Origin of the sequence: Micromonospora sp. WMMA1949 (genome assembly GCF_027460145.1) — a bacterium.
Classification (GTDB): domain Bacteria; phylum Actinomycetota; class Actinomycetes; order Mycobacteriales; family Micromonosporaceae; genus Micromonospora.
The window spans coordinates 2274809-2330010 of record NZ_JAPZBG010000001.1; the positions used below are offsets into that span (position 1 = coordinate 2274809).

Annotated in this window: 58 protein-coding genes (2 of these 58 running past the window's edge); 15 read left to right on the forward strand and 43 right to left on the reverse strand. The window is 72.1% G+C overall.

All coding sequences use genetic code 11. The features are described 5' to 3' along the window. Nucleotides 1-327: the final stretch of a type VII secretion-associated serine protease mycosin gene (gene mycP, locus O7607_RS10600; protein WP_269702803.1), read on the forward strand. It extends 888 nt beyond the left edge of the window; only the last 327 of its 1215 coding nucleotides appear in the window; its start codon lies off the left edge, out of view; its stop codon occupies nucleotides 325-327. A 61-nt stretch (nucleotides 328-388) separates the two neighbouring features. Here mycP and O7607_RS10605 read toward each other — a convergent pair whose 3' ends face one another. Both O7607_RS10605 and O7607_RS10610 read right to left on the reverse strand, forming a co-directional pair. Beyond that, nucleotides 389-682, reverse strand: a complete 294-nt coding sequence (locus tag O7607_RS10605) for a WXG100 family type VII secretion target (protein WP_269702805.1) — start codon at nucleotides 680-682, stop codon at nucleotides 389-391. Nucleotides 683-702: 20 nt separating this feature from the next. After that, nucleotides 703-1020: a WXG100 family type VII secretion target gene (locus tag O7607_RS10610; RefSeq protein ID WP_269702807.1), complete on the reverse strand. Its 318-nt coding sequence runs from the start codon at nucleotides 1018-1020 to the stop codon at nucleotides 703-705. A 244-nt stretch (nucleotides 1021-1264) separates the two neighbouring features. Between O7607_RS10610 and eccE the strand changes: the two genes are divergently transcribed. From eccE to rarD, 4 genes are all read left to right on the forward strand, one after another. Continuing rightward, entirely contained in the window at nucleotides 1265-3067 is a 1803-nt protein-coding gene (eccE, locus tag O7607_RS10615; RefSeq protein ID WP_269702809.1) for a type VII secretion protein EccE, read from the forward strand. A gap of 68 nt (nucleotides 3068-3135) precedes the next feature. Next, nucleotides 3136-3522 (forward strand): phage holin family protein, encoded by a 387-nt coding sequence (locus O7607_RS10620; protein ID WP_013283623.1) that lies wholly within the window; start codon nucleotides 3136-3138, stop codon nucleotides 3520-3522. A 97-nt stretch (nucleotides 3523-3619) separates the two neighbouring features. Beyond that, nucleotides 3620-4108 carry a GNAT family N-acetyltransferase gene (locus O7607_RS10625; RefSeq protein WP_269702811.1) on the forward strand — a complete coding sequence of 163 codons (489 nt, stop codon included), beginning with the start codon at nucleotides 3620-3622 and terminating at the stop codon, nucleotides 4106-4108. Then, entirely contained in the window at nucleotides 4105-5037 is a 933-nt protein-coding gene (gene rarD, locus O7607_RS10630) for an EamA family transporter RarD (protein ID WP_269702813.1), read from the forward strand. The genes O7607_RS10625 and rarD overlap by 4 nt, the downstream gene beginning before the upstream one ends. 99 nt (nucleotides 5038-5136) lie before the next feature. Here the strand turns inward: rarD and O7607_RS10635 are convergent, their stop codons facing one another. Both O7607_RS10635 and O7607_RS10640 read right to left on the reverse strand, forming a co-directional pair. Continuing rightward, nucleotides 5137-5826 carry an anti-sigma factor family protein gene (locus tag O7607_RS10635; RefSeq protein WP_269702815.1) on the reverse strand — a complete coding sequence of 230 codons (690 nt, stop codon included), beginning with the start codon at nucleotides 5824-5826 and terminating at the stop codon, nucleotides 5137-5139. Continuing rightward, the gene (locus O7607_RS10640; RefSeq protein ID WP_013283619.1) at nucleotides 5823-6392 is read right to left on the reverse strand and encodes a sigma-70 family RNA polymerase sigma factor; all 570 of its coding nucleotides are present in this window, start codon (nucleotides 6390-6392) and stop codon (nucleotides 5823-5825) included. The genes O7607_RS10635 and O7607_RS10640 overlap by 4 nt, the downstream gene beginning before the upstream one ends. Before the next feature lie 171 nt (nucleotides 6393-6563). On the opposite strand from O7607_RS10640, the gene O7607_RS10645 reads away from it, so the two are divergent. Beyond that, nucleotides 6564-8681: a PhoX family protein gene (locus tag O7607_RS10645; RefSeq protein WP_269702817.1), complete on the forward strand. Its 2118-nt coding sequence runs from the start codon at nucleotides 6564-6566 to the stop codon at nucleotides 8679-8681. A 118-nt stretch (nucleotides 8682-8799) separates the two neighbouring features. On the opposite strand, the gene O7607_RS10650 is transcribed toward O7607_RS10645, so the two are convergent. Continuing rightward, nucleotides 8800-9582 (reverse strand): IclR family transcriptional regulator, encoded by a 783-nt coding sequence (locus O7607_RS10650; RefSeq protein ID WP_269702819.1) that lies wholly within the window; start codon nucleotides 9580-9582, stop codon nucleotides 8800-8802. A 153-nt stretch (nucleotides 9583-9735) separates the two neighbouring features. Here O7607_RS10650 and O7607_RS10655 point away from each other — a divergent pair, with 153 nt between their 5' ends. Beyond that, nucleotides 9736-10944, forward strand: a complete 1209-nt coding sequence (locus tag O7607_RS10655) for an MFS transporter (protein ID WP_269702821.1) — start codon at nucleotides 9736-9738, stop codon at nucleotides 10942-10944. A gap of 94 nt (nucleotides 10945-11038) precedes the next feature. Here O7607_RS10655 and O7607_RS10660 read toward each other — a convergent pair whose 3' ends face one another. From O7607_RS10660 to O7607_RS10765, 22 genes are all read right to left on the reverse strand, one after another. Then, nucleotides 11039-12079, reverse strand: a complete 1041-nt coding sequence (locus O7607_RS10660; protein WP_269702823.1) for a polyprenyl synthetase family protein — start codon at nucleotides 12077-12079, stop codon at nucleotides 11039-11041. An 87-nt stretch (nucleotides 12080-12166) separates the two neighbouring features. After that, nucleotides 12167-13720: an NADH-quinone oxidoreductase subunit NuoN gene (gene nuoN / locus O7607_RS10665; RefSeq protein WP_269702825.1), complete on the reverse strand. Its 1554-nt coding sequence runs from the start codon at nucleotides 13718-13720 to the stop codon at nucleotides 12167-12169. Then, complete coding sequence (locus tag O7607_RS10670; RefSeq protein ID WP_120572072.1) at nucleotides 13717-15249, reverse strand: NADH-quinone oxidoreductase subunit M; 1533 nt, start codon at nucleotides 15247-15249, stop codon at nucleotides 13717-13719. The genes nuoN and O7607_RS10670 overlap by 4 nt, the downstream gene beginning before the upstream one ends. A 64-nt stretch (nucleotides 15250-15313) precedes the next feature. Beyond that, nucleotides 15314-17275 carry an NADH-quinone oxidoreductase subunit L gene (gene nuoL / locus O7607_RS10675; RefSeq protein ID WP_433494769.1) on the reverse strand — a complete coding sequence of 654 codons (1962 nt, stop codon included), beginning with the start codon at nucleotides 17273-17275 and terminating at the stop codon, nucleotides 15314-15316. Between the two features lie 7 nt (nucleotides 17276-17282). Then, nucleotides 17283-17582 (reverse strand): NADH-quinone oxidoreductase subunit NuoK, encoded by a 300-nt coding sequence (gene nuoK, locus O7607_RS10680; protein ID WP_013283611.1) that lies wholly within the window; start codon nucleotides 17580-17582, stop codon nucleotides 17283-17285. Further along, complete coding sequence (locus tag O7607_RS10685) at nucleotides 17579-18349, reverse strand: NADH-quinone oxidoreductase subunit J (protein WP_269702828.1); 771 nt, start codon at nucleotides 18347-18349, stop codon at nucleotides 17579-17581. Before O7607_RS10685 ends, nuoK begins: the two co-directional genes overlap by 4 nt. Continuing rightward, the gene (gene nuoI, locus O7607_RS10690) at nucleotides 18346-18993 is read right to left on the reverse strand and encodes an NADH-quinone oxidoreductase subunit NuoI (protein ID WP_013283609.1); all 648 of its coding nucleotides are present in this window, start codon (nucleotides 18991-18993) and stop codon (nucleotides 18346-18348) included. Before nuoI ends, O7607_RS10685 begins: the two co-directional genes overlap by 4 nt. 1 nt (nucleotide 18994) lies before the next feature. Next, entirely contained in the window at nucleotides 18995-20350 is a 1356-nt protein-coding gene (nuoH, locus tag O7607_RS10695; RefSeq protein ID WP_269702830.1) for an NADH-quinone oxidoreductase subunit NuoH, read from the reverse strand. Beyond that, the gene (locus O7607_RS10700) at nucleotides 20347-22788 is read right to left on the reverse strand and encodes an NADH-quinone oxidoreductase subunit G (protein ID WP_269702832.1); all 2442 of its coding nucleotides are present in this window, start codon (nucleotides 22786-22788) and stop codon (nucleotides 20347-20349) included. Before O7607_RS10700 ends, nuoH begins: the two co-directional genes overlap by 4 nt. Continuing rightward, nucleotides 22788-24104: an NADH-quinone oxidoreductase subunit NuoF gene (gene nuoF / locus O7607_RS10705; RefSeq protein ID WP_269702834.1), complete on the reverse strand. Its 1317-nt coding sequence runs from the start codon at nucleotides 24102-24104 to the stop codon at nucleotides 22788-22790. The genes O7607_RS10700 and nuoF overlap by 1 nt, the downstream gene beginning before the upstream one ends. After that, nucleotides 24101-25195, reverse strand: coding sequence for an NADH-quinone oxidoreductase subunit NuoE (gene nuoE, locus O7607_RS10710; protein ID WP_269702836.1), 1095 nt, complete (start codon nucleotides 25193-25195; stop codon nucleotides 24101-24103). Before nuoE ends, nuoF begins: the two co-directional genes overlap by 4 nt. After that, on the reverse strand, nucleotides 25192-26517 hold the full coding sequence (locus tag O7607_RS10715) for an NADH-quinone oxidoreductase subunit D (protein ID WP_269702838.1): 1326 nt from the start codon (nucleotides 26515-26517) through the stop codon (nucleotides 25192-25194). Before O7607_RS10715 ends, nuoE begins: the two co-directional genes overlap by 4 nt. Nucleotides 26518-26572: 55 nt before the next feature. Next, nucleotides 26573-27307: an NADH-quinone oxidoreductase subunit C gene (locus O7607_RS10720; protein WP_269702840.1), complete on the reverse strand. Its 735-nt coding sequence runs from the start codon at nucleotides 27305-27307 to the stop codon at nucleotides 26573-26575. After that, the gene (locus O7607_RS10725) at nucleotides 27304-27984 is read right to left on the reverse strand and encodes a NuoB/complex I 20 kDa subunit family protein (RefSeq protein WP_013283602.1); all 681 of its coding nucleotides are present in this window, start codon (nucleotides 27982-27984) and stop codon (nucleotides 27304-27306) included. The genes O7607_RS10720 and O7607_RS10725 overlap by 4 nt, the downstream gene beginning before the upstream one ends. 11 nt (nucleotides 27985-27995) lie before the next feature. After that, nucleotides 27996-28361 carry an NADH-quinone oxidoreductase subunit A gene (locus O7607_RS10730; RefSeq protein WP_013283601.1) on the reverse strand — a complete coding sequence of 122 codons (366 nt, stop codon included), beginning with the start codon at nucleotides 28359-28361 and terminating at the stop codon, nucleotides 27996-27998. 119 nt (nucleotides 28362-28480) lie between these two features. Next, complete coding sequence (locus O7607_RS10735; RefSeq protein ID WP_269702842.1) at nucleotides 28481-29755, reverse strand: geranylgeranyl reductase family protein; 1275 nt, start codon at nucleotides 29753-29755, stop codon at nucleotides 28481-28483. Between the two features lie 134 nt (nucleotides 29756-29889). Next, entirely contained in the window at nucleotides 29890-30108 is a 219-nt protein-coding gene (locus tag O7607_RS10740; RefSeq protein WP_269702843.1) for a hypothetical protein, read from the reverse strand. 74 nt (nucleotides 30109-30182) lie between these two features. After that, nucleotides 30183-30893, reverse strand: coding sequence for a demethylmenaquinone methyltransferase (locus tag O7607_RS10745; protein WP_091414513.1), 711 nt, complete (start codon nucleotides 30891-30893; stop codon nucleotides 30183-30185). A 99-nt stretch (nucleotides 30894-30992) separates the two neighbouring features. Then, entirely contained in the window at nucleotides 30993-32252 is a 1260-nt protein-coding gene (locus O7607_RS10750) for a cell wall anchor protein (RefSeq protein WP_269702846.1), read from the reverse strand. Nucleotides 32253-32681: 429 nt separating this feature from the next. Then, the gene (mqnC, locus tag O7607_RS10755; RefSeq protein WP_030500766.1) at nucleotides 32682-33872 is read right to left on the reverse strand and encodes a cyclic dehypoxanthinyl futalosine synthase; all 1191 of its coding nucleotides are present in this window, start codon (nucleotides 33870-33872) and stop codon (nucleotides 32682-32684) included. A 73-nt stretch (nucleotides 33873-33945) separates the two neighbouring features. Beyond that, a complete protein-coding gene (locus O7607_RS10760; RefSeq protein WP_043327321.1) occupies nucleotides 33946-34356 on the reverse strand; it encodes a type II toxin-antitoxin system VapC family toxin in 411 nt (136 codons plus the stop codon). Beyond that, on the reverse strand, nucleotides 34353-34631 hold the full coding sequence (locus O7607_RS10765) for a type II toxin-antitoxin system Phd/YefM family antitoxin (protein WP_269702851.1): 279 nt from the start codon (nucleotides 34629-34631) through the stop codon (nucleotides 34353-34355). The genes O7607_RS10760 and O7607_RS10765 overlap by 4 nt, the downstream gene beginning before the upstream one ends. 104 nt (nucleotides 34632-34735) lie before the next feature. On the opposite strand from O7607_RS10765, the gene O7607_RS10770 reads away from it, so the two are divergent. After that, entirely contained in the window at nucleotides 34736-35377 is a 642-nt protein-coding gene (locus O7607_RS10770; RefSeq protein WP_269702853.1) for a hypothetical protein, read from the forward strand. A gap of 12 nt (nucleotides 35378-35389) precedes the next feature. Here O7607_RS10770 and paaE read toward each other — a convergent pair whose 3' ends face one another. The 5 genes from paaE to paaA are packed head-to-tail and all read right to left on the reverse strand — an operon-like array spanning nucleotide 35390 to nucleotide 39155. After that, on the reverse strand, nucleotides 35390-36502 hold the full coding sequence (gene paaE / locus O7607_RS10775; protein ID WP_269702854.1) for a 1,2-phenylacetyl-CoA epoxidase subunit PaaE: 1113 nt from the start codon (nucleotides 36500-36502) through the stop codon (nucleotides 35390-35392). Continuing rightward, complete coding sequence (paaD, locus tag O7607_RS10780; RefSeq protein WP_269702855.1) at nucleotides 36499-36975, reverse strand: 1,2-phenylacetyl-CoA epoxidase subunit PaaD; 477 nt, start codon at nucleotides 36973-36975, stop codon at nucleotides 36499-36501. Before paaD ends, paaE begins: the two co-directional genes overlap by 4 nt. A 55-nt stretch (nucleotides 36976-37030) precedes the next feature. Next, nucleotides 37031-37753: a 1,2-phenylacetyl-CoA epoxidase subunit PaaC gene (gene paaC / locus O7607_RS10785; RefSeq protein ID WP_269702856.1), complete on the reverse strand. Its 723-nt coding sequence runs from the start codon at nucleotides 37751-37753 to the stop codon at nucleotides 37031-37033. Continuing rightward, entirely contained in the window at nucleotides 37750-38094 is a 345-nt protein-coding gene (gene paaB / locus O7607_RS10790) for a 1,2-phenylacetyl-CoA epoxidase subunit PaaB (protein ID WP_442929476.1), read from the reverse strand. Before paaB ends, paaC begins: the two co-directional genes overlap by 4 nt. Continuing rightward, nucleotides 38091-39155 carry a 1,2-phenylacetyl-CoA epoxidase subunit PaaA gene (paaA, locus tag O7607_RS10795; RefSeq protein ID WP_269702858.1) on the reverse strand — a complete coding sequence of 355 codons (1065 nt, stop codon included), beginning with the start codon at nucleotides 39153-39155 and terminating at the stop codon, nucleotides 38091-38093. The genes paaB and paaA overlap by 4 nt, the downstream gene beginning before the upstream one ends. A 359-nt stretch (nucleotides 39156-39514) precedes the next feature. Here paaA and O7607_RS10800 point away from each other — a divergent pair, with 359 nt between their 5' ends. Together O7607_RS10800 and O7607_RS10805 are read left to right on the forward strand one after the other, a co-directional pair. Beyond that, nucleotides 39515-40495, forward strand: coding sequence for a hypothetical protein (locus O7607_RS10800; RefSeq protein ID WP_269702860.1), 981 nt, complete (start codon nucleotides 39515-39517; stop codon nucleotides 40493-40495). Further along, entirely contained in the window at nucleotides 40495-41430 is a 936-nt protein-coding gene (locus O7607_RS10805) for a hypothetical protein (RefSeq protein WP_269702862.1), read from the forward strand. The genes O7607_RS10800 and O7607_RS10805 overlap by 1 nt, the downstream gene beginning before the upstream one ends. Nucleotides 41431-41492: 62 nt before the next feature. Here the strand turns inward: O7607_RS10805 and O7607_RS10810 are convergent, their stop codons facing one another. The 5 genes from O7607_RS10810 to O7607_RS10830 form a co-directional block, all read right to left on the reverse strand. Next, complete coding sequence (locus O7607_RS10810) at nucleotides 41493-42344, reverse strand: menaquinone biosynthetic enzyme MqnA/MqnD family protein (RefSeq protein ID WP_194802049.1); 852 nt, start codon at nucleotides 42342-42344, stop codon at nucleotides 41493-41495. Nucleotides 42345-42480: 136 nt separating this feature from the next. Beyond that, the gene (locus tag O7607_RS10815) at nucleotides 42481-43731 is read right to left on the reverse strand and encodes an MFS transporter (protein WP_269702863.1); all 1251 of its coding nucleotides are present in this window, start codon (nucleotides 43729-43731) and stop codon (nucleotides 42481-42483) included. Between the two features lie 41 nt (nucleotides 43732-43772). Continuing rightward, nucleotides 43773-44354: an ArsR/SmtB family transcription factor gene (locus O7607_RS10820; protein WP_269702864.1), complete on the reverse strand. Its 582-nt coding sequence runs from the start codon at nucleotides 44352-44354 to the stop codon at nucleotides 43773-43775. Nucleotides 44355-44409: 55 nt separating this feature from the next. Beyond that, nucleotides 44410-44730 carry a helix-turn-helix domain-containing protein gene (locus O7607_RS10825; protein WP_269702866.1) on the reverse strand — a complete coding sequence of 107 codons (321 nt, stop codon included), beginning with the start codon at nucleotides 44728-44730 and terminating at the stop codon, nucleotides 44410-44412. Next, nucleotides 44727-45098 (reverse strand): type II toxin-antitoxin system RelE/ParE family toxin, encoded by a 372-nt coding sequence (locus O7607_RS10830; protein ID WP_269702867.1) that lies wholly within the window; start codon nucleotides 45096-45098, stop codon nucleotides 44727-44729. The genes O7607_RS10825 and O7607_RS10830 overlap by 4 nt, the downstream gene beginning before the upstream one ends. A 223-nt stretch (nucleotides 45099-45321) precedes the next feature. On the opposite strand from O7607_RS10830, the gene O7607_RS10835 reads away from it, so the two are divergent. Next, entirely contained in the window at nucleotides 45322-47367 is a 2046-nt protein-coding gene (locus O7607_RS10835; RefSeq protein ID WP_269702868.1) for a HelD family protein, read from the forward strand. An 81-nt stretch (nucleotides 47368-47448) separates the two neighbouring features. Here the strand turns inward: O7607_RS10835 and O7607_RS10840 are convergent, their stop codons facing one another. From O7607_RS10840 to O7607_RS10855, 4 genes are read right to left on the reverse strand one after another with little or no spacing between them, the layout of a single operon-like run. After that, nucleotides 47449-48048, reverse strand: coding sequence for a hypothetical protein (locus O7607_RS10840; RefSeq protein WP_269702869.1), 600 nt, complete (start codon nucleotides 48046-48048; stop codon nucleotides 47449-47451). 4 nt (nucleotides 48049-48052) lie between these two features. Further along, nucleotides 48053-48406, reverse strand: coding sequence for a YbaB/EbfC family nucleoid-associated protein (locus O7607_RS10845; protein ID WP_269702870.1), 354 nt, complete (start codon nucleotides 48404-48406; stop codon nucleotides 48053-48055). Between the two features lie 9 nt (nucleotides 48407-48415). Next, nucleotides 48416-49342 carry a WXG100 family type VII secretion target gene (locus tag O7607_RS10850; protein WP_269702871.1) on the reverse strand — a complete coding sequence of 309 codons (927 nt, stop codon included), beginning with the start codon at nucleotides 49340-49342 and terminating at the stop codon, nucleotides 48416-48418. A 10-nt stretch (nucleotides 49343-49352) separates the two neighbouring features. Then, complete coding sequence (locus O7607_RS10855) at nucleotides 49353-49673, reverse strand: type VII secretion target (protein ID WP_269702872.1); 321 nt, start codon at nucleotides 49671-49673, stop codon at nucleotides 49353-49355. Between the two features lie 149 nt (nucleotides 49674-49822). Between O7607_RS10855 and O7607_RS10860 the strand changes: the two genes are divergently transcribed. From O7607_RS10860 to O7607_RS10875, 4 genes are all read left to right on the forward strand, one after another. Then, on the forward strand, nucleotides 49823-50710 hold the full coding sequence (locus O7607_RS10860; RefSeq protein WP_269702873.1) for an ABC transporter ATP-binding protein: 888 nt from the start codon (nucleotides 49823-49825) through the stop codon (nucleotides 50708-50710). A 9-nt stretch (nucleotides 50711-50719) separates the two neighbouring features. Further along, nucleotides 50720-51457: an ABC transporter permease gene (locus O7607_RS10865; RefSeq protein ID WP_269702874.1), complete on the forward strand. Its 738-nt coding sequence runs from the start codon at nucleotides 50720-50722 to the stop codon at nucleotides 51455-51457. Nucleotides 51458-51551: 94 nt separating this feature from the next. Further along, nucleotides 51552-52310 (forward strand): VOC family protein, encoded by a 759-nt coding sequence (locus O7607_RS10870; RefSeq protein ID WP_269702875.1) that lies wholly within the window; start codon nucleotides 51552-51554, stop codon nucleotides 52308-52310. Between the two features lie 407 nt (nucleotides 52311-52717). After that, nucleotides 52718-53797, forward strand: coding sequence for an IS110 family transposase (locus O7607_RS10875; RefSeq protein ID WP_269702002.1), 1080 nt, complete (start codon nucleotides 52718-52720; stop codon nucleotides 53795-53797). 45 nt (nucleotides 53798-53842) lie between these two features. Here the strand turns inward: O7607_RS10875 and O7607_RS10880 are convergent, their stop codons facing one another. Together O7607_RS10880 and O7607_RS10885 are read right to left on the reverse strand one after the other, a co-directional pair. Continuing rightward, nucleotides 53843-54622: an ABC transporter ATP-binding protein gene (locus tag O7607_RS10880; RefSeq protein WP_269702877.1), complete on the reverse strand. Its 780-nt coding sequence runs from the start codon at nucleotides 54620-54622 to the stop codon at nucleotides 53843-53845. Beyond that, nucleotides 54619-55202 carry the 3' portion of a FecCD family ABC transporter permease gene (locus O7607_RS10885; protein WP_269706941.1) on the reverse strand. 511 nt of this gene lie beyond the right edge of the window, so 584 of the gene's 1095 nt are visible here — the last part of the coding sequence; its start codon lies beyond the right edge, outside the window; the stop codon is at nucleotides 54619-54621. Before O7607_RS10885 ends, O7607_RS10880 begins: the two co-directional genes overlap by 4 nt.

Genomic DNA, 55202 nt, shown 5'->3' on the forward strand with positions numbered 1-55202 from the left:
GTGACCGCGCGGATCGTGGCCGCCGCCGACCCGGCACCGGGGCGGGACGCGGGCTACGGCGCGGGGGTGCTGAACCCGTACCGGGCGGTGACCGAGTCGGCCGGTGCGGCGGATGCCCGTACCCGCCCGGGTGCGGTGCTTCCCGCCGACCGGCCGGAGCCGGCCGCGCTGGCCCGGCAGTCCCGCCGGGAGACGGCTCGGGACCGGGCGCTGCTGGCGGCGGCCGTGGCGGGCGGGGCGGTGGCGCTCGTGGCGGCACTCGCCCTGGTGCTGCCGCGCGGAGCACGCAGGCGGTGGCAGGCGGCCGCGACGGACGCTCCGAGATGACCGGCGGCCGGGCACGCCATCGCACGGCCCGGGTCAGCTGCCCGGGCCGTGCGATGCCGCTTCACTGGAACAGGTTGGCGTTGCGCTTCTCGGTGTCCAGGTAGTCGGTCGCGGAGTCCTCCACCGCGAGCTTGATGTCGCGCAGCATCGCCTGGAGGTCCTGCGAGGCGGCCCGCCACCGGGACTGCCGCACCTCGTACGCCTCGCGGGCCTCGCCGTTCCAGCCCGCCACGAGCGGGGCGGCGTCGCGTTCGAGCTGACCGAGCTGGCTCTCCAGGGTGGACAGCGCCCGTTGGATGTCGGCGCCCGCCTGTTGCAGGGCGGCGAAGTTGACGACCAGCACACCGTGCTCCATGGGTTCGATCCTTCCGGTTGTCAGAGCGGCAGCTGGATGCCGCGGTTGGTGCCCGCCACCCGGCCGGCGGCCTCGGTGTCGGAGGCGTCGTACTGGCGGCCGGCCGTGCGGATCGCGGTGGCGGTCTCGCGCAGCGCTCGTTGCAGGGCGGCCTGGTCCTGTGCCCACTGCTGCTTGACCTGCGCGAACGAGCGCCCACCGGCGCCCCGCCAGGCCTGCTGCAACACCTCCAGCTCGGCCATCAGGCCGCTGAGCATGGTCTGGAGCGACTGGTCGACCTGCTCGAACTTCGCGGCGGTCTGCTGCATCACCGCGGCTTCTGCCTGGGTCTGGGACATCCCGGACGTCACCTCGTCTCCTCGGTCGTGGCTGGCCACCGAGTGACCACCGTGGACTCGTCGGTGGGCGCCCGGGGCCGGTGGAGGGGAAGCCTGGCGGCGGCGGACACGCGACTCGACGATTTCGTCGCTGACGGTAGCCGTCCGACTCCGGTTCTGCTACCCCTTCGGGCTCCCCTGTGGACAACTCGCCCACTACGATGAGCCACGACCACGTCACGCGGAGGCCCGGCGAGGAGGTGCGGTGACCGCGAGCACGTCCGAGCGGCCCGCGTCCGTTCCGGTCCGCACACCACAGTGGACGACCCGCCCGGCCGCGCGGCTGCGCGCCGGCCAGATCGTGGCGACCCAGGTCGCGGTCGCTGTGCTGATCGCGGCCGCCGGGCGGGGTGTCGTACCGACAGCCGTCGCGCTGCTGTCGGCGGCCCTGCTGCTGCCGGCCGCGTGGGTCCGGGTGCGCGGCCGGTGGCTGCACGAGTGGCTCGTCGTCGCCGCGGCGTACCTGACCAGGCGGCGTGCCCTGCCGGCGGCGGCCGATCCGGCGGCGCTGCTGGAGCTGCTCCGGCCGGGCGCGGTGGTCGGCGCGACGGAGGCGTCCGGCGGTGCCGCAGTGCTGCACGACGCCGCCGGCCTGACCGCGCTGCTGGAACTGGGTGACCCGGACGACCTGCTCGGCGACCACGCGCCCGAGCTGCCCGCGCCGTTCGACCTGCTTCCTCCGGCCGCCCCGGACGCCCCCGCGATCCGGTTGCAGCTGGTGTTCTCGTCGTCGCCCGCACCCGCGCCGTCGGTCGCGGGCGGCCCGGCCGGTACGTCGTACCGCCAGCTCACCGACGGCCGGGTCGCCGGGCGGACCCGCGTGGTGCTGGCCGTCCAGGTGCTGCGCGCCGACGGCTGGCCGGACGAGGACCTGTTGCGGGCCCTGTCCGGCACTCTGCGGCGGCTCGTCCGCCGGCTCGACCCGCTCACCGCCCGGCCGCTGGGCGGCGACGCGGCACCGCGGGTGATCGCCGAGCTGGCCCATCACGAGCCGGGTGCCCCGGTGCGGGAGACCTGGCCGTTGCTCACAGTGGGTGGACTGGCGCAGGCCACCTGGCGACTGCGCCGGTGGCCCGATCCGCGCGGCGAGGCCGCCCGAGGGCTGCTGGGGCGGCTGCTCGCCCTCCCGGCCACCGCCACCACCGTCGCGCTGACTGTCGGTCCGCGCATCGGCCCGGCACCGGTTCCGGCCGAGCTGGCGGTACGGGTCGCGGCGGGCAGCGCGGCCGAGCTGTCGACCGCGGAACGCACGCTGCGCCGGATCGCCGGTGACGTCGGCGGCGAGCTGCGCCGGCTCGACGGTGAGCACCTGGCCGGATTGGCCGCCACGCTGCCGCTGGCGTGGACCGGCGGCGCCGCGCCCCCCGTCGGGTCGCCCCCGCCCGTGCTGGATCTGCCCTCGGCCGCCGCCGGCCTGATGGTGGGCGCGAACCGGCACGGCGCGGCGCTCACCGTCCGGCTGTTCCGGCCGGCCACGACCCGGGTGCTGCTGGTCGGCGGCGTGCCCGCGGCGCAACTGCTCGTGCTGCGGGCGCTGGCGCTCGGCGCGCGCGTGGTGGTGCAGACCGGCCGTCCCCGGTTCTGGGAGCCGTTCGTGCGGGGTGTCGGGACGGTCGGCGGCGGCGTACCGCTGATCCCGCCGGGCCGTCCGATCGGTGGCGCGCCCGGCTCGCCGCTGTGCCCGCTGCTGGTGGTGGTGGACGCCGGCCCGGTGCCGCCGGAGGCCGGACCGGCCGCCGCCTGGCAGTCGGTGCTGGTCGTACGCGACGAGCTGACCCCGGCCGACACGCAGGCGCTGGCCCGCGCCGACCTGGCGATCCTCCAGCCGCTCGACCCGGACGAGGCCGCGCTGGCGGGCGCGGCGCTGGGCCTGGGCGGCTCCGCGGAGTGGCTGACCCGGATCCGCGACGACATGGTGGCGGTGGTCAACCGGCGGGCCCTGCGCTGGGCGCTGCTCTCGCCCACACCTGTCGAGTCGCAACTGGTCGGTCGCCCGGCCCGCCACTGACGAGCCGCACCGCCGCGTACCAGGTCGAGCCTTCCGCTGGTGGTACGGCCCGTGGCACGATCCCGGCCATGGATTTCCTGAAGGGTCTTCTGATTCGCGTGGGCTCGACGGCGGTGGCGTTCTGGCTCGCCACCCTGCTCATCCCCGGCATCTCGCTCGACTCCGACTCGGCCACCGAGACGGTGATCACGCTGGTGCTCGTCGCGGTCATCTTCGGCGTGGTGAACGCGGTGCTCCAGCCGATCATCAAGACCGTGGGGTGCGGCTTCTACCTGCTCACCCTCGGCCTGATCGCGCTCGTGGTGAACGGCCTGCTGTTCCTGCTCACCAGCTGGATCGCCGGTGAGGCCGGACTGCCGTTCCACGTGGACGGGTTCTGGCCGGAGGCGGTGCTGGGCGCGCTGTTCGTCGGCATCGTCACCTGGATCCTCGGCGCCGTCCTCGACCGCGACTGACGCCACGGTCCCGGCCGGGCGCGACGGCGACCGGCCGGGGCCACCAGGAGGGAATTGGCTGGCGGGAGGGCCGGGCGGCGGTACTAGCCTCGGCCTGGTGTTCATCCTGACCCGCGCGGACGGCTACGAGATCAGCACCGACCCGGACCGGATCGACCTGGACCGGGTCCACGCCTGGCTCTCCACCGACGCGTACTGGGCGCTGGGGCGGGAGCGGGAGACGGTGGCGCGCGCGTTCGCCGGCTCGGTCGGCTTCGGCGTCTACCGGCCGGATGACGGGCGGCAGGTGGCTGTCGCCCGGGTGGTCACCGACGGGGCCACGTTCGCCTGGCTCTGCGACGTGTACGTGGACCCGGCCGAGCGGGGTCGCGGGCTGGGCACCTGGCTGGCCGGGGCGGTTCGCGACCACCTCGCCGAGCTGGGCGTACGCCGGATTCTGCTCGCCACGCTCGACGCGCACGGGGTCTACGCGAAGATCGGCTTCCGCCCGGTCGCGGCGGATCGGTGGATGGAGCTGGACCAGCGGGTGACGCCGGTCACCGATAAGGATCAGGACAGCGATCCACCACTTACGGTGGATCGGTGAACCAGCTCCGGCTCGGCTACCTGTACGGCGTCGGCGCGTACCTGATCTGGGGTTTCTTCCCGATCTATTTGAAGCTGCTGCGCCCGGCCGGGCCGGTGGAGATCCTCGCGCACCGGATCCTCTGGTCGGTGGCGTTCGTGGCGTTGCTGCTGGCCGCCACGCGGCACGCCGGCTTCCTGCGCAAGCTGGCCCGGCGGCCCCGGGCGCTCGCCGGCATCGGGCTCGCCGCCGCGCTGATCGCCGTCAACTGGGGTACGTACATCTACGGCGTCAACTCCGACCGGGTGGTCGAGACGGCACTCGGCTACTTCATCAACCCGCTGGTGTCGGTGCTGTTCGGCGTGCTGGTGCTGCGGGAACGGCTGCGCCGGGCCCAGTGGGCGGCGCTCGGCGTCGGCGCGCTCGCGGTCGCCGTACTCACCGTCGACTACGGCCGCCTGCCCTGGCTGGCGCTCACGCTGGCGTTCAGCTTCGCCGGGTACGGGCTGGTCAAGAAGCAGCTCGCACTGCCCGCCACGGAGGGGCTGTTCGTCGAGTCGGCGGTGCTGGCGCTGCCCGCGCTGGCGTACCTGGGGTGGCTGTCGACGCGCGGCGACTCGACGTTCGGGCACGTCTCGGCCGGGCACACCGCGCTGCTGGTGCTGGCGGGTGCCGCCACCGCGATCCCGCTGCTGCTGTTCGCCGGTGCGGCTAACCGGCTGCCGCTGTCCACTGTCGGCATGTTGCAGTACCTCGCGCCGATCCTCCAGCTCGGCTGCGGCGTGCTGATCTTCCACGAGCCGATGCCACCGGCCCGGCTGGCCGGCTTCGCCCTGGTCTGGCTCGCGCTGGTGGTCTTCACCGCCGATGCCCTGCGCCACTCCCACCGCACCCGCGTAGCCGCCCGCACCTCAGCCACCCCGACCCCCGCCCCCACCGCGTCGCGCTGATCTTGCACTTCGCGCCCTGGCGAAACGGGTGATAACACCCGCGCCGAGGGCCGAAAGTGCAAGATCAACGGGGAAAGGAGGGGCGGGCGGCGGGCAGGGTCAGCGGAGGTCGTAGGCCAGGACGGGGGAGTTTGTTCCTCGGAGCAGCTCCAGGCGGACCAGTTCACCCTTGGTGAAGCGGGTGACGCCGGAGAAGCGCAGGTCGTCGCCGGGGGCGGCGAGCCAGGAGCCGATCTGCTCCGTCGCGCCGTCCGGGCCGTGCGCCACCAGCCGGAACGTGTACGCCTCCCGATGCCCGGCCCGCCTGTCGTACCCGCAGTGCATGGTGACCTCGGTGCCCCACGGCGTCTCGGTCAGCCCCACCTCGGCGTGCACCGGCACCGTGCCGGCCACCGGCCGCATGGAGGCCAGCGCCACCGGCGGCTTGGACGGTTCGGCGGGCGGCTGCACGAGCCCCACGCCGACACCGGCGATCACCGCGAGCGCGGCGGCGGCGAGCGCGGTCAGCGCGTACCGTCGGCGGGAGCGGGACCGGTCGCGGCGCTTGCGCTCGCGCGCGGCGTCGAGCAGCGCGGGCACCCGCGACGTCTCCGGCCCGACCTCCAGGAACTGCTCCAGCCCGGCCGGGTCGAGCCGGCCCAGGAGGCCGGGCAGCACGGCGATCTCGGCCACCGCCTCCCGGCACTGCGCGCACCCGGCCAGGTGCCGCTCGTAGGCGACGCGCTCCGCCGGAGCGAGGGCGCCGAGCACGTAAGCCCCGTCGTCGTGCGCGAACTCGCAGCGTGTCACCCGGTCACCCCCATCTCGGCCAGCGCCAACCGTAGTGAGCGCAGCGCGTAGTGGGTACGCGACTTCACCGTTCCCGGTGGTACGCCCAGCCGCGCCGCCGCCTCCGCCACCGAACGCCCCTGGTAGAAGCACTCGACGAGCACTTCCCGATGGGTCGGGCTGAGCCGGTTCAGCGCCTCGGCGACGGTCCACGCCTCCACCGCGCGCTCGGTCTCGTCGACCGTCTCGGCGGTCTCCGGCAGTTCGTCGGTGTACACCTCGCCGACCCGGGCCGAGCGCCGCCGCCAGGCGTCGATGGCGAGGTTCCGTGCGGTGGTGAACAGCCAGGCGCGTACCGAGCCGCGTCGCGGGTCCAGCGACTCGGGGTGCCGCCAGGCGCGCAGCAGCGTCTCCTGCACCAGGTCCTCGGCCCGGGGCCGATCGCCGTTGACGAGCCGCAGGGCGTGCGCGTACAGCGCGTCGGCATGCTCGTCGTGCAGCGCGCGCAGCAGCTGGGCGTCGTGGTCACTGATGGCGGTACCTCGCTTCCGGCGGCGGGGAAACCGGCGATGCGTTCGCCCTTCCATACGTGCCGTGACGCCGAACGGTTCATCCGCAGGTCAGCGCGGAGCTGTTCACGTCCGGTTCAGATCCGGGCCGATCGCCGCTTACCGTGCCCTGGCAGCGTCCGGCGGGTGAGCGCGCGGGCCTCCTCGTCCGTGCGCATTCCCCCACGTCCGATCAGGAGGCTCCACCCCATGAGCGACCGGCCTCGCCTGCTTCCGCTGCTGGGCGGCACCCGCCACGGCAGCCGCGACGCGATGACCTGTCTGTACCGGTGCGGCAACGCGTGTGACCACCCGGTGCCGAACCCGACCGACAACCCGTACTTCGGGGACGTGGTCGGCACCGAGATCTCTCGGCGCGGCGTGGTCCGGGCCGGCGCGGTCGGCGCGCTGGTGCTCGGCTTCGGCGGCGCCGCCGCGGGCGCGCTCGCCGGTGCGGCGCCGGCCGCCGCGGCGCCCGCCGCACCGCCCGCGCCCGGCGGCGGCCCGGTGCCTCCCGCCGATCCGGGCAACGGCAAGCTGACGTTCAAGCCGATCCCGCCGAACAAGCTCGACACCCTCGTCGTCCCGAACGGGTACGACCACTCCGTGGTGATCCGCTGGGGTGACGAGGTCGTGCCCGGTGCGCCCACCTTCAGCCTGGGCCGGCAGACCGCCGCCGCCCAGTCCCAGCAGTTCGGCTACAACAACGACTTCGTCGGGGTGCTGCCGATCGACCGTCGGCGCGCGCTGCTCGTGGTGAACCACGAGTACACGAACGAGGATCTGATGTTCCCCGGCTTCACCAGCCAGGACGCGCTGACCGTCGAGCAGGTGCGGGTGGCGATGGCCGCGCACGGCATGTCCGTGGTGGAGCTGGAGCGGGTGGAGAACACCGGGCAGTGGCGGCCGGTACGGCGTGGCCGGCGCGAGTACAACCGGCGGGTCACGGCGCTGGCCACGAAGTTCGAGCTGACCGGCCCGGCGGCCGGCTCGGCCTGGCTGCGTACCGCCGCCGACCCGAAGGGCCGGACGGTGATCGGCACGCTGAACAACTGCGCCGGTGGCGTGACCCCGTGGGGCACCGTGCTCTCCGGCGAGGAGAACTTCAACCAGTACTTCGTCGGCGGCGACGGCGTGCCGGAGGAGCAGAAGCCGAAGCTGACCCGGTACGGCATCCCGACCGACGTGCGCTACCCGAGCGGCAGCCGCAAGTGGGAGCGGGCGGACGAGCGTTTCGACCTGGCCCGGCACCCCAACGAGGCGAACCGGTTCGGCTGGATCGTCGAGATCGACCCGTTCGACCCGCAGGCCAAGCCGCGCAAGCACACCGCGCTGGGCCGGTTCAAGCACGAGGGCGCGAACGTGATCGTGGCGCGCAACGGCCGCGTGGTCGCGTACATGGGCGACGACGAGCGTTTCGACTACCTCTACAAGTTCGTCTCGGACAAGAAGTTCATGCCGGGGAAGTCCTCGGTGGCCCGGCGGCACAACCTGACGCTGCTGGAGTCGGGCACGCTCTACGTCGCGAAGATCGAGGGCGACAGCCCGGCCGCCGAGATCGACGGTTCCGGCACGCTTCCGGCCGACGGCGGGTTCGGCGGCCGGGGCCGCTGGATCAAGCTGGTCAGCGGCAACCGCTCGTACGTCGACGGCATGACCGCCGCCGACGTGCTCACCTTCACCCGGCTCGCCGGTGACAAGGTCGGTGCGACCAAGATGGACCGTCCCGAGGACGTCGAGCCGAGCCTGCTCACCGGCAAGGTCTACGTGGCGCTGACGAACAACAGCGACCGCGGCAAGGCCGGCAAGGCGCCCGCCGACGAGGCGAACCCGCGCAACAGCAACCGGCACGGGCAGATCCTGGAGCTGGTCGAGGACCGCGGCGACAACACCGCGGAGACCTTCGCCTGGTCGCTGCCGATCGTCTGCGGCGACCCGGCTGACGCCTCGACCTACTTCGCCGGGTACGACAAGACCAAGGTCTCGCCGATCTCCTGCCCGGACAACGTCGCCTTCGACGCCACCGGCAACCTGTGGATCTCGACCGACGGCAACGCGCTGGGCAGCAACGACGGCCTGTTCGCCACTGCCGTCGAGGGTCCGGAGCGGGGCCACCTGAAGCAGTTCCTCACCGTGCCGCTCGGCGCGGAGACCTGCGGCCCGTTCATCACCGGCGACAACCGCTCGGTGTTCGTCGCGGTGCAGCACCCGGGCGAGGTCACCGGCGCGTCGGTGGAGAACCCCGCCTCCACCTGGCCGGACGGCGACTTCGCCAAGCCCGGCGTGGTGGTCACCTGGCGCCTCGACGGCGGCCCGGTCGGCAGCTGACCCACCCCGGGGGCGGTCCGGCGCTGGACCGCCCCGCGAGGGGCCGCCGACCCACCAGGTCGGCGACCCCTCGTCGGTTGTGGGAGACGATCCGCAGGCGATCGGCCCGCGCGGCGAGTCAGTTCTCGGAGGCGATCCCGTCGGCGATGGCCCGCGCGGCGGTGAGCAGTTTCGCGCGGACCACCCGGGCCGAGGTCATCATCTCGCCGGCCGGCAGCGCGCACGCCAGCACCACCCGGCGCTCCATGTCCTTGTCCGGGGCGACGAGCACCGCCGCGCACGCCACGCCCTGCCGGAACTGCCCGAGTTCCAGCTGCATCCCGCGCCGGTCACCGGCGGCGAGGTCCGCCTCGAACGCCTCGACGGTGGTGAGGGTGGCGGTGGTGAACGGGCGCATGCCGTACTCGCGCAGGTAGCGGAAGCGCTGTTCGGTGGTGAGCGTGGCGAGCAGGCTCTTGCCCAGCGCGGTGGCGTGCGCGCCCTCGTCGAAGCCCGGCACCAGGTCTTCCAGGTAGGGCGAGCGCGGCCCTTCGGCGGACGCGGTCACCGCCACCTGTCCGCCGACGAAACGGCCGAGGTAGTGGCTCCAGCCGGTGTCCGACGCCGCGCGGCGCAGCGCCTCGCCCACCGCCGGCGGCCCCCGGAACGCGGTGACCAGCTCGCGGTAGCGGTCGGCCACCTCCAGCCCCACGATGTACGTCCCGTCCTCGCGCCGTATCACGTAGCCCTCGTACGCGAGCGTGCGCACGAGGTGGTACGTGGTGGCCACTGTCAACTCGCAGCGCCGGGCGATCTGCTTCACGGTGAGCCCTCTCGGCGCACGGCCGACCGACTCGAGCACTCGAAGCGCGCGGGACACGCTTCGGATCAGGTCCGAAGGTTCCGCCAGGGGGTCGCGCACAACCACCTCCGCCGCCGGGGACTTACACCATATGAAAAACCGGCCGAGTGCGAAATGCCTGTTCGGATGGAGGATGCCAGAAGACCGGACACACACAGTGTGCCGACGGACACGATGAGCAGCCAAAACGTTCCGGCGTTAGGTGTGCTCGCGATGACCGAAACTGTTTCGCGAACCGACGCGCCGACGGCCCGACACGCCGTCTCCGTGGGCGCCGGCGCCACCCTCACCACGATCGTGTGCGTCCTGCCCGTCTTCCTGGTCGGCGGTCTCGCCGTGCAACTCGCGGACGAACTCAGCTTCAGCCCGGCCGGGCTGGGCCTGGCCGTCTCGATCTACTTCGGCGTGAGCGCGCTCGCCTCGGTGCCCTCCGGCGCCCTGGTCGAGCGCTTCGGCCCGGCACCGGTCGCCCGGGCCGCCATCCTGCTCTCCGCCGCCTCGTTGCTCGCCGTGGCCGGGCTCGCCCGGTCGTACCCGGCCCTGGTGGCGCTGCTGGCCCTCAGCGCCGCCGCCAACGCCCTCGGGCAGCTCGCCAGCAACGCCGCGCTCGCCGAGCACGTACCCGCCCACCGGCAGGGCCTCTCGTTCGGCGTGAAGCAGGCCGCCGTACCGGCCGCCACGCTGCTGGCCGGTCTGGCCGTACCCACGGTCGCGCTCACCGCCGGCTGGCGCTGGGCCTTCGTGGCGGCCGCCGCAGCCGCGCTGGCCGCGCTGCCAGCCGTACCCAGGGCCGGACGGGACCGGCGGGCCCGGACCGCCTCCGGCCGCCGCAACGGCGGCACCGGCCCGCTCGTGGTGATCGGGCTGGCCGCGACGCTCGCCGCCGCGGCGGCAAACGCCCTCGGTACGTTCCTGGTCGACTCGTCGGCGGCGCGAGGGCTCTCCCCCGGCCTGGCCGGCCTGACGCTGACGCTGGGCAGCGTGGTGTGCGTGCTCGCCCGGGTGGGCCTCGGCTGGCTGGCCGACCGGCGCACCGGCGGGCACGTCGGGCTGATCGCCGGGATGCTGCTGACCGGCTCGGTGGGCCTGATCCTGCTCGCGGTGACCGGCTCGGTGCCGCTGATCGCGGGCGTGGTGCTCGGCTTCGGTCTCGGCTGGGCCTGGCCGGGGCTGATGAACTTCGCCGTGGTCCGGCTCCACCCGCAGGCCCCGGCCGCCGCCACCTCGATCACCCAGACCGGCGTGTACGCGGGCGGCTGCCTGGGACCGCTCGGCCTGGGCGCGCTGGCCGGCGCGTCCGGTTACCCGGCGATGTGGCTGACGGCTGCCGCAGCGATGCTCCTGGCCGCCCTCCTGATGCTGCTGGGCGCCCGCCTCCTCCGCCCCACCCCGCCCGGCCCGGCCCAGCTGCGTCGATCATGAAGTTGGCGGCGCGACACGCCGTCCCGGAGCCCGTCAACTTCATGATCGACGGAGCGCCAGGGCGGCAGGTGGGGTGCGGGGAGGGGTGGGCCGGTCAGCTGGTGCGGTCGGCGATGTAGTCGCAGAGCGACTCCAGCGCGCGACGCGCCGGGCCCTCGGGAAGCGGGGCCAGCCGGGCCCGGGCGTCCTCGGCGTAGCTGCGCACCGTCTCCCGGGCTCGCTTGAGCGCCGGGGACTCCCGCAGCAGGCCGAGCGCCTCGGCGTGCAGCGCGTCGTCCACCAGCGGGCCGGTGGCCAGGATCTCGCGCAGCCGTACGCTCGCCGCGTCCGCGTCGTCCGAGGCCATCGCGTAGAGCACCGGCAGGGTCGGCACACCCTCGCGCAGGTCGGTGCCGGGCGTCTTGCCGGACTGTTCCGACTCGCTGGCGATGTCCAGCAGGTCGTCGGAGAGCTGGAACGCGACACCGATGATCTCGCCGTACTCGGCCAGGGCCTCGACGTGCGCGGGCGCCGCGCCGCTGAACATGCCGCCGAAGCGGGCCGAGGTCGCGATGAGCGAGCCGGTCTTCTCGGCGACGACGTGCAGGTAGTGCGCGACCGGGTCGGTGTCACGCGGGCCGACCGTCTCGGCGATCTGGCCGTGCACCAGCCGGGCGAACGTGCGCGCCTGCAGGCGTACGGCCTCGGGGCCCAGGTCGGCGGCGATGTCGGCGGCGCGGGCGAAGAGGTAGTCGCCGACCAGGATGGCGACGGAGTTGGTCCAGCGGGAGTTGGCGCTCGGCGCGCCACGCCGCACGGCGGCCTCGTCCATCACGTCGTCGTGGTACAGCGTCGCCAGGTGGGTGAGTTCCATCACCACGGCGGCGGGGACGACCTGGTCGGCGTCCGGGTCACCGAACTGGGCGCCCAGCGCCACCAGCAGCGGACGGAACCGCTTACCGCCGGCCTCGACCAGGTGCCGGGACGCCTCGGTCACCAGCGGGTCGGCGCTGGCCACGCTCGCCCGCAGGCTCACCTCGACCCGGTCGAGCACGCCCAGCACGGAGGCTTCGACGCGCGGATCGGCGAGGTGCAGGCCGAGCGCGCCGAACTGACCTGAACGCTCGCCAGCCGGGTTCGCCACGTCCTCAACCATGCCACACCCGTTCGACCTGCTCGTCGAGGGGGATACGCCGGGGGCCGGCACGCCACGGCGTACCGGCCCCCGGTGGGATCACCTCTGTCATCTGACGAATTCGGCGGCACCGGTCGTCAGGTCGAGCAGCGGACCGGGCACCACGCCGAGAACCAGCGTGGCGAGCACGCCGATGACCAGCGCGGCCGAGGTGAGCGCCCCCGGCACGGTCACCGTCGGGGTGGACTCGCCCGGCTCGGAGAGCCACATCATCACCACGACCCGCAGGTACGGGAAGGCCAGCACCATGCTGGTCAGCACGCCCGCGATCACCAGCCACGCCTGGTTCGCCTCCAGGGCCGGGCCGAAGACCGCGAACTTGCTGGTGAAGCCGCTGGTGAGCGGGATGCCGGCGAAGGCCAGCAGGATGAACGTGAAGATCGCCGCGAAGAACGGCGAGCGGCGGCCCAGCCCGGCCCAGCGGGACAGGTGGGTGGCCTCCCCGTCGGCGTCGCGCACCAGCGTCACCACGGCGAACGCGGCGAGCACCGAGAAGCCGTACGCGGCCAGGTAGAACATGGTGCCGGAGAGCCCTTCACGGCTCGGGGACAGCACACCGACGAGCAGGTAACCGGCGTTCGCGATCGACGAGTACGCCAGCAGGCGCTTGATGTCGGTCTGGGTGACCGCCAGCACCGCGCCGACCAGCATGGTCAGCACCGCGATCGCGCCGAGCACCGGGGTGAAGTCCCAGGAGGCCCCGGCGAACGCGACGTGGAAGACGCGCAGCAGCGCGCCGAACGCGGCGACCTTGGTGCAGGCCGCCATGAAGCCGGTCACCGGGGTCGGCGCGCCCTGGTAGACGTCCGGCGTCCAGACGTGGAACGGCGCGGCGGCGGCCTTGAACAGCAGGCCGATGGCGAGCAGCGCCATGCCGGCGAACAGCAGCACCGGGCTGGCCGGCGACTCGGTGACCGCGGCGTGCACGGTGGCGAAGTCGACGCCGGCCGTGCGACCCGGGATCCCGGAGGTGAAGCCGTAGATCAGGGCGACACCGAACAGGAAGAACGCCGAGGCGTACGCGCCGAGCATGAAGTACTTCAGCGCCGCCTCCTGGCTCAGCAGACGCCGGCGGCGGGCCAGCGCGCAGAGCAGGTAGAGCGGCAGCGAGAAGACCTCCAGCGCGACGAACATGGTCAGCAGGTCGTTCGCCGCCACGAAGATCAGCATGCCGCCGATCGCGAACGACATCAGCGGGTAGACCTCGGTGGCGCCACCGACGCCCTCGGCCTGCCGGCGGTCCTCCGCCGACTCGGCGGTGACCGCGGCGTGCGCCACGAACGCGCCGCCCCGCTCCACGGTGCGCTCGCCGACGAGCAGCAGCGCCATCACCGCGAGCACCAGGATGGCGCCCTGCAGGAACAGGGTGGGCCCGTCGATCGCGATGGCGCCGCCGATGGTGATCAGCCGGTCGTCGGAGTTCAGGATCACCATGACGATCGCGGCGAGCATCGCCACCAGGGCGAGCCCGAGTTGCACCGCGTTACGCAGGCGGCGCGGCACGAACGCCTCGACCAGGACCCCGAGGAGCGCCGCGCCCAGCATGATCAGGATCGGAGCGAGCGCCGCGTAGTCGATCGACGGCAGCTTGAGCTCGGTCATTTTGCGGCCTCCTGGACGCTGCCGACCTCAGGGGCGGGGTCGGACTTGCCGACGTCCTGCATGGTCGCCTGGACGGCGGGGTTGATGACGTCGGTGACCGGCTTCGGATAGAAGCCGAGCAGCACGATCAGCGCGATCAGCGGCGCGACGACCACCTTCTCGCGCAGGGTGAGGTCGCGGCGCATGCCCTCGACCTCGGTCAGCGCCGGGTTCAGCGTGCCCTGCGTGGTGCGCTGCACCATCCACAGCACGTACGCCGCCGCCAGGATGATGCCCAGCGTGGCGATCACCGCGACCGGCTTGTTGACGGTGAACGTGCCGATCAGCACCAGGAACTCGGAGACGAACGGCGCGGTACCGGGTAGCGCCAGCGAGGCGAGACCGGCGAAGAAGAGCACACCGGCGAGCACCGGCACGAGCTTGCCCGCGCCGCCGAAGTCGCTGATCAGCGCCGAGCCGCGCCGGGCGATCAGCATGCCGACCACCAGGAACAGCAGGCCGGTGGCCAGGCCGTGGTTGAGCATGTAGAGCACCGCGCCGGTGCCGGCCTGGGTGGTGAACGCGAAGATGCCGACGCCGATGAACCCGAAGTGCGCGATCGAGGTGTACGACACCAGGCGCTTCAGGTCGTTCTGGCCGACCGCCAGCAGCGCGGCGTAGATGATGCCGATGACGCCGAGCGCCAGCGCCCACGGCGCGAACCAGCGCGACGCCTCCGGGAACAGCGGGAGGCAGTAGCGCAGGATGCCGAACGTGCCGACCTTGTCCAGCACGCCGACCAGCAGCGCGGCGGCACCGGCCGGGGCCGCGCCACCGGCGTCCGGCAGCCAGGTGTGGAACGGGAAGAACGGCGCCTTGATCGCGAAGGCGACGAAGAAGCCGAGGAACAGCCAGCGGGCCGTGTCGGTGGCGAACTCCGCCTGGCTCAGCGCCTGCCAGTCGAAGGTCTTCCCGCCGACCACCCAGAGGCCGATCACCGCGGCCAGCATGAACAGACCGCCGACCAGCGAGTAGAGGAAGAACTTCACCGCCGCGTACTGCCGCTGGTGGCCGCCGTAGCTGCCGATCAGGAAGTACATCGGCACCAGCATGACCTCGAAGAACACGTAGAACAGGAAGACGTCGGCGGCGGCGAAGACGCCGATCATCGTGCACTCGAGGACGAGCAGCAGCGCGAAGTACGCGGGCACCGAGCGCTTCGACGCCTCCGCGTCGTGCCAGGACGCCAGGATCACCAGCGGCACCAGGATCGCGATCAGCATCAGCATGACCAGCGCGATGCCGTCCACCTCGAAGGTGAAGCTCACGCCCCAGTTCGGGATCCACGGGTACGACTCGCGGAACTGGAACCGGTCACCACCGGCGGAGAAGGCGAACCACATCACCACCGAGAGCACCAGCACCAGCAGCGACCAGCCGAACGCCACCAGCTTGGCCAGGTCCGGACGGCTGCGGGGCAGCAGTGCCACCACCAGGGCGCCGACCAGCGGCGCCACGGTCAGCACCGAGAGGAACGGGAAGTTGGACATTATTCGGCCTTACCTCCGTCGTGACTGCGTGGCCCGCCGGCGGGGGCGGCCGCGTTGAGGTCGATCACGCCAACCACCCCGCCTGCACCGCGAGGAACGCCGCCACCACGAGCAGCGCGCCGGTCAGGATCGAGGTCGCGTACGACCGCACGAAGCCGGTCTGGAGCCGCCGGAGCCGGCCCGAGCCCCCGCCCACGGCGGCGGCCAGGCCGTTGACCAGCCCGTCCACGCCCCGGTTGTCGAGGAACACCAGCGCCCGGGTGAGGAAGATGCCCGGCTTCTCGAAGACCGCCTCGTTGAAGGCGTCCGTGTAGAGGTTCCGGCGGGCGGCGGTGACCACCACGCCGGCCGGCTGCGGCTCGGTGGCCGTACCGGAGCGGAACAGGAACCAGGCCAGCCCGGCGCCCAGCACGGTGACCAGCAGCGACAGCGCGGTGAGCAGCCAGTGCGCCAGCACCGGCGCGTGCTCCCCGCTCTCGCCGCCGAGCCCGTTGGTGGCGGTGAGCCAGTCCGGCACGGAGGTGGCGAGCAGGAAGCCCGCGCCCACCGAGCCGATCGCCAGCAGGATCAGCGGGATGGTCATCAGCTTCGGCGACTCGTGCGGGTGCTCGATGTCCTCGGTCCAGCGCTTCGGCCCGTGGAAGGTGAGCACGAACAGCCGCGTCATGTAGAACGCGGTGAGCCCGGCGCCGAGCAGCGCGGCCATGCCGAACAGCCAGGCCGTCCAGCCCTCCCGCTCGAACGCGGCCACGATGATCGGCTCCTTGGAGAAGTAGCCGGAGAACGGGAACATGCCGATGATGGCGAGCCAGCCCATCATGAACGTCAGCCAGGTGACCTTCATGTACTTGGACAGCCCGCCGAAGCGGCGGATGTCCACCTGGTCGTTCATGCCGTGCATGACCGAGCCGGCGCCGAGGAACATGTTGGCCTTGAAGAAGCCGTGCGCGAGCAGGTGCACGATGGCCAGCGCGTACGCGGCGCCGCCGAGACCGACGCCGAGGAACATGTAGCCGATCTGGCTCACCGTCGACCAGGCCAGCACGCGCTTGATGTCGTCCTTGGCCGCGCCGATGATGCAGCCCATCAGCAGCGTGAGCGCGCCGACGCTGACCACCACGAGCTGGAGCGTCTCGTTGGCCGAGAAGATCGCGTTGGAGCGGGCGATCAGGTAGACGCCGGCGGTGACCATGGTGGCCGCGTGGATGAGCGCGGACACCGGGGTCGGGCCCTCCATCGCGTCCGGCAACCACGCCTGCAGCGGGAACTGGCCGGACTTGCCGGCCGCGCCGAGCAGGAGCAGCAGCCCGAGCACCAGCACGGTGGTCGAGGTCATCGAGCCGACCCCGTTGAACACCTCGTCGTACTGGGTGGTGCCGAGCATCGCGAACATGATGAAGATGCCGATGGCCAGGCCGGCGTCGCCGACCCGGTTCATCAGGAACGCCTTCTTGCCGGCGGTGGCCGCGCTGGGCCGGCCGTACCAGAAGGAGATCAGCAGGTACGACGCCAGACCGACGCCCTCCCAGCCGAAGTAGAGCATCACGTAGTTGTTGCCGAGCACCAGCAGCAGCATGGCGGCGACGAACAGGTTGAAGTACGCGAAGAACAGCCGCCGGCCCGCGTCGTGCGCCATGTACTCCACGGCGTAGAGGTGGATCAGGAAGCCCACCCCGGTGATCAGCAAGACGAAGACCGCGGCCAGCGGGTCGAAGAGCAGACCGAAGTCCACCCGCAGGTTGCCGACCGCCATGAAGTCCCAGAGGCTCAGCTCGACCTGCTTGTTCTCCAGGCCGCGGAGCTGGAAGAAGTAGGTGAGCCCGAGCACGAAGGCGGCGCCGATGGCGCCCACACCCAGCCAGTGGCCCCAGCGGTCGGCCCGCTTGCCGAGCAGCAGCAGGATCGCCGCGCTGACCAGCGGGATCGCCACCAGCAGCCAGACACTGCCCAGCATCCCGTCCGCCGTGGCGAAGGTGACGGCTTCGGCTGGCTCAGACTGGGCGATCGTCAGAATCTGTTCCACCACGAGCCCCTCAGTACTTCAGCAGGTTGGCGTCGTCGACGCTGGCCGAGCGCCGGGTCCGGAAGATCGCCATGATGATCGCGAGCCCGACCACGACCTCGGCCGCCGCCACCACCATCACGAAGAACGCCATGATCTGGCCGTTCAGGTCGCCGTTGATCCGGCTGAACGTGACCAGGGTCAGGTTGGCCGCGTTGAGCATCAGCTCGATGCACATGAACAGCACGATCGCGTTGCGCCGGACCAGCACGCCCACGGCGCCGATGGTGAACAGCACCGCCGCGAGGATGAGGTAGTAGTCCGGGGTCATTTGTCAGTCCCCTTCGGTGCGGTCTCCTCGGCCGTCAGCTCGCGCACCGGCATGATCTCCGGGATGCTGCGGTCGGTCAGCCGGCCGTCGGGCAGACGGGCCGGGGTGGCCACCGAGGAGGACGTGGCGTAGACACCCGGGCCGGGCTTCGGTCCGGGGTAGTTGCCGGGACGGAACCGCGCCTTCATGGTGGCGATCTGGTCCATCCGGTCCGCCTTGCGCCGCTCCACGTGCGCCAGCACCATCGCGCCGACGGCGGCGGTGATCAGCAGCGCCGAGGTCAGCTCGAAGGCGAAGACGTACTTGGTGAACAGCAGCCGGGCGATGCCCTGCACGTTGCCCTCACCGTTGGCCTCGTCGAGCCCGACCGCCTGGACGCCGTCGAGCGCCCGGTAGAGGCCGGTGCCCACCAGACCGGCGAAGCCGAGCCCGAGGACCACTGCCGCGACCCGCTGGCCGCGCAGCGTCTCGATGAGCGAGTCGGACGCGTCCCGGCCGACGAGCATCAGCACGAACAGGAACAGCATCATGATCGCGCCGGTGTAGACGATGATCTGCACCATGCCGATGAACGGCCCGGCCTGGAGCACGTAGAACACGCCCAGGCAGAGCATGGTCAGCACCAGCCAGAGCGCGGAGTGGACCGCGTTGCGGGCCCACACCATGCCGATCGCCCCGAGCAGGGCCAGCGGCGCGAGGATCCAGAAGGTGACCTCCTCACCCCCGGACACCTGGCCGGCGGCGGCGAGCACCGTAGCCGAGGTCATGCCTTGCCTCCCTTGCCCGCCGCGGCGGCGGACCGCTGCTCGGCCTGCTCGGCGCCGGGGAAGGTCACACCGGGGTGCTCCTCCACCTGGTACCGGCCGGGGCCCATCGGCGAGCGCTCGGCGCCGGCCGAGGTGCCCGGGTTGGTGAGCGCGCCGACGTAGTAGTCCTTCTCGCTGTCGCCCAGCCGCATCGGGTGCGGCGGCTGCTCCATGCCTTCGAGCAGCGGCGCGAGCAGCTGCTCCTTGGTGAAGATCAGGTCCTGCCGGTTGTCCCGGGCCAGCTCGTACTCGTTGCTCATGGTGAGCGAACGGGTCGGGCAGGCCTCGATGCAGAGCCCGCAGAAGATGCACCGGGCGTAGTTGATCTGGTAGGTGCTGGCGTACCGCTCACCCGGGGAGAAGCGCTGCTCCTCGGTGTTGTCGCCACCCTCCACGTAGATCGCGTCGGCCGGGCAGGCCCAGGCGCACAGCTCGCAGCCGATGCACTTCTCCAGCCCGTCCGGGTGCCGGTTGAGGATGTGCCGCCCGTGGTAGCGCGGCGCCGAGACCGGCGGCTTGAACGGGTAGTCGGTGGTGACGACCTTCTTGAACATGTGCGAGAAGGTGACACCGAAGCCCTTGAACGTTCCGGTGATCGCGCCCACGTCACACCTCCCTGGAGTCCGGGCCGGCGACGACGTTGGCCGGCTCCCGCTCGGCGAGCACGCGCTTGGTACGCGGGCTCGGCGGAACCTGAAGATCCATCGGCGGCAGCGGGAAGCTGCCGTACGGCCGGGTGTCCGCCTGCTCCTGGAGCGACGGCTTCAGCTCCTTCTTCCGCGACGGCCAGAAGAGCGTGATCAGCAGCAGCACGCCCGCGCCGACGGCGGTGACGAGCAGCCGGTCCCGGGCCTGCCAGTCCTCGATCGAGCGCAGCCCGGCGAGCACCATGATCCAGACCAGGTTCAGCGGCAGCAGCACCTTCCAGCCGAAGCGCATGAACTGGTCGTACCGGAGCCGGGGCAGCGTGCCGCGCAGCCAGACGAAGACGAACACCAGCAGGATGACCTTGCCGAAGAACCACAGCATCGGCCACCAGCCCTCGTTGGCGCCCGACCAGATGGTGATCGGCCACGGCGCGTGCCAGCCGCCGAGGAACAGCGTCACGGTGAACGCCGACATGGTCACCATCGCGACGTACTCGCTGAGCATGAACAGCGCGAACTTCAGCGAGCTGTACTCGGTCTGGAAGCCGGCCACCAGCTCCGACTCCGCCTCGGGCAGGTCGAACGGCGCCCGGTTCGTCTCACCGACGATGGCGATGAAGAACATGATGAAGCTGGGCAGCAGCAGGATCGCGTACCAGCCGGGCGCGGCGAGGTCGAAGCCGCCGATGCTCAGCCGGGTGCCGTCGCCCTGCGCGGCGACGATCCCGCTCGTCGACATGGTGCCGGCGGTCATGAAGACCGCGACCACGCTCAGGCCCATGGTGACCTCGTACGAGACCAGCTGGGCCGCCGAGCGCAGGCCGCCGAGCAGCGGGTAGGTCGAGCCGCTGGCCCAGCCGCCGAGCACGATGCCGTACACGGCGAGCGAGGAGAAGGCCAGCACCACCAGCACCGCCACCGACACGTCGGTGACCTGCAGCGGCGTCCGGTGCCCGAAGATGCTCACCATCGGCCCGAACGGGATCACCGACAGCGCGGTGACCGCGCAGACCACCGAGATCACCGGGGCGAAGAAGTAGACGACCTTGTCGGCCTTGCGCGGGAGGATGTCCTCCTTGAAGGCCAGCTTCACGCCGTCCGCGAGCGTCTGGAGCAGACCGAACGGGCCGGCCTGGTTGGGGCCGGGCCGGACCGCCATGCGGCCGACGACCCGGCGCTCGAACCAGACGCCGAGCAGCGTGGCCGCCACGGCGACGACGAACGCGAACAGGATCTTGCCGAGGACCAGCCACCACGGGTCCTTGCCGAAGTCGGCAAGCGTCGGGTCCTGCGCCGCGAGGATGACGGGGTTCACTGCACCCACCTTTCGTTCCCGACTGCGGAGACGCTCACCACGTCGCCGGACGTCGCGCCGAGGCCACGCCGCACGGTGGAACCGGGTGAGTTGGTCGGCAGCCAGACGACGCCGTCGGGCATCTCGGTGATCGCCGCCGGCAGCGTGATCGCGCCGCGGTCGGTGCCCACCGTGACCGGGTCACCGTCGGCGACGCCCAGCGCCTCGGCGGTGCCCTTGCCGAGCCGGACCACCGGCGGGCGGGCGGTGCCGGCGAGGTGCTCGTCGCCGTCGGTGAGGCTGCCCAGGTCGATCAGCTGGTGCCAGGTGGCGAGCACTGCCTCGCCCGGTCCGGGCTGCCGCACGGCGGCCGCCTCGACCGAGGGCGCCGACGGGCGCTCGACCCGGGTGCGCGGCAGCGCGCCCAGCTCGCGCCGGATGCTCGGCACGTCGCCCGTGCCCAGCCGCACGTCGAGCTGCGCGGCGAGCGCGTCGAGGATGCGGGCGTCGGTCATCGCGCCGGTGTCCAGCACCTTCTCGAACGTGCGCAGCCGGCCCTCCCAGTCCAGGAAGCTGCCGGCCTTCTCGACCACCGGCGCGACCGGCAGAACCACGTCGGCGCGGCGGGACACCGCGCTCATCCGCAGTTCCAGGCTGACCAGGAACGGCACCGCGTCCAGGGCCGTCTCGGCCAGACGCGGGTCGGCCAGGTCGGCCGGGTCGACGCCGGCCACCACCAGGGCGCCCAGCTGACCGTTCGCGGCGGCGCTGAGGATGCCGTCGGTGTCGCGGCCGGCCTGGCTGGGGATCACCCCGGCCGGGATGTCCCACGCCTCGCCCAGCTCGGCGCGCGCGGCCGGCTCGGTGACCACACGGCCGCCGGGGAGCAGGTTCGGCAGACAGCCCGCGTCGACAGCGCCGCGGTCACCCGCGCGCCGCGGCACCCAGACCAGCCGGGCACCGGTACGCCGGGCGACGTCCGCCGCCGCCGACAGCCCGCCCGGCACCTCGGCCAGGCGCTCGCCGACGATCAGGATCGCGCCGGGCTGCCCCAGCGCCTCGGCCACCGTGGCGTGCTCGGCCAGCACGCCGGCCTCCTCGCCGGGCACCACCCGGGCGAGCTTCGCCCCGAGCTTCTCCAGGCCGCGGGTCGCGAACGGCGCGAGCGCGTACACGGTGAGCTTCTTCTTCAGGTACGCCTTGCGCAGCCGCAGGAAGAGGATCGGGCACTCCTCCTCCGGCTCCAGGCCGACCAGCACCACGGCGGGCGCGTTCTCCACGTCCGTGTAGGTCACGTCGGTGACCCCGGCGACGCTGCTGGCCAGGAAGTCGGCCTCCTCGCGGGAGACCGGGCGGGCCCGGAAGTCGATGTCGTTCGTGTGCAGCGCGATGCGGGCGAACTTCGCGTACGCGTAGGCGTCCTCGACGGTGAGCCGGCCGCCGGTCAGCACCGCCGTGCCGGTCGCGCCGTCGCGGGCCGCACGCAGCCCCTCGGCGGCCCGGGTCAGCGCCTCGCTCCAGGACGCCTCGCGCAGCTCACCGGTCTTCTCGTCGCGCACCATCGGGGTGCTGATCCGGTCGAACGCGCGGGTGTACTGGAAGCCCCAGCGGCCCTTGTCGCAGTTCCACTCCTCGTTCACCGCCGGGTCGTCGCCGGCCAGCCGGCGCAGCACCTTGCCGCGCCGCCAGTCGGTGCGCTGGGCGCAGCCGGCCGAGCAGTGCTCGCAGACGCTGGGCGTGGAGACCAGGTCGAACGGGCGGGCCCGGAACCGGTACTGCGCGCCGGTGAGCGCGCCCACCGGGCAGATCTGCACGGTGTTGCCGGAGAAGTACGAGTTGAACGGGACGTCACCGGCGTCGCCGTCCTCGCCGTACTCCTCGTCCCGGTAGATGTTGATCTCCTCGTGCGAGGAGCGTCCCATCAGGTCGATGAACTTGTCCCCGGCGATCTCCTCGGAGAACCGGGTGCACCGCTGGCAGAGCACGCAGCGCTCGCGGTCGAGCAGCACCTGGGTGCTGATCGGCAGCGGCTTCGGGTACTCCCGCTTGTGCTCGTGGAACCGCGAGTCCGTCCGGCCGGTGGACATCGCCTGGTTCTGCAGCGGGCACTCGCCGCCCTTGTCGCACATCGGGCAGTCCAGGGGGTGGTTGAGGAGCAGCAGCTCCATCACCCCCTCCTGGGCCTTCTTGGCGACCGGGGAGGTGAGCTGCGTCCGCACCACCATGCCGTCGGCGACGGTCTGGGTGCAGGAGGCGACCGGCTTGCGCTGGCCCTCCACCTCCACCAGGCACTGCCGGCAGGCGCCGGCCGGGGCCAGCAGCGGGTGGTCGCAGAAGCGGGGGATCTCGGTGCCCAGCTGCTCGGCGACCCGGATCAGCAGCGCCCCCTTGGGGGCGGTGACCTCGACGCCGTCGATGGTCAGCGTGACGGTCTCGGTCTGCTTGGCTACGTCGGTCATCAGTGCGCCCCTACCAGGGTCTTCTCCGACAGCTTCGGAGCGGTACGTCCCTCGATGTAGTCGAGGTAGTCCTGCTTGAAGTACTTCAGCGACGAGGTGACCGAGCTGGTCGCGCCGTCACCCAGACCGCAGAACGAGCGGCCGAGGATGTTGTCGCAGGTGTCGAGCAGGGTGTCCAGGTCCTCGTGGGTGCCCTGGCCGGACAGGATGCGCCGGTAGACCCGGACCATCCAGTAGTTGCCCTCCCGGCACGGGGTGCACTTGCCGCACGACTCGTGGTGGTAGAACTCCAGCCACCGGTAGGTCGCGTACACCGGGCAGTCCTGGTCGGAGAAGATCTGCGTAGCGGTGGTGCCCAGGATCGAGCCGGCCCCCGCCACCCCCTCGAAGTCCAGCGGCACGTCCAGGTGCTCGGCGGTCAGCAGCGGCGTCGACGAGCCACCCGGGGTCCAGAACTTCAGGTTGTGCCCGGGCTTCATCCCGCCGGCCAGCTCGATCAGCTCGCGCAGCGTGATGCCCATCGAGCACTCGTACTGACCCGGGTTGGCGATCCGGCCGGACAGCGAGTAGATCATCGGGCCGGACGACTTCTCCGTGCCCATCGTCTTCCACCAGTCCGCGCCACCGAGCACGATGTACGGCACGCTGGCGATGGTGCCGACGTTGTTCACCACGGTCGGGCTGGCGTACAGGCCGTGGGTCGCCGGGAACGGCGGGCGCAGCCGGGGCTGGCCCCGGAAGCCCTCCAGCGAGTCCAGCAGCGCGGTCTCCTCACCGCAGATGTACGCCCCGGCGCCGGAGTGCACCACCAGGTCCAGGTCGAAGCCCGAACCGAGGACGTTGCGGCCGAGATAACCCTTGGCGTACGCCTCGTCGACAGCGCTGCGCAGCCGGCGGGCGGCGTGCACCGCCTCACCGCGGATGTAGATGTACGCCCGGTTGGCCCGGATCGCGTACGAGGCGATGATGACGCCCTCGACCAGCGAGTGCGGGTCGTAGGTCATCAGCGGCAGGTCCTTGCAGGTGCCCGGCTCGCCCTCGTCGGCGTTCACCACCAGGTAGTGCGGCTTGCCGTCGCCCTGCGGGATGAACCCCCACTTGAGACCGGTCGGGAAGCCCGCGCCGCCCCGGCCGCGCAGTCCGGAGTCCTTGATCAGCTGGATCAGGTCGTCCGGGTGCGCCTTGAGCGCCTTGCGCAGGGCGGCGTAGCCGTCCAGCTTCTCGTAGGTGCCGAGCCGCCACGCGTCCGGCGAGAGCCAGCGCTTGGTGAGCACCGGCGTGAGCTTGGCCAGCGTCTCCGGCCGAGGAGTGGTCACTTCCGGACCCCCGATCCGTTGGCGTCCGCCGGGTCGGCGCCGTCCGCGCCCGTACCGGACTCCGCTTCCTTGAGGTTGCGCTCCTGCGCGCCGGCGTCGTCGCCGGCGGGCTTGCCGTCGCCGGCCGGCGGGTTCGCCGCCGCGCCGGCCGCCTCCGCCGCCCGCGCGTCGCGCGGCGCCGGGGCCGGTCCGTCCACCGGGACCTTGGTGCCGGGGGCGTCCGGCACCGGGGTGCTCGCGTCCGGCTGCCGGGTCTCGGCGGTACGCACCTGCGGCGACTTGGCGTCCGGTGCCTTCACGTCCGGCGCGGTGCTGCCGGAGGCCGCCTTCGGCTCGGCCGGCTCGGGCGCGGGGGCCGGTTTCGCGGCCTCGGCCTTCGCCTTCGCCTCGGCGGCGGCCCGGTCGGCCTCGGCCTTGCTGCGGATCGGGGTCTTCGGGTCGAAGCCCGGCACCGAGACGCCGTGCTGCTCGGCCAGGCGCAGGCCGCGCAGGCTCGGCTCGCCCGGCCCGCCGTCGGCCACCGCGCCGTCGCGCTCGTCGGCGAAACCGGCGAGCTGGACCGCCATCTCCTTGAGCGTGCAGAGCCGCGCCCCACGGGTCGGCATCGGCCGGCCGCCGGCACGCAGCTCCTCGACCACGTCGAGCGCGGCCTGCGGCTCCACGTTGTCGAAGAAGTCGTAGTTGACGGTCATCACCGGGCCGTAGTCGCACGCCGCCAGGCACTCGGCGTGCTCCAGGGTGATCTTCCCGTCGGCGGTGGTCTCCTCGTGCCCGACGCCGAGGTGCTCGGCCAGGGTGTCGTAGACCTTCTGTCCGCCGAGCACGTCGCACATCGTGTTGGTGCAGACGCTCACCAGGTAGTCACCGGTCGGCTTGCGCTTGTACATGGTGTAGAAGGTGGCGACGGCGCCGACCTGGGCCTTGTTGAGCCCGAGCACCTCGGCGCAGAACTCGACACCGGCCGGGGAGACGTAGCCCTCCTCGGACTGCACCAGGTGCAGCAGCGGCAGCAGCGCCGAGCGGGACCGGTCCGCCGGGTACCGGGCGATGATCTCCCGCGCGCGGGCGCGAGTCGTTTCGGAAAAACTCATCGGTCACAACCACCCATCACGGGGTCCAGCGAGGCGCCGCCGGCGATCACGTCGGCGATCAGGCCGCCCTCGGCCATCGCCGGGAGGGCCTGGAGGTTGACGAAGCTCGGCTCCCGGTAGTGCACCCGGTAGGGCCGGGTGCCGCCGTCGGACACCGCGTGTACGCCCAGCTCGCCGCGGGGCGACTCGATGCCGACGTACACCTGGCCCGGCGGAACCCGGAAGCCCTCGGTGACGAGCTTGAAGTGGTGGATCAGCGACTCCATCGACTGACCCATGATCTTCGCGACGTGCTCGAGCGAGTTGCCCATGCCGTCCACGCCGATGGCGAGCTGCGCCGGCCAGGCGATCTTCTTGTCGGAGACCATCACCGGGCCGGGCTTCAGGCGGTCCAGCGCCTGCTCGATCAGCTTCAGCGACTCGCGGATCTCCGCGACCCGGACCAGGTAGCGGCCCCACACGTCACCGTCGGTGTGGGTCGGCACGTCGAACTCGTACGTCTCGTAACCGCAGTACGGCATCGTCTTGCGCAGGTCCCACGCGAGGCCCGCGGACCGCAGCACCGGGCCGGTGACGCCGAGCGCCATGCAGGCGGTCACGTCGAGCACCGCCACGTGCTGCGTACGCTCCAGCCAGATCGGCTGGCCGGACAGCAGGTTCTCGTACTCCTTGAGCCGCTTCGGCATCAGCTGGAGGAAGTCGCGGATCTTGCGGATCGCGTCGTCCGGCACGTCCTGCGCCACGCCGCCCGGCCGCACGTACGCGTGGTTCATCCGCAGGCCGGTGATGGTCTCGAAGATGTCGAGGACGTACTCCCGCTCGCGGAAGCCGTACAGCATCATGTTGATCGCGCCCAGCTCCATGGCGGTGGTCGCCAGCCAGACCAGGTGCGACGAGACGCGGTTGAGCTCCATCATCAGCACGCGGATGGTGGTCGCCCGCTCGGTGATGTCGTCGGTGATGCCGAGCAGCTTCTCCACCGCAAGCGCGTACGCCGTCTCGTTGAACAGCGGCGAGAGGTAGTCCATCCGGGTCACGAACGTCGAACCCTGGACCCAGTTGCGGTACTCCAGGTTCTTCTCGATGCCGGTGTGCAGGTAGCCGACGACCGAGCGGGCCTCGCGGACCGTCTCGCCCTCCAGCTCCAGGACCAGCCGGAGCACGCCGTGGGTGGACGGGTGCTGCGGACCCATGTTGACGACGATCCGCTCGTCGTTGATCGGGTCCGTGCCGGAGACGACCTCGTCCCAGTCCCCGCCGGTGACGGTGAAGACCTTGCCCTCGGTCGTCTCGCGCTCGGTCGCGTAGTTCGACGTGCTCACAGTGCCAACCCTCCGATCGCGGCTGCGGGGCTCCGCTTCGCTGCACTCCTCGCGCTCACTGGTACGACCGCCGCTTGTCCGGCGGGGGAATCTCCGCACCCTTGTACTCGACGGGTACGCCGCCCAGCGGGTAGTCCTTGCGCTGCGGGTGCCCCTCCCAGTCGTCCGGCATGAGGATCCGGGTCAGGGCGGGGTGGCCGTCGAAGATGACGCCGAACATGTCGTACGCCTCCCGCTCCTGCCAGTCGGCGGTCGGGTAGACGGCGGTGACGCTCGGGACGTGCGGCTCCTCGGCGGAGACCGCCACCTCCAGCCGGACCATGCGCCGGTAGGTCATCGAGGTGAGCTGGTAGACCACGTGCAGCCGGCGCTCCGCGCCCAGGTAGTCCACACCGGACACCGACGAGAGCAGCTCGAAGCGCAGCGCGAGGTCGTCGCGCATCACCTGGCAGACCTCGGCGATCCGCTCCGGGCGGACGTGCAGGGTCAGCTCGCCCCGGTCGACCACGACCTTCTCGATCGCGTCGCCGAAGTCCGGGTACGCCTCCTCCAGCGCGTCCCGCACCTCGTCGAAGTAGCTCCCGTACGGCCGGGCCGCCTCCTCGATCGGCTTGCGCTGGCGGACCAGGCCGCCGTAGCCGGAGACGTCACCGGTGCCCTGGTTGCCGAACATGCCCCGACCGGCGGGGCTGGCCGGCGGGTACTCCGCCGGGGCGGTGGAGCTGGCACCGGCCGGGGTGGTGGGTACCGGCACCCCGCCGTCGTTGTTCTTGTCGTTCGGTGCGGTCATTTCGGGCCCCTATGCGACGCCTGAAGGTGGTTCTGCGCCTTCATCCAGTTCTCGATCCGGAGCTGCTCCTCGCGCCCCTCGCGGACCGCCTTCGTCCACTCGGCACGGCGGGCCTTGTCGCTGCGGTACGACGAGGGCATCGAGCCGTACGGCACCACCGGCACGTCACCACGCGCCTGGCGGGCCTCCAGCATCTTGCGGCCGTTCGGGCCCAGCGGCTCGTGCATGATCTTCTCGCGCAGCTTGAGCACCGCGTCGATGAGCATCTCCGGCCGGGGCGGGCAGCCGGGGAGGTACATGTCGACCGGGACGACGTGGTCGACGCCCTGCACGATGGCGTAGTTGTTGAACATGCCGCCGCTGCTGGCGCAGACGCCCATCGAGATGACCCAGCGGGGCTCGGCCATCTGGTCGTAGATCTGGCGCAGGACCGGTGCCATCTTCTGGCTCACCCGGCCGGCCACGATCATCAGGTCCGCCTGGCGGGGCGAGGCGCGGAAGACCTCCATGCCCCAGCGGCCCATGTCGTAGTGCGGGCCGCCCGCCGCCATCATCTCGATGGCGCAGCAGGCCAGACCGAACGTGGCGCCCCAGACCGAGGTCTTCCGCGTCCAGTTGACCAGCTTCTCGACGCTGGTGAGCAGGACGCCGGAGGGGAGCTTCTCCTCGATGCCCATCTGCTACCTCCTCAGTCCCAGTCCAGGCCGCCGCGACGCCACACGTAGGCGTACGCGACGAAGACCGCGACGATGAACAGGACCATCTCCACGAAGCCGAAGATCGGCAGGGCGTCGAAGGAGACCGCCCAGGGGTAGAGGAAGATGATCTCGATGTCGAAGACGATGAAGAGCATCGCCGTCAGGTAGAACTTGATCGGGAACCGGCCGCCGCCGACCGGCTGCGGGCTCGGCTCGATGCCACACTCGTACGCCTCGAGCTTGGCCTTGTTCAGACGCCGCGGGCCGGCGAGTCGGGCAGCGGCCACGGAGAACAGCGCGAACGCCGCAGCGAGGGCGAACAGCCCGATGATGGGTGCGTAAGGAGAGAGCGTCATCGTTGTCCCCTGCTCGTCCTTCCCTGACCTCGGTGGTTGGCCAAAATCACACTATTCACGTCCCTGAGACCTCGGTCGTCGGGGGGTCGATCTCTGTCCGGCTCGTGGTCGGTCGTCTCCTACACGGCCGGGGCCGCCTTCGTCATCGCGTTGATGACCCGGTCCATCGCGTCCCCGCCGCGCGGGTCGGTCAGGTTGGCCAGCAGCTTGAGCACGAAGCGCATGAGCATCGGGTGCGGCATGCCGTGCTTGGTCGCCATCCGCATGATCTCGGGGCGGCCGATGAGCTTCACGAAGACGCCGCCGAGCCGGTAGTAGCCGCCGAAGCGGGCCTTCAGCTCCTGCGGGTACGCCATCAGCGCCCGCTCCCGCTCCGCGCCCGCCGGGCGGGCCAGGGCCTGCACCACGACCTCCGCGGCCATCTCGCCCGATTCCATCGCGTACGCGATGCCCTCGCCGTTGAACGGGTTGACCATGCCACCGGAGTCGCCGACCAGCAGCACGCCGCGGGTGTAGTGCGGGACCCGGTTGAAGCCCATCGGCAGTGCGGCGCCGAGGATCGGGCCCTCCGCGTTGGCCTCGTCGGTCATCCCCCAGTCCTCGGGGGTGTTCGCGAGCCAGTCGGTGAGCAGCTTGCGGTAGTTCGTCTTGCCGAACGCCGAGGAGGAGTTGAGGACGCCCAGGCCGACGTTCACCCGGCCGTCGCCGAGGCCGAAGATCCAGCCGTAGCCGGGCAGCAGCGCGTCGCTGCCCTTGGCTCGCAGCTCCAGCCAGGACTCCAGGTAGTCGTCGTCGTGCTTGGCGGGCGAGCGGTAGTAGCGGCGGACGGCCACACCGATCGGGCGGTCCTCCCGCTTGGCCAGCCCGAGGGCGAGCGGGAAGCGGCCGGAGACGCCGTCTGCGGCGACCACGAGCGGCGCGTGGAACGTGGCGGGTTCCTTGTCCGGGCCGACCTCGGCCTGCACGCCGATCACCCGGTCGTCGGCGCCGAGCACCGGCCCGAGGACGTTGACGCTGGTCCGGAGCTTCGCCCCGGCGGCGACCGCGCGCTGGGCGAGCAGGTCGTCGAAGTCGAGCCGGGTGCGCACCAGGCCGTAGTTGGGGAAGCTGGCCAGGTCGGGCCAGTCCAGCTCCAGGCGTACTCCGCCGCCGATCACCCGCAGGCCCTTGTTGTGCAGCCAGCCGGCCTCGGGCGAGGTGTCCACGCCCATCCGGATGAGCTGCCGCACGGCCCGGGGCGTGAGCCCGTCACCGCAGACCTTCTCCCGGGGAAACTCCGTCTTCTCCAGCAGCAGCACGCGTACGCCGTGCCGCGCCAGGTGGTACGCCGTGGCCGATCCTCCGGGACCGGCGCCCACGACGATGACGTCGGCGTCGTTCTCCACCGCGGTCATCCGCGCCTCCTCCCGCATGCTCGTGAAATGCTTCACAAGCCGATCCGGATGGAGTCTATGACCGCCGTTACACCAGTACGCGGTGAGGGGGGCCTAACTTCGCGGAAACGGGCCGGTAGGAGCGCCGAAACCGGTCACGGACGGGCCGGCGAGGCCGGTCCCAGCCCGGCGTCGAGGCGGATCGCCTCGGGCAGGTGGTCGCGCAGCGCGCCACCGGCCGCCCGGTCCAGCGCCGCCAGCACCTCGGCGACGACCTGACGTACGTCGGCGGGATCCGCGCCGGCCAGCTCGCGAAGCTGCGCGATCAGCTCGGCGGCGTCGTCGTCGGTGGCGGCCTGGTCTGGTCCCGTCATGGGGGCGAGCCTACGGGACAAAGTAGACCAGAACCGGATATTCACGAAATGCCCAGCGCTTGCTGGCTGCGCGGTCAGTTTCGGACGGCCCGGTGCAGCGCCACGACGCCGCCGGTCAGGTTGCGCCACGCCACCCGGCCCCAGCCGGCCGCGCCGATCCGGGCGGCCAGCGCCGCCTGGTCCGGCCAGGCCCGGATCGACTCCGCCAGGTAGACGTAGGCGTCCGGGTTGCTCGACACCGCCCGGGCGACGGCCGGCAACGACCGCATCAGGTACGACAGGTAGACGGTGCGGAACGCCGGGTTCACCGGCGTGCTGAACTCGCAGACCACCAGCCGCCCGCCCGGCCGGGTCACCCGGGCCAACTCGGCCAGCGCGGCATCGGTGTCGTTCACGTTGCGCAGCGCGAAGGAGATGGTCACCGCGTCGAAGCTGGCGTCGGCGAACGGCAACCGCAGCGCGTCCCCGGCCAGCAGCGGCACCGACGGGCGGGTGCGCTTGCCCGCGTACAGCATGCCCAGCGACAGGTCGGCGCCGACCGCGTACGCCCCGGAGTGGGCCAGTTCCTCGGTCGAGACGCCGGTGCCGGCGCCCACGTCGAGCACCCGCTCGCCGGGCCGCAGCCCGAGCGCCGCCCGGGTGGCCCGCCGCCAGGACCGGTCCTGCCCGAAGGAAAGCACGGTGTTGGTCAGGTCGTAGCGGGCCGCGACACCGTCGAACATCGCGGCTACCTCGTGCGGCTGCTTGTCCAGGCTGGCGCGCTGGCCCTGCGGGGTACGGCTCACCCCTCCACTCTGCCAGCCGCGCCGCTCCCGTCCTGCCCCGGGTACGCGAGAGGGCGGGGTGGCCACCCACCCCGCCCTGATCGCGTAACGGTTCGCCGGTCAGTCCTCGGCGCGCTCCTCGCCCGGCGTGACGAGCACCACCTTGCGGCGGCGGGACAGCATCATCAGCGCCGCGCCGGCCGCGAGGACGGCCGCGCCGATTCCGCCGATCAGGCCGACCTGCATACCGGTCACCGGCAGGCCACCGTCGCCGGTGCCGCCTCCCGTACCGCCACCGGCGGTCGGGGTCGGCACCGCCGTCACGCTGCCGGTCGGGGTCGGCTCGGCGGTCGGCGTCGAGGTCGGGCCGGCGGTCGGCGTCGGGCTCGGCGTCGACTGCGGGCTCTGGTCGACGAAGACGTCGAACTGGGCGGTGTTGTCACCGTCGTCGGCCTCGGAGAACGCGCGGCGCTGCGCCGAGGTGGCGGCCTTCGGCCGCTCCTCCGGCGCGCCGGAGGCCGCCTCCAGCCCGGCGGCCCAGACGAAGCCCGGGCGGAGCACCTTCTCGGTCACGTCCGCGCCGACAGTCACCCGCACGCCCGCGGTGTAGTACTGGCCGGGCTTGAGCACCGCGCCCAGGTCCTCGCAGTACGCGTTGGCGAACCCGCCCAGGTTCTGCTCGACGCAGCCCTCGGGCAGCTCGGCGAAGGTGACGCCGGCCGGCAGCGTGATGCCGTAACTGACGCCGGTGGCGTTCTCGCTGCCGTCGTTGAACACGGCCCAGTCCAGCGGCGCGGTCTGGCCCGGCCGGACCGGGCGCAGGCCCGACTCACCGGCGTCGTCGCCGTCGACCACCACGTCGGCGTACACGTCCTGGACCCACGTGGTGAGGTCGTAACCGGGGTCGGTGACGGTGATGTCGTGGTCGACCGTGTCCAGCACACCGGTGCCGTTCGCCGCGCTGATCGAGACCGTGAGCGTGCCGGCCGCGCCGGTGCCGCCGGTGGAGAACAGCGGGATGCCGAAGTCCTCAGTGGTCCCGGCGGGCAGGTCGCCCAGCAGGCAGGAGAAGGCGGTGCCGCGGATGTCGCAGCCGGCCGGGACCAGCACACCGACCTTGGCCCTCACGAGGCCCTTCGTCTCGACCGTGACCCGGACGTCCTTCGCGTCCACCGTCCCGACGGTGTTGTTCACCTGGAACTTGAACGGCTTGGCCTTGGCCTCGCTGACGCCGTTGGCGAGCTGGTAGCTGAGCGGGATGAGCTGGAGGTCGGCCTTGTCGGCCGCCTGCGCCGGGCCGGCGAGCGCGCCGAAACCGGCGGTGGAGAGCAGGGCCACGACGCCGGCGCTGGCCAGCGTGGACCGGTAGCGGAAGGTCATTGTTCCCCCGGGGGTAGGGACGTGCCGATCAATGCACGGAACGAAGGGACGGTACCGGAGCGACGCGTCGCCACGCCAGCGTCCGACGGTGGGAATTCCCGTCGATACCGACAGACGGCAAGGGCGGGATGGTCACCCATCCCGCCCTTGCCGCGGTGCGTTATGTGAACGGCCCTCATGGGCCGATGGAGGACGACGGTCCCCGACGGACGCCGCCAGCGTAATGGCGTCGTCGGCTCACCGGGCCGTGCTCGACCGGGTCGCCGCCGACCTGTTACCTGCCTGCTCGCGGCCCGGATCGGTGGTGTCGCGCGGGCAGGCTAGCCGCCGGTGATCACGCAGGTGAAGACCCCTGACCGAAGCTTCACCGGAAACGGGCGGACCTCCGGCCGCACGACGGACGGCGACCGGCCGAACGGCCGAACCCGCTCAGTTGACCTCGACCAGCGGCAGCGACTTGCCGGCCCCGCCGCCGGGCAGCGCGATCGACGAGAAGTGCGACACCACCCGGTCGTCGCTCGGGTCGTCGGCGGGCGTGTGGTGCACCGCGAGCCGGTTGTAGAGCGTGTCCCGCTGGGCCGGGATCCGGTCGGCCGACCGGATCATGCCGATCAGCTCGTGCAGGTTGGACCGGTGCCGGGCGCCGGCCGAGGAGATGACGTTCTCCTCCAGCATGATCGAGCCGAGGTCGTCCACGCCCATGTGCAACGCGAGCTGCCCGACGTCCTTGCCGGTCGTCAGCCAGGACGCCTGCAGGTGCGGCACCGTCTCGAAGAACAGACGGGCCACCGCGACCAGGCGCAGGTATTCCAGCGTGGTCGCCTGGGTGCGGCCCTTCAGGTGGTTGTTCTCCGGCTGGTACGTCCACGGGATGAAGGCCCGGAAACCGCCGGTGCGGTCCTGCACGTCACGGATCATCCGCAGGTGCTCGATGCGCTCGGCGTTCGTCTCGCCGGTGCCCATCATCATGGTGGCCGTCGACTCCAGGCCCTGCCGGTGCGCCAGCTCCATGACCTCCAGCCAGCGGGCGCCCGACTCCTTCAGCGGCGCGATCGCCTTGCGCGGCCGGTCCGGCAGCATCTCGGCCCCGGCACCCGCGATCGAGTCCAGGCCGGCGGCCTTGATCCGGGCGATGGCCTCGTCCAGGCTCACGCCGGAGACCTTCGCCATGTGCAGGATCTCGCTCGGGCCGATCGAGTGGATCGCGAGCTGCGGGTACGCCTTCTTGACCGAGGAGAACAGCTCCTCGTAGTACTCGACGCCGTAGTCCGGGTGGTGCCCGCCCTGGAGCATGACCTGGGTGGCGCCCAGCTCGACCGCCTCGCCGCAGCGGCGCAGGATCTCCTCGGTCGGGTGGGTCCAGCCCTCCTTGTGCTTGGGGGCCCGGTAGAACGCGCAGAACTTGCACGCCGTCACGCAGACGTTCGTGTAGTTGATGTTGCGGTCGATCAGGTACGTGACGATGTTGTCCGGGTAGCGGCGCCGCCGTACCGCGTCGGCCGCCTCGCCCAGCGCGTGGAAGGGCGCGTCGGTGTAGAGCAGCAGCGCCTCCTCGGGCGTGATCCGCCCGCCGTCCGCGCCGCGTTGCAGGATGTCGTCGATCTCCCGGTTCGCCGTCACATCCCCGAGCGTACGTCGCGGGCCCGACGGCGGGAAACGCCACTCCTCACCTGGTGACGAGAGACCCACCCGGTCAGGGCATGCCCGGGCTGGCCACCGGCAGCCCGATCGCCCTGGCCGCCTCCAGCAGCCGCTTGTCGTACGTGACGAACGCGACGAACTCGGCCGCCGCCTGCCGGGCCAGCACCTCGGCGGTCGCGAGATGGACGGCGTCCAGGCTGCGCAGCATCGGCTCCGGATACGCGCCCGCTGTCGCCCGGACCGTGGCGTCGATCTCGACCCGGTAGAGACGTCCCAGCACCGAGGGGACACCCACCAGCGCCTGTGGAGCGGCACGACGCAACGCCCGTGGCACCTCCACCTCGACGAGAGCCGACGACACCAGGGCGGTGCCGGCGCGCTCATTCAGCCAGCCGAGCAGATCCGGCGTCTCCGCCTCCCGCCGCAGCATCTTGATGACCGCCGCCGAGTCGAGGTAGATCACCAGCGCTCCTCGTCGCGCGCCTCGACCAGCGCGGCTGCGGCGTCCACCGCGGGATCCCCGAGCACCGGCGGCATCGGGACCGGGCCGATTGCGGTCGGGGCCGTAGCCCGACCCTCGGCCACCAACCGGCCGAGGAGCGCGTCGCCGGCCAGCACCGGGACGAGACGGGCGATCGGCTCACCCCGATCGGTCACCTCGACCGTCTCACCGGCGCGCACCCGCGCCAGCACCCGGCTGGTGTGCTGGTTCAGCTCCCGGACGGCGATCTGCTCCATGAGCCAAGTGTAGGACGCAACGTTCTACGTGTCACGGATGGTGGTCGACCCGAAACGCCACTCCGGAAAGCGGAGCGCTGGCGTCGCCCACCTACGCTCTCGGCGTGTCAGTCGTATCCACTCCCGTACGCGTGGCCGGCGCCCGCTCCGCCCTCTGGTCCCTCACCATGACCGCCGTCCTTGTCGGCTTCGGCCTCGCCGTGATCGCAGTCAGCGTGGTGGTCGGCCACCTCACCGTGGGACTGCCGATCGCGGTGCCGATCTCCGTCAGCCTGGCCGGCTGCTTCGCCTTCGCGGTCGGTCTGCGCCTGCTGCACCGGGGCTGGTGGCTGACGTTCCTGTCGGTGGTGCCGGCCCTGTTCGTGCTGGTGGGCACCGTGCAGCTCGCGCCGGAGTCGGTCCTCCGGGAGCGCGGCGTCGCCCAGCAGGTGACCATCACCGACGTGCAGACGGCCGGCAAGCGGCACGAGTTCGCCCTCCAGGGCGACACCGGCCGGCTCGCCGAGCCGCTGGTCTACCGGGGCAGCTCCCCCGGCTACCGGGTCGGCCAGCGGCTGACAGTGGTCGTCGACCCGCGTGGTGAGGTGGAACTGACAGACGCGCGGGACGTGGACCCGGACGGAAAGCGGGGCATGCTCGTGCTCGGCGCGGCGGGATGGACCCTGTTCGCGCTCGTCGGCGGGTGGCGCGGCCACGTCAGCCGGGCCCGTGGCCGTGCTGCCACGGCACCGCCGGTGGTGATCTGAGCGGCGGCGCCCCTACGCGTCGTAGTCGACTGTCAGCTCGTCGGTGACCGGGCTGGACTGGCAGGTCAGCACGTAACCGGCGGCCACCTCGTCGGGCTCCAGCGCGTAGTTTCGCGCCATCGTCACCTCGCCGACCGTCACCTTGGCCCGGCAGGTCGAGCACACGCCGCCCTTGCACGCGTACGGCAACTCGCCGCGCACCCGCAGGGCCGCGTCCAGCACCCGCTCGTCCCGGCCCATCGTGAAGCTCGACGAACGGCCGTCCAGCAGGATCGTCACCTCGGTGCCCGCCCCGGGCCGGTCGGTTTCCCGCCGGACCGGCTCCGGCGGGGCGTCGACGTGGAACAGCTCGGTGTGCACCGCCGCGTCCGGCACGCCACGACCCGCGAGCACCGCCTTGGCGTCCACCACCATCCCGTATGGGCCGCAGAGGAACCACTCCTCGATCTCGTCACCGGGCACGACGGTGTCGAGCAGCCGGGTCAGCCGGTCGGCGTCGATCCGCCCGGACAGCAGCGCCGACTCCCCCATCTCGCGGGACAGCACGTGCACCAGGTGCAGCCGGGTCGGGTAGCGGTCCTTCAGGTCGGCCAGCTCCTCGGCGAACATCACCGAGTTCGCCGTGCGGTTGCCGTACACGAGCGTGAACGTGCTGTGCGGCTCGGTCGCCAGCGCGGTCGCGGCCAGCCCGAGGACCGGGGTGATGCCGGAACCGGCGACCACCGCGCCGTACCGGCGGGCCCGGTCCGGGGTGAACGCGGAGGTGAAGTGGCCCAGCGGCGGCAGCACCTCGACGGTGTCGCCGCCACGCAGCGCACCGCAGGCGTACGCGGAGAACGCCCCACCCGGGACCTCACGCACCCCGACCCGCAGCCGGCCGTGCCGGGCCAGCTCGTCGGGGGTGGAGCAGATCGAGTACGACCGCCGGACCTCCTCGCCGTCGCCGCCGGCCGGGCGGCGGACGGTGAGGTGCTGCCCGGCGGAGAACGCGAACGTGTCGCGCAGCTCCTCCGGTACCGCGAACGTGATCGACACCGAGTCGTCGGTGAGCCGGTCCACGGCGGCGACGGGCAGCGGGTGGAAGACCGGCCGGCGGCGAACCGGCCGCGTGATGGTGACAGTCACAGCGCCTTCAGGTGGTCGAAGGGTTCGGAACAGGAGCGGCAGCGCCACAGCGCCTTGCACGCGGTCGAGCCGAAACGGCTGATCTGCGTGGTCTCCGGCGACCCGCAGCGCGGGCAGCGGACGGCCAGCGTCAACGGCACCACCGTGTCGTCGCCGCGCGGCGCGGGCGGGGCGATGCCGGCGGCGGCGAGCTTGGCCCGGCCGGTGTCGGAGATCCAGTCGGTGCTCCACGCCGGGTGGTAGACGGTACGGACCTCGGCGTCCGGATGCCCGGCGGCGGCCAGCGCCCGGCGGATGTCCTCCCGGATCACGTCCATGGCCGGGCAGCCGGTGTAGGTGGGGGTGATGGTGACGACGACCCGGCCGGTGTCCGGTTCCTCGTCGACCGCGCGCAGGATGCCCAGCTCGTCGATGGTGATGACCCGGATCTCCGGGTCCACCACCGCCGCCGCGACCGCCCTGGCGTCGGTCACCAGCGCCGCCCTCCGTTCGCGACTGCGGGGCTCCGCTCCGCTGCACTCCTCGCGCTCACCAGCTTGCTCCGGGGTGGGCGCGGTGCAGCACCTGCATCTCGGCGAGCAGATAGGAGAGGTGCTCGGTGTGCAGGCCGTCCCGGCCGCCACCGGGCGTCCAGCCCGTCTCCGGGCGGCTCAGCGTCGCCTCGTCCAGCACCGCGGATACGGTGGCGTCGAAGTCGGCCCGAAGGGTGGACGGGTCGACCGGCGCCGCCGGGTCCGGGGTGAACAGCTCGTGGACGTACGGCCACACCTCGTCGACCGCGTCCTGCATGCGCCGGTGCGACTCCTCGGTGCCGTCGCCGAGCCGCCTCACCCACAGCGCGGCGTGGTCCAGGTGGTACGCCGACTCCTTGCGCGCCTTCGCGCCGACCGCCGCCAGGCGTTCGTCACCGCAGCCGGCCAGCGCCGTGTAGAGCGGCGACTGGTACGCGGCCAGGAAGAACAGCTTCGCCATGGTCGCGCCGAAGTCACCGTTGGGCAGCTCGACCAGCAGGCAGTTGCGGAACTCGCGGTCGTCGCGCAGGTAGGCCAGGTCGTCCTCGTCGCGGCCCGCCCCCTCCAGCTCGCCCGCGTACGTGAGCAGCAGGCGCGCCGCGCCGAGCTGGTCGAGGGCGATGTTGGCGAGCGCGATGTCCTCCTCCATCTCGGGAGCGCGGGAGGTCCACTCACCGAGGCGCTGCGCCGCGATCAGCGCGTCGTCGCCGATGGCGAGCGTGAAGTCGAACAAGCTCATAGATGCGCAGCCCCTTCGGGGACCTCGTAGAAGGTGGGGTGCCGGTAGACCTTGTCGGCGGCCGGATCGAAGAACGCGTCCTTCTCGTCCGGGCTGGACGCGGTGATCGCGCTCGCCGGCACCACCCAGATGGAGACGCCCTCCTGGCGGCGGGTGTAGAGATCCCGGGCGTTGCGCAGGGCCAGCTCGGCGTCGGGGGCGTGCAGGCTGCCGACGTGGGTGTGCGACAGGCCACGGCGGGCCCGCACGAAGACCTCCCACAGGGGAGAGGACGAGCCGCTCATGCCGGATTGACCGGGCATGCCCTCACGGCCCTCGCTCCGCTCGGTGCGTTCGCTCATGCCGCTACCGCCTTTCGCTCTGCCCGCTTCGCGGCGTACGCCGCGGCGGCCTCCCGTACCCACGCGCCGTCGGCGTGCGCCTTGCGCCGGTGCGCCATGCGCTCCCTGTTGCACGGCCCGTCGCCCTTGATCACCCGCATCAGCTCGTCGTAGTCGGGCTGGGTGTAGTCGTACGCCTGCCGCTCGTCGTTCCAGCGCAGGTCGGGGTCGGGAAGGGTCAGGCCGAGCACCTCCGCCTGGCCGACGCACATGTCGACGAAGCGCTGACGCAGCTCGTCGTTGGAGAAGCGCTTGATCTTCCAGGCCATGGACTGGGCGCTGTGCGTCGAGTCGCCGTCCGGCGGGCCGAACATGGCCAGTGACGGATACCACCAGCGGTCCACCGCGTCCTGGGCCATCGCCTTCTGCGCTTCGGTGCCGTGCGCCAGCGTGTGCAGGATCTCGTAGCCCTGCCGCTGGTGGAACGACTCCTCCTTGCAGACCCGGATCATGGCCCGGGCGTACGGGCCGTAGGAGCAGCGGCACAGCGGCACCTGGTTGACGATCGCCGCGCCGTCCACGAGCCAGCCGATCGCGCCCACGTCGGCCCAGGTCAGCGTCGGATAGTTGAAGATCGAGCTGTACTTCTGCCGCCCCTCGAGCAGCAGCTCCACCAGCTCGTCGCGGCTGATGCCGAGCGTCTCGGCGGCCGCGTAGAGGTAGAGGCCGTGACCGGCCTCGTCCTGCACCTTGGCGAGCAGGATCGCCTTGCGCTTGAGCGACGGCGCCCGGCTGATCCAGTTGCCCTCCGGCTGCATGCCGATGATCTCGGAGTGGGCGTGCTGCGCGATCTGCCGGATCAGCGTCCTGCGGTACGCCTCGGGCATCCAGTCGCGGGGTTCGATCTTCTGGTCCGCGCTGATGACGTCGGCGAAGTACGCCTCGACGTCCTCGTCCGGGGCCGCACCGCCGCGCCGGGCCCGCGCCGCCGCCTCGCGCAGCGCCGCTTCCGCCGCCTCCACCTCGCCGAGCAGGCCGCCGCCCGGAGCGTCCTCCGGCGGGGCGAAGTCGTTGCCATACATGCAGCCAGTGTTACAGCTCGCCACGAATGACACCAGAGGGTGTAACAGGTTTCGAGGGACACCTCGCGTCACCGGGCATGTGCATGCCGACATCGGCCCTGGTAGCTGTGATGTCGATCACTCGCAGTGGGTGAAATCCCCCAAGGATGCCAAAGCGGCTCAATATCCCGCTCACCCGGCAAACTCACGGGTGTCGAGACCTGGCATCGAGGCTGTCCGGAAGTAGACTTCCGACCGGCAAACCGTTCGGCTTCATGATCGTCACCGTTCAGGCCATCGTCCCCCGGCCTAGTGGCGACCGGGCCGAACCCATGCGGAAGCGCCGGTCCCCCCGGCCAGACATCTGGAGCTCACCACTCATGCGACCTCGCGTGACCATGGTGCTCGCCATCGTGGCGGTCCTCATCGGCGGCGTCATGCTGGTGCCGGCCGCGTACGCGAAGTTCTCCACCGGAGACGGCGTCGGCGGTTTCGGCGGCGGCGAGCAGGTCCCGGCGCCGGCACCGACCGCGCCGGCGGCCCCGACGCTCGCCGACGCCCCGGTGTCGGTGAACTTCAAGGGCGAGTTCTTCTCCTGGGCCCTGATGGACCGCGAGACCGGCACCGTCACCGGCGCCGAGAACATGAACCAGACCAGCTCCACGGAGTCGATGCTCAAGGCCTGGATCGTCGCGGACTACCTCCGCCAGCTCGGCGACAGGCAGCCGAGCGCCGGTCTGAAGAAGGCGGCGATCCTCGCGATCCGGGACAGCGACGACGACGGCGCGAACGCGGTCTACCGGGCGGCGGGAGGTTCCTACCGGCCGCAGCCGGGCGGGCGGCCCGACCCGGTCATCGCGCGGGCCATCCAGATCTGCGGTCTGACCGACACCAGGCCCGGCAACGTGCCCGACTACAAGGGCTGGTGGAGCTTCACCGAGATGTCCCCCCGGGACGCGGTCCGCCTCGGCGACTGCATCGCCGACGGTCGCGCCGCCGGCCCCAAGTGGACCAAGTGGCTGCTCAGCGAGATGACCAAGGTGGCCGGCAGCGTCAGCAAGCAGGGCACCCGGTCCGGCGGCGGCCGGTGGGGCATCATCGACGGCCTTCCGGCGACGATCAAGTCGCAGGGCCCGGTGCACATGAAGAACGGCTGGACCCAGCTCGCCTACGACGGCAACTGGCACGTCAGCTGCCTGGCGTTCACCGACAAGTGGAGTCTCGCCGTGATGATGCGGTACCCGGGCCGCGCCGGCCTGCCGTACGGTGCGAAGATGTGCGCCACCGTCGCCACCCAGCTCGTGACGCCGCAGCCCGGCGCCGCGCTCAAGGTGCCGCAGCAGCCGGTCGGGAAGCTCTGATGGCCGGTGCCCGGCGTCGGCCCGGCAGCTATCGGCGGCCGCTGGCGTTCAGCGTCCTGGCTGCGGTCCTCGTCGGCCTTCTCGGCCTCTCCCTGCGCGTGATCCCCGGTTCGCCGCTGGAGGCGACCGCGAACTCGCGTCCCGAGCCGACGAGCGAGCGGTCCGCCCGGCAGCCCGTCGACCGCAACGCGACCCGCGTCGCCCCCTCACCGTCGATCGCCCCGCTGCCGTTCCAGGCGAAGAACCTGGACAGCCTGAAGATCAAGGGCTGGTACGCCTGGTCCGTGCTGGACAAGCGCACCGGAAAGATCATCGGCTCGGCGAACATGGGCGAGACGAGCACCACCGCGTCCCTGATCAAGTCCTGGGTGGTCGCCGACTACCTGCGCCTGAGCGCCGCGGACGGCAAGACGCCGAGCGACGCGAAGCTGGCCGACGCCACGAAGATCATCCGGGACAGCGACAACACCCGGGCCCAGGAGTTCTACAAGAATGTCGGCGGCTCGGACTCGATCGAGCGGCTGATCTCGATCTGCAAGCTGACCGACAGCGAGGTCGCCGATGACGGCGGCTGGAGCCGCACCGAGCTGTCCCCTCGGGACACCGCCCGCCTCGGGCTCTGCATCGACGACGGGCGGGCCGCCGGGCCGAAGTGGACCAAGTGGCTGCTCAACGAGATGCGCCAGGTCCGCGCTCCCGGCGACTTCGGCATCCGCAAGGCGTTCCCGGCGGCCCAGCAGAAGAAGATCGCCATCAAGAACGGGTGGATCGACCGGGACAAGGAAGAGGAGTACCACGTCAACTGCCTGGCCATCGGCGACACCTGGACGATGGGCGTGATGCTGCGCACCCCGTTCGGCGTCGAGGGCGGCTGGGAGTACGGCATGGACGCCTGCGAACGGATCACCAAGGCGCTGCTGCGCCCGGCGACCTGAGCCGGGCACGCCCGGCCTGACTCCGCGCGGCCCGCGCGGTCAGCCCTCGCTCGCCCGCGCGGTCAGCCCTGGAAGAACTCCGGTCCGCCGGCCGGCAGCGCCGGCACCTCCCCGTACGCGGCCGCCCGGCGGGCGAACTCGCGCAGCCCGGCCACCTGCCGCTCCCCCAGCGAGAAGTCCAGCGCCCGGAAGTACGTGGCGAGCGTCGCCGCGTCGAACGTCTCCCAGCGGGCCGCCGCCTCCGCCACCTGGTCCAGCTCGGCCAGGCACAGGTCGCGCGAGCGCAGGAACGCCTCGTGCACCTCCTTGACCAGCCCCGGGTGGGCGGCGGCGAACTCGCGGCGTACCGCCCAGACGGCGAACACCATCGGCAGGCCGGTCCAGTCGTGCCACGCCTGCCCCAGGTCGGTCACCTCGAGACCCTTGGCCGGCGCCTCGTAGAGCGCGCGCAGCGCCACGTCGCCGATGAGCACTCCGGCGTCGGCCTCCAGCAGCATCTGGGTCAGGTCCGGCGGGCAGCGGAAGTACTCCGGGCGCACCCCGTGCCGCTCGGCGAGCAGCAGCTGGGCCAGCAGCACCCCGGTACGCGACGTGGAGCCGAGCGCCACCCGGGCGCCGTCCAGCTCGCCCAGCGGGCGGGTGGACACCACGTTCACCGAGAGGACCGGCCCGTCGCTGCCTACCGCCAGGTCGGGCAGGAGCAGCAGGTCGTCGGCGTGCTTGAGGAACTCCACGAGCGTGATCGGGCCAATGTCCAGGTCACCGGCGACCAGATCGGCGCTCAGCCGGTCCGGCGAGTCCTTGTGCAGGTCGACGTCGATGAGCGCGCCGGACCGCATCAGCCCCCAGTAGATGGGCAGGCAGTTCAGGAACTGGATGTGCCCCACGCGGGGGCGGGCGATGCGATCGGCCATGACCCGACCGTATCGCCGTGGCTTCCGCCGCGCCGCCGGGGGAGCCGATGAAGTGGCGAACCCCGCTCCCGCCGGGAAGGAAGGGCCCCTTGTTAACGCCTCCGGTAGAGGAAGGGGCCCTTGTTAACACCGGCGATCAGACCGGCTCCGGCGCGACGGCGGCAGGCGTGGCCGTACCGGCGGCGGCGCGCTCGGCGCGTACCGCGCGGCGGACCGGCCAGGCCAGCGCCACCACCACGAGCAGGCCGGCCACGCCGCATCCGGCGACGAGCGTGCGCGGGCCGGCCACCTCCAGCAGCAGGCCACCGATCAGGTATCCGCCCATCGCGGCGCCCTGGGCGGCCGCCCCGAAGGCGGCGAACGCCCGGCCCCGGGCCGCCTCCGGCACCCGGCGTGCCAGCAGCAGGTTGTTGAAGACGTTGTCGCCACCGTTGCCCACGCCGCCCAGCAGCCAGATGGGCACGAGCAGCCAGGCCGAGGGCACCGCCGCCGAGACCAGCACCGCCAGACCGCAGCCGCCGAGCAGCAGCAGCCCGGCACCGAGCAGCGCGCCGTCGTCGGCGAGCCGACGGGCGACGCGGGCGAACAGCCACGCGCCGAGCACGATGCCGAGCGTCCAGGAGCCGGTGACCAGGCCGTACACGGTCGCGCTGCTGCCGAGCGTCTCCCGGATGAAGAAGACCTCGATCACGTTCACCGCGCCGACCGCGCCGATCACCGCGGCCACGCTGCCGACCATCACCGTCAGCAGCGGGTCGCGGCGCAGCCGCCACGGGGGTGCGACCACGGCGGCGGTCCCGGCCGTCGCCCGGCGGCCTCCCCTGCGGGTACGGACGAGCAGCCCGGCCGCCACCAGCGAGAGATAGCTGAGGGCGCCGAGGAGCAGCGGTACGCGGGTGCCGAACTGGCCGACGAGCAGCCCGGCCAGCGCCGGTCCGGCGAGTGCGCCCAGCGTGCCGGCGGTCTGGTTCAGCGCACCGGCACGGGGCAGGTCCTCGGGCAGCACCATGGCCGGCACCAGCGCGGCGATCACCGGCTGGGTGACCGCGAGCCCGGTCGCGAGCAGCGCCACAAGTGCGATCACCAGCACCGGATCCGTGGCGTACGCGAGCGCCACGCATGTCGCACCCTGGCCGGCCCCGGCGGCGATCAGCAGCACCCGGCTGTCCACCCGGTCGGCGAGGCGGCCGGTCAGCGGGGCGAGCGCCACGAGCGGCAGTGTCGCGGCGAGCAGCAGCCCGGAGACCGCGAGCCCACCGGCCCCGGCGGACTGGAGCGCAAGCGTGAGAGCGCTGGTGACCAGGAAGTTCCCGCAACTGGAGACGCCGCGCGCGGTGGCCGCGAGCCAGACGTCCGGCCAGCGCGACGCGGCAGTTGTGAAGGACATACTTCGAAAGTAATCCTTCACAACTGCCGTGCGCAACCCCGTCAATCGAGCGGCATCGCCCGATACTGCGTCGCCACCGGCCGGGCCCCGGCCGGCGGATCGGTCCGGGTCCGTCGCCGGTACGGCTCCATCAGCGCCTGGATCGCCTGGTTCAGCTCCGTCAACTCCTCGGCGGTCATGAGCAGCACGCTGTCGCTGAACCACGTCGCCGCGTACCACTCCGGCGGCTCGTCCGGCGCGCGGCGCAGCCACTCCCGGACCCGCTGGGCGTCGCGGACCATGTGCGCCTCGACCAGGGCCGCCTCGGCGGCATGCGCCTCCGGGTCGGCGTCCGGTCCCACCTCGACGTGGTACGACGGATTCACCGCCTGCCAGACCCGCTCCCGGGCGTCACCCCGGCCGGGCGCCTGCCGGACCAGCCCGAACTTCGCCAGCTCGCGCAGGTGGTAGCTGGTCGCGCTCGGCGACAGCCCGGCGATCTCGGCGCACTCGGTCGCCGTCGCACCGCCCTCCAGCGTGCCGAGATGTTCCATGATCGCCATGCGCGCCGGGTGAGCGAGCGCCCGCATCACCTGCGGGTCGCTGATCGTCACCCGGCTCCTGCCGGGAAGCGCCTCGGTCATGCCTCAATGATCCCGCGTCCACAGACGCCGGGATCCAGTGGTGAACCCATCGGATTCAGGCAACCTTGAGCTGCTCGTCGCCGAAGTCGGCGATCAGCTTGAGGGTGCCGCCGAGCGCGCCGATGTAGCGCGCGAGCACCTCCTGGGTCGCCACGTTGCCCGACTCGATCTGCGACACCCGGGCGACCGAGACACCCATTCTCGATGCCACCTGCTCCTGGGTCATCTCCCGCCGCTTGCGCAATTCAGCGAGCCGCCACCCGCGGGCGTGATCGAGCATCGCCCCGACCTCGGCCTCGAACGCACGCGGGCCGCCGGCCGTGTCGATAGCCCGGTCCAGGTTGGTGGTGTCACGCCAGCGCTTGACCCCGCTCATCGGTTCTCCTCCTGCCGTTCCTTGAGGTACGTGTCGTACAGCTGCTCCGCCTCCGGAATGGCTTCGCGATACCACCGTGCCCACTGCCCGGACTTGTCACCGGCGACCAGCAGCACCGCCGAGCGCCATGGATCGAAGACGAACAGAACCCTGATCTCGGTCCGCCCCGCCGACGGGGGCCGCAGCTCCTTGAGATTGCTCAGACGCGATGCGGTGATGCTGTCGACGAGAGGCCGCCCTTCGGTCGGCCCGTTGCGTTCGAGCACCAGGATGGCCTGGTTGACGAGGCGGTGGGATTCGCGGTCGAGAACGTAGAGCTGGTCGAGGAACTCCTCCACCTGCCCGGTCATCAGGATCTCCCACTCCATCCCCCGCACCTCCGGACTTAATAATATTCTTAAGGCGGAGGCGGGTCGAGCGAAACGGCAGCCACCAGGAAATTGGTTGGCGCGACCGGCCGGCGCTCCCGTAGCGTGGAGGGCCGCCCGACGGCCGCGGTGAGCATGCACCGCAGCGGACGTCCCCGCGCCGGGAGCAGGCCAACCGCCCCGGATACGCGAGCGAGCCTCAGTTGAGCCATCGGAGTTCACAGTGCCCGCAACCGACCTTGACGCCACACCCGGCCTCGACGCCGAACTCGCCGCCGAGCGTGCCCACCTCACCGCCTCCCGCGCCGCGCTGACCCGGATGCGGGAACGCGCCGAGTCGCTCTTCGCCACCGGCGACAAGGTGGCCGGCGACTCGTACACCGCCGAGCAGCTCGGCCGGCACATGGCCCGGCGGGTCAAGGAGCTGGCCGACGATCCGACCACCCCGCTGTTCTTCGGGCGCCTGGACTTCGGGGAGGCAGACCCGGACCATGCCGGCCGGGAGTACCACGTCGGGCGGCGGCACGTCACCGACGAGCTGGGCGAGCCGCTGGTGCTGGACTGGCGGGCGCCGGTCTCCCGGTCGTTCTACCGGGCCAGCGCGCGCGACCCGCAGGGTGTCGCCGTACGCCGCCGGTTCGGGTTCAGCGCCGGGACGCTGACCAGCTTCGAGGACGAGCACCTGGACCGGGGTGAGGAACTCGGCACCGCCAGCCGCATCCTCACCGCCGAGATCGAGCGCCCCCGCGTCGGCCCGATGCGGGACATCGTCGCCACCATCCAGCCCGAACAGGACGAGCTGGTCCGGGCCGACCTGGCCGACTCGATCTGCGTCCAGGGCGCTCCCGGCACCGGGAAGACGGCGGTCGGGCTGCACCGCGCCGCGTACCTGCTCTATCTGCACCGGGAACGGCTGCGCCGCTCGGGCGTGCTGATCGTCGGGCCGAACCGGGCTTTCCTGTCGTACATCGCGGCGGTGCTGCCGGCGCTCGGTGAGGTCGAGGTCGAGCAGGCCACGGTGGAGGACCTGGTCGCGCGGGTACCGGTCCGCGCGGTCGACGACCCGGCCGCCGCCGCGCTCAAGCACGACGTCCGGATGGCCGAGGTGCTGCGCCGGGCCGTCGACGCCCACATCGGTACGCCCACCGAGCCGATCATGGTGTCGGACGGCTCGTACCGGTGGCGGATCGGGCTCGACCCGCTGCACCGGCTGGTCACCGAGACCCGCCGGGAAGGGCTGCCCTACGCCACCGGGCGGGAACGGGTCCGGGCGCGGCTGGTGGGGCTGCTGCAACGCCAGGCCGAGGCGCGCCGGGCGGAGTCACCGAGCGACGCCTGGCTGCGCCGGATGAGCCGGATCAAGCCGGTCACCGACCTGCTCGACGCGGTCTGGCCGGCACTCACCGCGGACGGGCTGCTGCACCGGCTGCGCACCGACGCCGACGCGCTCGCCGCCGCCGCGGACGGCCTGCTCACGCCCGAGGAGCAGGAGCTGTTCCGGTCCGGCAAGGTCGCGCGCACCGCGAAGGCGACCCGGTGGACCGCCGCCGACGCGGTGCTCATCGACGAGGTGGCCGGGCTGCTGGAACGGCCCTCCGGCTTCGGGCACGTGGTGGTCGACGAGGCGCAGGACCTGTCCCCGATGCAGTGCCGGGCCATCGCCCGGCGCAGCGAGCACGGCTCGATCACGCTGCTCGGCGACCTGGCGCAGGGCACCGCGCCGTGGGCGGCCACCGACTGGCGGGAGTCCCTGGCCCACCTGGGCAAGCCGGACGCTGCCGTGGTGCCGCTGAGTGTGGGCTTCCGGGTTCCGGCCGCCGTGGTGGCGTTCGCGAACCGGCTGCTGCCGGCGCTCGCCGTCGACGTACCCCCGGCCCGCTCGCTTCGCCACGACGGCGCGCTGGATGTGCGTACCGCCGAGGACCTGACGGCCGCGACGGTGGCCGAGGTGCGGGCGGCGCTCGCCCACGACGGCTCGGTCGGTGTGATCGCCGCTGACGACGCGGTGGACCGGCTCCGCGCGGCGCTCGCCGACGCGGGTGTCGAGACCGCGACCGCCGACGACGTCGAGGCCGCGGCGCGCGTCACGGTGGTCCCGGCGACGCTGGTGAAGGGCCTGGAGTACGACCACGTGGTGGTCGTCGAGCCGGCCGCGATCGTGGCCGCCGAGCCGCGCGGGCTGCACCGCCTCTACGTGGTGCTGACCCGGGCGGTCTCCCGCCTGGCCGTGCTGCACCGCGAGCCGCTGCCCGCGCCGCTGGCCGCCTGACGGGAGCGGCCCGGCTGCGCCGACTGGCCGGCCGGTCGCGGTCCTCGACGGGTCCGGCCGCGGCCCCGGCGGGCGGCCCGGTCAGGCGGACAGTGCGGTGGCGACGTCGCGCAGCGGGCGGCCGGACTCGGCGATCGGCACGGTGAACGACAGCCAGGAGCCGTCGGTGAAGTCGATCCGCAGCCGCTTCGGGTTGAGCCGGTGCCACCCCACCCGCGCGGAGGCGATCTCCGCGCGCGCGGCCGACCAGGCCACGGCGGTCTCGGCCAACGCGCGTTCCTCGGCCTCGCGCCCGGCCAGCAGCTTCACCCCGCCGGTACGGCAGACGACCAGCCGCCGGTCGGTGACCGCGAGCAGCGTCTCCCGGACCTGCAGGTCGGGCCGGGGCGGACGGAGCGCGCGGTGCAGGCGCGAGGCGGCCGACCCGGGGGCACCGCGCCCGGCGATCCCCCAGCCGATCGCGTCGACGAGGCGGTCCCCACGGTCCCAGGTGGCCAGTGGCAGCAGCACGTTGAGCAGCACCGAGCCGACGGTCCGCCGGCCCGGGTCGGCGGTGGACTCCGGCTCGGGCGGTGGCGCCGGAGCGAGTCCCTGGCCGACGTCGGCCTTGGCGTGGGCCAGGACGCGCTCGCCCGGCTCGACGAGCAGGCCGATCCGGTCGCGGTATCTGGTCTCGTCCATCGGCTCAGTATCGGTCGTGGCCGTAGCCGTCGTCGGCGGGGCGCTCCGCGGCGGGGGCGTTGCCCATCACCTCGCCGACGATCTCGCGTACCCGGGCCGCGGCGGCCTCCTGCGCCCGGTTCGCCGCCGAGGTGATCTCCTCGGCGAGAGTGTACGAGTCGAAGCGCATGGCCCGCGCGTTGATGTCGGTGGAGAGGATCTTGCCGTCGGCGGCGGCCACGACGGTGACCAGGCCGGAGTCGCTCACCCCCTCGGCGCTGCTCTGCTCCAGCTCGGCCATCCGCGCGCCGAGTTCGCGCTGCCACCCGTCCAGGTTGCGGGCGAGCGCCTCGATCCGGTCCAGGGCCGGGAACGTCATTGCTGCCTCTCAGTTCACGATCGAGTCGAACACGTTCTGCACGCCCTTGGTGTACGGGCCGAGGTCGTCGCGGTACGTGCCGTCCGTCAGGTAGTTGCGGTCCTTGCGCCCGTCGGAGACGTCGTGCAGGCCCATTCCGGTGTCGAGCAGGGCGCCGCCGATGCCGGGGATGTTCACCGGGGACGCCTGGTTGATGACGAACTTGCCCGGGAAGAGCACGGCGGCGCGTTCGACCTTGAAGGCGAGCGCCGCCTTCGTGTAGCCGGACTTGCTGAACGCGCTGTACGCCTTCTTGGCCCGGCGCAGCTCCATCACCACCTTGGCGTAGTGGTCGAGCAGGTTGGCGACCTTCTGGAGCTTGGTGGCGAGCTTCGTGAGGATCTCTGCGAACCGCGCCACGATCTTGACCATGCGGCCGACGGTGGTGGCGAGCCGGGCCAGCACCCGCACCACTGTGGCGGCCAGGCTCACGCCGGCGCTCAGCGCCGCCGCCACCGCGGCGATGATGACCTCGGTCAGGAACCAGAGCAGGAACTCCAGGATCAGCTCGACCAGCAGGTTGAACGCGTCCACCGACGCGTTCGCGGAGTCGACGAGCACCTCCTTGGTGCCGTCCAGCCCCTTGGCCAGATCGTCCATCGCCTCCTCGATGGACTGCATCGAGGCGTGGAACTTCTCCGCCGCGTCGCCGTCCCAGGCGCCGCGCAGCCGCGCCCGGTCGGCGATCTGGTCACCGGCGATCTGCCGGACCGCCTCCCCGGTGGTCATCGCGAGCTGGGCCGCCCGCATCAGGTCGTCCGGCTCACCGGCGACCAGTTCCAGAAGCTGCTCGAACGGCCACAGCACCGCGTTCGACAGCGGCTTGAACGGGTCGGGCGTGCCCGACACGATCTGCTCGAAGTAGGTCTTGTTGCGCTGGAGCGCCTCGGTGCTCATCCCCGCTCCCTCAGCCGCCCGCGGTGAACATGGTGTCGTTCGCCGAGTCCGTGTCGTCGTACGCGGCGGCGGTCTCCATCAGACCGGCGGCGATGGTCAGCATGGTCTCGGCGCCGTCCGCCAGCCCCTCCAGGCACGCCTCGAACTGCTGCTCGTACGCGGCGGCAAGGCTGAACGACGCGGGCATCACGCCGAAGGAGTGCCGGGCCACGTGGCCGTCGCGGAACGTCCGCTCCAGCTCACGGAACCGGGAGGACCGGTCCCGGGAGGCGAGGGCGAACGCCCTCAGCGCCTCCGGCTGGACGTCGAGATTCCTGCTCGGACTGGTCACGGACCCTCCCCAGTGTCCGGTTGGAACTTCCACCGTCGTCGACGGCGCCACCAGACTAGGGGATGCGCGCAGCCGGGCAGGGGACACCGCGACTGGCACGGGCACGGTAGACAGGGAAGGCACAGCCCCTCCGCCCGAGGAGAACACCGATGATCCTGGCCCGCGCCGAACAGGTCAGCCGCCGCTACGGCGAGGTGCTGGCGCTGGACCGGGTCGACCTCACAGTCCGGGCCGGCGAGCTGGTCGGCCTGCTCGGGCCGAACGGCGCCGGCAAGAGCACCCTGATCAACCTGCTGGTCGGGCTGCGCCGCCCGACCACCGGCCGGGTCGAGCTGTGCGGCGGCGACCCGCGCGACCCGGCGAGCCGGCGGCAGCTCGGTGTCACCCCGCAGGAGACCGGCCTGCCCGGCACGCTGCGGGTCGGCGAGGTGGTCGACTTCGTCTCCGCGCACTTCCCCGACCCGGTGCCCCGGGGCGAGCTGCTCGACCGGTTCGGCCTCGCCGACCAGGTACGCCGGCAGACCGGTGGTCTCTCCGGCGGCCAGCGTCGCCGGCTGGCAGTGGCGCTGGCGTTCGTCGGTCGTCCCCGGCTGGTGGTGCTCGACGAGCCGACCACCGGCCTCGACGTGGAGGCGCGGCACGCCCTCTGGGACGCGATCCGCGACTTCCACGCCGACGGCGGCACCGTGCTGCTGAGCAGCCACTACCTGGAGGAGGTGGAGGCGCTCGCGCAGCGGGTGGTGGTGATCGGTCACGGGCGGGTGCTGGCCGACGACTCGGTGGCCGCGATCCGCGGGATCGTCGGCGTACGCCGGGTCAGCCTGGTCGCCGACGACCTGCCGGCGCTGCCGGGCGTGGTCGCCACCGAACGCACCGACGGGCGGGTGCACCTGCTCACCACCGACGCCGACCAGCTCGTCCGCGACCTGGTCACCGCCGGGGTGGCCTTCCGCGACCTGGAGGTCCGGCCCACCTCGCTGGAGGAGGCGTTCCTCGCCATCACGGCCGAAGACCGGCCCGCGCCCACAGCCGCCTAGGAGACCGCCGTGCCGCTCGCCCTCGTCCACGCCCGCTACCAACTCCTGGAGGTCATCCGGATCCCGGTGGCGGTGGTCGGCAGCGCGTTCTTCCCCGCCGCCGCGATGCTCTTCTTCGTGGTGCCGTTCGCCGGCGACGATCCGACCGGCGCCACCTACGCCACCGCCGCCATGGTGACGTTCGCGGTGATGAGTGCCAACATCTTCCAGTACGGAGTGGGCGTCGCCGAGGACCGCGACCAGCCCTGGAACCCGTATACCCGGACCCTGCCGGCCGGACCGGCGCCGCGGCTGGCCGGGCGGATCCTGGCCGGGCTGGTGCTGACGTACGTGTCGATGATCCCGGTGGTGGTGATCGCGGCGGTCGCCACCGAGGCCCGGGTCGGCGCGGTCCAGTTCATGCTCGGGCTCGTCGCGGTGGCCGTGATCTCGGTGCCGTTCACGCTGCTCGGCCTGACGATCGGCTACTCGCTGCCGAGCAAGGCGGCGATCGTGGTGGCACAGGTGATCTTCTTCCCGCTCGCGTTCGGCGGTGGCCTGCTCTCCGGGCCGGACGACGCGCCCGGCTTCATCAAGGCCATCGCCCCCTACCTGCCGACCCGGGGCGCCGTGGAACTGCTCTGGGCGGCGGTCACCGACTTCACGCCGGACACCCGGGCGCTGGTGATGCTCGTCGTCTGGGTGCTGGTGCTCGCCGCAGCGGCCGGCTGGGCGTACCGGCGGGATGAGGGACGCCGCTTCAGCTGACCTTTTGTCCGGTTCCGGCCCGGCGGCCGACCGGGCGGTGCCACGATGCCGACAGGGCGGGCGAGCGGAGCCGCCCCCGGCGAGAGGGGTCACCGTGAACGGCGTCGAGCCCGGCACACCCTGCTGGACCGACCTGGCCACGCCCGGTCTGGACGACGCACGACGGTTCTACCCCGAGCTGTTCGGCTGGACCGGGGATATCTCCCCCGAGCCGGACGCGGGCGGCTACACCGTGTTCCGCAAGGGCGGCAAGGCGGTCGCCGGGGCCGGGCCACCCGGTACGCCGGACCAGGTGCCGGTCTGGTCCACGTACGTGGCGACCGACGACGCCGACCTGGTCGCGACCCGGGTCGAGGCGGCCGGCGGGCAGGTGGTCGTCTCCCCGTTCGACGTCGCGCGGCAGGGCCGCATGGCGGTGCTCGCCGACCCGGCCGGCGCGGTGTTCAGCGTCTGGCAGCCGATGGCGATGCGCGGGGCGGAGCTCTACAACGCGCCGGGCGCGATGTGCTGGAACGAGCTGGTCACCCCCGACCCGGACGGCGCGAAGGAGTTCTACGCGCTGGTCTTCGGGTGGCACCCGGAGGAGCGCCCGGTCGGGCCGGTCGCGTACACCGGGTGGCGCTGCGGCGCCCGCATCGTCGCGGGCATGCTGCCTTGGGCCGAGCCGCTGCCGGAGGACCTGCCCGCGTACTGGGCGGTCTACTTCGCAGTGGAGGACGCCGACGCCGCCGCGGCCCGGGCCGCCGAGCTGGGCGGCACCATCCTCGTCCCGCCCCGCGACAACCCGGCCGGCCGCAGCGCCGCCCTGCGCGACCCGTCCGGCGCCCTCTTCTCCATCTCCACCCTCCGCTGACCCCACCCCACCCCACCCCACCCTCGCCCCTCCCCGCCCCGCCCCGCCCCGCCGATCTTGCACTTGCGGCCCGCGCGACGTCACATACGCACCTTTCGCCGGGGCCGAATCTGCAAGACGCTTCTATGTGTGTGGTGATCGGTTCGGCTGGTTGCCGTTAGGGTTCGGCATCGATGATCACTTGGGTGACTCTTCGTCGATCCGGCCGCTCGGTTTGCGGGTGTGCCTTGTGCAAGACCTGTCCCCGGGTGATCGTCGGCGCCGGCCCGGCCCACCCTGCTGGCCTGATCAGAAGCCTGCCCGTGCGAGCACACGTGGCCCATCACAGATCTGCCGCCGTGGTGACTGCTTCCCGAGCCGACGCCGACTGTCCCGGTCGTCGCTGGCTAAAGGAGCAACAATCCGAGATGACAAGGATCGTAGAGCGAGTCGCGGATCGCTACGACGTGGTGGTAGGGGTCGATACTCACACCGACACGCACACCGCCGCCGTGGTCGACCGTCTCGGCGCCGTGCTGGCGCAGGTCACCGTGCCCACCGACCCGGACGGGTTGGCCCGGCTGCTGGCCTTCGCCGTCGCGCACACCCCACCGCAGGGGCGCCGGTTGTGGGCGGTGGAAGGCACCCGGGCGCACGGGCAAGGGCTGTGCCGGGTGCTGACCGCTGCCGGTGAAGCGGTCAGCGAGGCACCCAAACCCGCCGCCGCGTCACGCCGGCGGGGCGGCAAGTCCGACCACCTGGATGCGGTCGCCGCCGCCCATACGGTGCTTGCCCTGCCCGCTGAGCGCATCGCCGTGCCCCGAAGCGACGGACCACGCGAGGCACTGCGTCTGCTGCTGATCTGCCGCCGACACCACAGCGACACCCGCACCGCCACGATCAACCTGGTCAAAGCGTTGATCCTGACCGCCGACGACACCCTGCGCGAGGCGCTACGCGGGCTGTCCACCACCACCCAGATCGCCCGCCTGGCCGCCCTCGACCTACCCGAAACCACCGACCTGCCCTGCGAGGAACACACCCGCCGCCGCGAACTGACCACCCTCGCCCGGCACATCCAAACCCTCGACGCCACCCTCGCCGACAACCACCGGCGCCTCCGAACCCTCGTCACACACCTGTGCCCACCCCTGCTCGACCAACCCGGCATCGGACCCGTCACCGCCGCGATCGCCCTCACCGCCTGGTCCCACCCCGGCCGCGTCCGATCAGAAGCCGCCTACGCCACCCTCGCCGGCACCGCCCCCATCCCCGCAGCCAGCGGCCGCACCAACCGCCACCGCCTCAACCGCGGCGGCGACAGAACCCTCAACAGCGCCCTACACACCATCGCCCTCACCCGCCGCCGCATCCACCCCGAAACCCGCGACTACATCACCCGACGCCGCACCGAAGGCCGCACCACCAAAGAAATCACCCGCTGCCTCAAGCGCTACATCGCCCGACAGATCTACCGCACCATCACCAACCACCACCGCACCACTTGACAACCCCCACTCACAGATCGACGGTGCGAGAGGGCGAGGGCGGGGTCAGGTGGGGCGGACGGGGACCACCAAGGGGCCGTGGTCGCCGGGGATCACCCGGATGTGGGCTCGGTAGTGGCGGGCCAGCAGCTCCTCGGTGAGCACGTCCTCGGGCGGGCCGGCGGCTGCCACCCGGCCGTCGGCGAGCAGGACCAGGCGGTCGGCGTACTCGCCGGCGATGGAGAGGTCGTGCATGGTGGCGAGCACGGTCAGGCCGTGCGCGCGGCGGAGCTGGTCGACGAGTTCCAGCACCTCCTGCTGGTGCCCGATGTCGAGCGCGCTCGTCGGCTCGTCCAGCAGCAGCAGGGTGGCGCCCTGGGCCAGCGCGCGGGCCAGGAAGACGCGCTGCCGTTCGCCGCCGGAGAGCGTGGCCAGCTCACGGTGCGCGAACGGGCCGAGGTCGAGGCGTTCCAGCACCTCGTGCACGGCGGCCAGGTCGGCGGCCGACTCGCGGCCCAGCGCCGGGATGTACGGGGTGCGCCCGAGCAGCGCGTAGTCGAAGACCGACATGCCGGCCGGCACCACCGGGGACTGGGCCACGGTGGCCACCACCCGGGCTCGTTCGCGGCGCCGGAGCGCGCCGATCGGCGTACCGAAGAGTGCGACCTCGCCCGGGCCGGTCAGCAGGCCGCCGACGGCGCGCAACAGGGTCGACTTGCCGGCGCCGTTGGGGCCGATCACGGTGACCCACTCGCCCGCGGCGACGGTCAGGTCGACGCCGGTCAGGATCGGGTTGCCGCCGAGGTCGACCCGCAGGTCGTGGACGCGCACGGCGGGGGCGTTCACATCGCCACCCGGCGGGCGGTACGCAGCACGAGGACGAAGAACGGGCCGCCGAGCAGCGCGGTGACCACGCCGATCGGGATCTCGGCGGGTGCGGCGGCGGTACGGGCGACCACGTCGGTGAGCGCGAGGAACGCGCCGCCGAACAGCATCGACAGCGGCAGGATGATCCGGTGGCTGGAGCCGAAGAGCAGCCGCATGGTGTGCGGCACGATGATGCCGACGAAGCCGATCAGCCCGGACGCGGAGACGGCGGCGGCGGTACCGAGCGACGCGGCGGCGATCAGCAGGTAGCGGGAACGCTGCGGGTGCAGGCCGAGACCGGTGGCCTCGTCGTCGCCGACGGAGAGCACGTCCAGCTCACGCCGGTGCAGCAGCACCACCACGGCGGTGAGCACGAAGTACGGCAGGACCAGCCACACGTCGTGCCATCCGGCGGTGGCCAGCCGCCCGAGCAGCCAGGAGTAGACCTGCTGGATGTTGTCGGAGTGCTGTTGCAGCAGGTACGTCTGCCCGGCGCCGAAGAACGCCGAGACCGCCACCCCGGCCAGGATCAGCGTGGCCGGTGACCGGTCCCGCCCGC

Coding starts and splice junctions, on each gene's coding strand:
- O7607_RS10605 (WP_269702805.1), bottom strand. CDS start 682: ATGGAGCACGGTGTGCTGGTCGTCAACTTCGCCGCCCTGCAACAGGCG.
- O7607_RS10610 (WP_269702807.1), bottom strand. CDS start 1,020: ATGTCCCAGACCCAGGCAGAAGCCGCGGTGATGCAGCAGACCGCCGCG.
- O7607_RS10620 (WP_013283623.1), top strand. CDS start 3,136: ATGGATTTCCTGAAGGGTCTTCTGATTCGCGTGGGCTCGACGGCGGTG.
- O7607_RS10640 (WP_013283619.1), bottom strand. CDS start 6,392: ATGGAAGGGCGAACGCATCGCCGGTTTCCCCGCCGCCGGAAGCGAGGT.
- O7607_RS10645 (WP_269702817.1), top strand. CDS start 6,564: ATGAGCGACCGGCCTCGCCTGCTTCCGCTGCTGGGCGGCACCCGCCAC.
- O7607_RS10655 (WP_269702821.1), top strand. CDS start 9,736: ATGACCGAAACTGTTTCGCGAACCGACGCGCCGACGGCCCGACACGCC.
- O7607_RS10660 (WP_269702823.1), bottom strand. CDS start 12,079: ATGGTTGAGGACGTGGCGAACCCGGCTGGCGAGCGTTCAGGTCAGTTC.
- nuoN (WP_269702825.1), bottom strand. CDS start 13,720: ATGACCGAGCTCAAGCTGCCGTCGATCGACTACGCGGCGCTCGCTCCG.
- O7607_RS10670 (WP_120572072.1), bottom strand. CDS start 15,249: ATGTCCAACTTCCCGTTCCTCTCGGTGCTGACCGTGGCGCCGCTGGTC.
- nuoK (WP_013283611.1), bottom strand. CDS start 17,582: ATGACCCCGGACTACTACCTCATCCTCGCGGCGGTGCTGTTCACCATC.
- O7607_RS10685 (WP_269702828.1), bottom strand. CDS start 18,349: ATGACCTCGGCTACGGTGCTCGCCGCCGCCGGCCAGGTGTCCGGGGGT.
- O7607_RS10700 (WP_269702832.1), bottom strand. CDS start 22,788: ATGACCGACGTAGCCAAGCAGACCGAGACCGTCACGCTGACCATCGAC.
- nuoE (WP_269702836.1), bottom strand. CDS start 25,195: ATGAGTTTTTCCGAAACGACTCGCGCCCGCGCGCGGGAGATCATCGCC.
- O7607_RS10720 (WP_269702840.1), bottom strand. CDS start 27,307: ATGACCGCACCGAACGACAAGAACAACGACGGCGGGGTGCCGGTACCC.
- O7607_RS10725 (WP_013283602.1), bottom strand. CDS start 27,984: ATGGGCATCGAGGAGAAGCTCCCCTCCGGCGTCCTGCTCACCAGCGTC.
- O7607_RS10730 (WP_013283601.1), bottom strand. CDS start 28,361: ATGACGCTCTCTCCTTACGCACCCATCATCGGGCTGTTCGCCCTCGCT.
- O7607_RS10735 (WP_269702842.1), bottom strand. CDS start 29,755: ATGACCGCGGTGGAGAACGACGCCGACGTCATCGTCGTGGGCGCCGGT.
- O7607_RS10740 (WP_269702843.1), bottom strand. CDS start 30,108: ATGACGGGACCAGACCAGGCCGCCACCGACGACGACGCCGCCGAGCTG.
- O7607_RS10750 (WP_269702846.1), bottom strand. CDS start 32,252: ATGACCTTCCGCTACCGGTCCACGCTGGCCAGCGCCGGCGTCGTGGCC.
- O7607_RS10765 (WP_269702851.1), bottom strand. CDS start 34,631: ATGGAGCAGATCGCCGTCCGGGAGCTGAACCAGCACACCAGCCGGGTG.
- paaC (WP_269702856.1), bottom strand. CDS start 37,753: ATGAGCTTGTTCGACTTCACGCTCGCCATCGGCGACGACGCGCTGATC.
- paaB (WP_442929476.1), bottom strand. CDS start 38,094: ATGAGCGAACGCACCGAGCGGAGCGAGGGCCGTGAGGGCATGCCCGGT.
- paaA (WP_269702858.1), bottom strand. CDS start 39,155: ATGTATGGCAACGACTTCGCCCCGCCGGAGGACGCTCCGGGCGGCGGC.
- O7607_RS10800 (WP_269702860.1), top strand. CDS start 39,515: ATGCGACCTCGCGTGACCATGGTGCTCGCCATCGTGGCGGTCCTCATC.
- O7607_RS10805 (WP_269702862.1), top strand. CDS start 40,495: ATGGCCGGTGCCCGGCGTCGGCCCGGCAGCTATCGGCGGCCGCTGGCG.
- O7607_RS10810 (WP_194802049.1), bottom strand. CDS start 42,344: ATGGCCGATCGCATCGCCCGCCCCCGCGTGGGGCACATCCAGTTCCTG.
- O7607_RS10815 (WP_269702863.1), bottom strand. CDS start 43,731: ATGTCCTTCACAACTGCCGCGTCGCGCTGGCCGGACGTCTGGCTCGCG.
- O7607_RS10820 (WP_269702864.1), bottom strand. CDS start 44,354: ATGACCGAGGCGCTTCCCGGCAGGAGCCGGGTGACGATCAGCGACCCG.
- O7607_RS10825 (WP_269702866.1), bottom strand. CDS start 44,730: ATGAGCGGGGTCAAGCGCTGGCGTGACACCACCAACCTGGACCGGGCT.
- O7607_RS10830 (WP_269702867.1), bottom strand. CDS start 45,098: ATGGAGTGGGAGATCCTGATGACCGGGCAGGTGGAGGAGTTCCTCGAC.
- O7607_RS10840 (WP_269702869.1), bottom strand. CDS start 48,048: ATGGACGAGACCAGATACCGCGACCGGATCGGCCTGCTCGTCGAGCCG.
- O7607_RS10845 (WP_269702870.1), bottom strand. CDS start 48,406: ATGACGTTCCCGGCCCTGGACCGGATCGAGGCGCTCGCCCGCAACCTG.
- O7607_RS10850 (WP_269702871.1), bottom strand. CDS start 49,342: ATGAGCACCGAGGCGCTCCAGCGCAACAAGACCTACTTCGAGCAGATC.
- O7607_RS10860 (WP_269702873.1), top strand. CDS start 49,823: ATGATCCTGGCCCGCGCCGAACAGGTCAGCCGCCGCTACGGCGAGGTG.
- O7607_RS10875 (WP_269702002.1), top strand. CDS start 52,718: ATGACAAGGATCGTAGAGCGAGTCGCGGATCGCTACGACGTGGTGGTA.